Genomic DNA, 57331 nt, shown 5'->3' with positions numbered 1-57331 from the left:
TTTAAAGTTCTATGATGATGTATTTGATGAATTATTAAAATATGGTATTGAACCAGTCATCACATTATCACATTTTGAATTACCTTGGGCACTCGCAAAAGAATATGGAGGATTTAGAAATCGTAAAGCCATTGATATGTTTGTGAAGTTCGCAAAGGTATGTTTTGAAAGATATCAGCATAAAGTAAAATACTGGATGACATTCAATGAAATCAATAACCAGGCTGATCCGACTCAGCATAACTTAATCCAGGAAGGTGCTGTATTATTAAAAGAAGGTGATGATGCTGAATATTTAATGTATTTATCAGCACATCATGAATTAGTCGCTTCAGCACTTGCAGTTAAGGCAGCTCATGAAATCAATCCTGACTTAAAGGTTGGCTGTATGATTGGTATGAATGGTGTTTATCCAGCTTCTCCAAAACCAGAAGATATGATGAATGCCTTAGGTGCTATGCATCAGAAATATTGGTATACTGATGTACATGCAAGAGGACATTATCCAAACTATATCTTAAAGAAGTTTGAAAGAAAAGGATATGATTTCATTACTGAAGAGGATAAGAAAATCTTAAGTGAAGGTAAAGTAGATTACATTGGATTCTCTTATTACATGTCATTTGCAACTAAGTATCAAGGACGTAATGAAAAGACATTTGATTACTGTAGTGAAGACTTTGTAAGAAATGAATACTTAAAGGCTTCTGACTGGGGATGGCAGATTGACCCATTAGGATTACGTTGGTGCTTAAACTGGTTCTATGATCGTTATGAACTTCCAATGATGATTGTAGAAAACGGTTTTGGTGCTTATGATAAGAAAGAAGCAGATGGTACTGTAGATGACCAGTATCGTATTGATTACTTAAAGGCACATATTGAAGCAATGAGAGATGCAGTCACTTATGATGGTGTTGATCTTTTAGGTTATACTATGTGGTCTCCATTTGATATCGTATCTGCTTCTACTGGTGAATATGATAAACGTTATGGTTTCATCTATGTTAACTATAATAATAACCATGAAGGGGACTTCTCTAGAAGTAAGAAGAAATCATTTTACTGGTATAAACACGTTATTGAAACAAACGGTGAAGAATTATAATACTCAAGAGATAGCTGCGGCTATCTCTTTTTAGCAGTTAAATTTGACAAGTGCTAAATAAAGACTATAATTATCAACAGGTGATAAAGATGCGTAACTATGTATTTGATTTTACTCATTCCTATAAAGGGGATTATCCACAGTTAACTTATTATGATTGTAGTGACATTGAAGGAACACGCTTATTCTGTGACGAGCAGGCAGAAAAACAATTAAAAGAGATGATAAGCAAGAATGGTATTTCTGGTATTCATTTTATTGATTCAGGTGATTATCATTACATCACTAAATTGATGACTGATTTTATCCATGAACCTTTTGATCTTGTTTTGATTGATCACCATACAGACATGCAATCTTCTATTGTAGGAGATATGCTTAGCTGTGGGAATTGGGCTAAAAAAGCTTTACAAAACCCTTTCCTTCATCGTTTATACTTAATAGGGCCAAGTAAACATGATTTAAAATCAGTGGAACGGAATAAAGTATTAAGTTTCAGTATAGAAGAACTTGAACAAGGTGCTACTATTCCTCTTGAAACGAAATATCCTGTTTATATTTCTATAGATAAGGATGTCTTAGATGAAAGATATGCCATGACGAACTGGAATCAAGGAGACATGTCACTGGGGATGTTAGAGGATGTATTAGCGCACTTCCTAAAAAACTGTGAAGTAATTGGCATTGATATATGTGGTGATGATCCTGATATCGATGATTATCCTACTTATATAAAAGCTGAAAGAATCAATAATCTTTCTGATGATGCACTTTATCAAACTGCTATGAAAATACTTAAAAGGAGACAAAAGAAATGAGAAAAGATTTTGGTGCACGTGCACTTACTTATCCACAGCCTGTCTATATGATTGGGAGCTTTGATAAGGATGATCATCCTGATTTAATGAACGCAGCATGGGGTGGCATTAGCGATACAATGGAAATTTCATTGAGTCTTTCTAGTGGACATAAAACAGTCCAGAATATCTTAAAAACACAGGCTTTTACTGTCAGTATTGCAGATGAGGATCATGTAGTAGCGTGTGATTATGTAGGCGTTGTATCAGGGCATAAGGAACCCAATAAACTAGAAAAAGCAGGTTTTACTTATACGCCATCTAGTAAAGTACATGCACCTATTATCAATGAATTACCTATATGTCTAGAATGTCGTCTTAAGGACTATGATTTAGATACAGAAATCATGAAAGGTGAAATTGTCAATGTATCTGTAGATGAACGTGTCCTAGATGAAACAGGAAGAGTCGATGTATCTAAAGTAAAACCTATTACTTTTGATCCCTTTAATAATCAATATGTAGGTTTAGGAAAAGTTGTTGGCCGTGCTTTTAAAGATGGTCTTAAACTAAAATAAGGACTCATAGGAGTCCTTTTAAATTAGTATTTTTTAACTGTATGTAATTTATCTAATAAACCACTCTTTTTAAATGTAGGTGCTAAAGCTAAATAAAGTGCTGAAGAAATCACAATCGCAATTACTGCATTAGTAATAGTAGTCACTGCATTCCAAGATGCAAGTGCTAAAGCAGCTTGAGAAGGTGCACCAAGTAATATTGAAGTATAGAAATAAGAGAATAGTGGTTCAGCAATCACATTAAATAATAAACCTGCAAATGTAGAAGCAACGACACCAATCACTAACTGCTTACCTTCTAATTTTTGAATCTTGAATACTCTATGTGCAACTAGACCTGTAATAACCCCAATACCAAATTTTAAGATAAATGTCTTTGGTGCGACTACTACATAAGTAGGATCAAGTAAATCACCAATACCCATACCAACTGCTCCCGCAATTCCTCCAGGAACACCACCTAATAATAAAGCAGCCAATATACAGAATGTATTTCCTAAATGGAATGAAGTAGTTCCTCCTGGTGTTGGAATCTTAATCTGTAGGAATGTGAAGGCGATATAAGCTAAAGCCGCCATCAATCCTGTTACTGCAATTTTTAATGTTTTATTGTCTTTCATATAAAACTCCCCCTTTGATGAATAACACTATACATACATTCTGACATTATATAAATACTCAGTTATCAACTAAAAAAATAAGGTCAGTTTTAAAACTGACCTTATTCATGTACGATTTTTCCAAATAAGAAACGGATCAGAGGACCACAATAGAAAATCTGGAATAATAATGCGACAGGGAAGTTCATGGATGTTGTCTGGAAATAGACTGAAGCATCGATGTTTTTGAATAATACAGTTGCGATTAAGCTCATGCATGGACACATGATACAAACAATCATACAAGAAATGGCAAGAGTAATCACGATAGGACGATCTGTAGACTGTACAAAACGGAAAGCAAGCTTATGAGCTAAAGAATCTACAACAAGTAGTTCTAAAAAGAAAGCGACAGGCCACATGATAATCATTTCGTGGAAGGCAAGTAAAAAGACCTGGTTTGTCATTCCTCCGATATTTAATGAGATGTTGAAGAGAATCATGACATACACCATTAAGAATGACATCATCGCTGTAAATAATAAATTTTGTTTAAATGTTTTAGGCATTATAAAATGCTCCTTTCTTGAAATTATACAAAAAAACAACACTTAATATAAGTGTTGTTCGTTATCAAACTGTGCTTGTGCGTTTCCAATAATACCCTAAATCAATATTCTTTTTTTGCATGACTTACTTTAATATATTTTAGAAAATATGTCAATAAAGTATTTTTTCTAATATTTCTATAGCCTGTGGTAATTTATCTAAATCGATAGAAGAGTAGTTCATGATGAAGGTATGGGATGTATGAGGTATATTCTTAAGGTAGTAATGAGAAATAGCTCTTAGATGGATTCCTTCTTCTTTTAATTTATTGATAAGTGTTTCATCAGACATATGTGTATGTATCGTGATAAGGAAATGAAGACCTGCATCTTCCTTGGAAATAGTAATCATATCCTTTAAATCACTTTTCTCTAGCATCTTTACAATCGCATCACGCTTATTATGATAATGGTTACGTAATTTAGTAATATGCTTATCAAAATAATGTTCATTAATAAATGATGCAAGAGTATATTGTTCGAAGTTAGAGACTGTACAGGCATAAAAAGAGAGCTTCTTATTATAGAGTTCTAATAAATGATGAGGAAGCACCATATAACTAATACGAATTGTAGAGGCAAGAGTCTTAGTAAAGGTATTCATATAAATAACCTTTTCACTTAAATCAATACTTTGCAGGGCAGGAATAGGCTGTCCACTTAAACGTAACTCACTGTCATAATCATCTTCTATAATATAGCGATGTTCCTTCTTATTTGCCCATCCAAGTAATTCATAACGTCGAGATACAGGCATAATAATACCAGTTGGGAAATGATGAGAAGGAGAGATATGCGCAATATCAACATCTAAATCTTCTAATTGGTTGACCAGTATTCCCTGCTCATCCATATCTATAGGAACACACTTAGCCCCTAAACTAGAATAAACATCTAATATTTTATTATAACCAGGATTCTCTACGGCATAGACAAGATCTAAACCTAATAATTGTACGAGTAATCCATATAAATATTCAGTACCCGCACCGATAATGATTCTTTCTGGTTCAACATCCATATTTCTGAATTCTTTTAAATGATGAGAAATCGCTTCTCTTAATTCATAAATACCACCTACTGGAGGATTAATCATTAGTTCTGATTGGTGTTCATTTAATACGTCCTTCATAAGTTTTGACCAGGTTGTGAAAGGAAACAAATGGGCTGGTGTCTGATTAGAAGAGAAATCACACCAATAGGATTCTTTCTTAATAGAAGGTTTATGAATCATCTTAGCAGGAATAAGGGGTGTCTTATTATTAATAGGAGATACATAAAAGCCTTTCTTAGGTAATGAATAAATATATCCCTCAGCCATTAACTGCGCATAAGCATTCTCTATTGTAATAATACTAATACCTAGATTTTTCGCAAATGTACGCTTAGAAGGTAACTTCTCATCTGCTGTCAGATGTCCTTCTAGAATATCATTCTTGATAAATGTATATAATTGCTGGTAGAGAGATTTATGGTTATTTTCATCAAAACTATATGTAAGCATAAATTCATCCTTTCTTTTCTAACCATTATAGCGTAATCATTTGAAAAAAAGAAGAAAACAGCATAGAATAGTCATATTAATGGAGGATAATCTATGGCGTTAACGGCTAAAAGAATTACAGAGAATTTTAAGGAATTAGAAGATCTTAATAATGAAGCATTTCCTAAAGAAGAACGTGTCTCTATTGAAAGAATGATTGATTTATCTCAAACTGGTATATCAGATCTTTATGGTGTTTATGATGAAGACACATTTGTAGGTTTCTTTATGACAATGACATCTGCTACATGTGTTTATTTATTCTATCTCGCAATTCGTTCATCACTTCGTTCTCGTGGGTATGGAGGACGTACTTTAAAGTTGATGGATGATCTCTATCAAAGACAGATTGTGTTGGATATGGAACCTTTAGATGATCAAGCAGATAACTATGAACAGCGTTTAAGACGTACTAAGTTTTATGCGAGTCATGGCTACCGTTCTAGTGGGTATCATTTATTCTATTGGAATCAGACATTTGATTTATTATGTACAAGAGGTCCTTTCCTAAAAGATGACTTTATTGAGATTACTAAAGAACTTCAAAGAGTTGTGGATGAATCAGGAGAAGGGGATTTCCATCCAAAGATGTTGAAGGCAACCTATGATATTCTAGATATTATTGATTTATAAGAACCGAAAGGTTCTTTTTTTTCATTTCCTAACACTTAGGAAGTTAAATTGAATGCATAAAGCACTGTAAACCATTACAATGAAGGTACAGGAGGTTATACGTATGAATAATAGACAGCAGCGTATTATAGATATCCTTTATGATTATGATGAATGGGTGACAGGTAAAGAGCTTGCTTCTATGTTGTCTGTATCAGATCGTACAATCCGTTCTGATATTGAGCATATTAATAAAGAGTATGAATGTACTCTTATAGAAGCCAATCGTCGTAAAGGTTATCACTTAGACGAGATGCTGACAAGTGTCAAAGGAATTACGACAAAGTCAGTCATTCCTCAGACATCTCAGGAACGTGTATCTTGGATCATTAAGGAATTATTGTTTAAACAGGAAATGAATCTCATTGAATTACAGGATCGTATTTATGTCAGTGGTTATACGATTGATAATGACTTAAGAAATATCAGACGTATACTCAATGAATATCCTTCTTTAAAAGTGGTACGTGTAAAGAACCACATTCGTTTAGAAGGTAATGAAAATGAAAAGCGTTCTGTATATAAGCATCTATTAGAATCAGAAATTAAAGGAAACTTCACAAATATCAGTGCCTTGTCTCATTTATGGAAGGATTTTAATCTCATTGATGTGGTAGAAATCTTTAAGAATGTCTGCGCAAATAATCATTATAAGTTCAAGAATGTCAGTCTTCCTATGTTGATGATGCATGCTGGTATTGCGATTGAACGTATCAGGAATAAGAATTATTTATATGAAACACAGAGTGATTGTACAGGTATTGATTTAGAATATCGTGTTTCAAAGGATTTCTTTGAAGAATTATCACAAAAGTTTGGTATTCCTTATGTTGAAGAAGAAGTCGTTAAGTTTGCTTTTTTATTAGAAGGAAGAGGCAGTCATGTAGACTTAAAAACAGAATCACAACAGTTAGTAGAAGAAGTATTATTAGACATTAAAGATTGTTTTGATATTGATTTTAGAGATGATGAAGAACTTTATAATAGTTTAGTGATTCATATGCAGTCATTACTTGATCGTATTAAAGTAGATAAACCTAATACAACAGCTTATTTAAAGGAGATTAAAAGACAATATCCTTTAGTCTTTGAAATGGCAATACATTCCAGTAATGTCATTTCTAAAGCTACAGGTAAACCTTTAGTAGAAGATGAAATCTCTTATCTCGCTTTACATTTTGGAACAGCCTATGAAAGACATATCAATACACAGAAATACCGTGTAGTCATGATTATTCCCCATAATCAGATGCTGGCGAAAGCATGTATGGATAAGATTGAAACACGTTTTAGAGAACGTATGGAAATTATTAAGGTATTCCCATTCTTTGAAAATAATATGATTTCATCACTTCATCCTGACTTGATTTTGACTGTTGTACCTTTACAGCATGAATTGTCTATTAAGACAGTATCAATTAGTTTATTTGTGAACTATGAGGATGAAAGTCAGATCTTCCAGGCACTCAATCAATTAGATAGAGAAAAATATCATGATCAGTTCTGTCATATTGTAAAGAAGCTTATTGGGCAGGAAACATTCTTTATAAAAAAAGACATCGCATCTAAGGAAGATGCTATTAACTATTTATGTGATAATCTGATTCAGTTAGGCTATGCCACACAAGAATATAAAGAAGATGTTTTTAAAAGAGAAGAGATGGCAGGAACAGCCTTTGTGCAGGGCTTTGCGGTACCTCATGCCATTACAGTACAACCATTACGTTCTACAATATCCGTCATGGTCTTAAAGAATCCCGTTAAGTGGGGTAAGTATGAAGTGCGTCTTATTCTCTTATTATCTATCAGTGAACAGGATAATCAGATGCTGCATACATTCTTTGATTGGTTATCCAATGTACTCATAGACTATAACCAGCTGATGCAGTTTATCGAAGCAGACAATTATCAACAATTTATGAAGCTAATGACAGCGTGAGGTAACATATGAAAAAACAACAACAGACTATTGCATCATTACCAAGACGTTTTGGTGCATACTTATTAGATTGGTATATTGGTGCTCTTTTTACATCATTTCCTATCGCAATTGTGTCACAGAAGATTTATGGCACAATGAAGAACCAGAATCTACTAAAGTACCCTCATCAGTTAGGACTGATTTGTGGGTTACTCGCATTACTAGGCGCAATTATTTATTATGTCATTATTCCTTTAGTGATTAATAAGGGACAGACAATCGGTAAAAGAATATGTCATATTAAGATTGTAAAGAGTGATGGCAAAGATGTAGGCCTTAAAGAACTGATAATTAGAGAAGTATTAGGAGCCATTATTATTGAAGGAGTTCTATATTCTGCAAGTACAATATTACATCAGGTATTACAGATCAGTTTAGGTATTAGTTTAGTTAAGCCGATGATGTATGTTGGCTTTGCGATTACAATCGTGAGTGCCATTTTATGTTTAGTGAATAAGAAAGAACATTTAGCATTACATGATTATCTAGCACGTACTAAAGTAGTGAATTTTTCCTAAATAGAGGAAATCGCATTCACCACCTGAAAATAAATATAAGTTTATACTATGAATTGTGAGATGGAGGAAATCACATGGAAGATTTAGAATTATTAAGTTTTAACATTATTTCTGCCGTGGGTACTGCAAAGTCACGTTATGTACAGGCAATGTATCTTGCTGAGAAGGGTGATTTTGATGAAGCTCGCGCAAAAATCAAAGAAGGAGAAGAAAGCTTTGTGAAAGGTCACGAAGCACATGCATCACTTATTCAGAAGGAAGCATGTGGTGAAAAGACAGTTCCAACAATTCTTCTTATGCATGCGGAAGATCAGCTTATGAATGCTGAAACAACAAAAATCATGGCTGAAGAGATTATCAAACTATCTCAAAGAATTAAAAAATTAGAAGGAGGAGAATAGGATGAAAAAGGTTTATTTATTCTGTAGTGCAGGTATGTCTACTAGTATTCTTGCAAGTAAGATGCAGGAAGTTGCAAATAGCCATAACCTACCAATCAAGGTCGCTGCTTTTTCTCATAACAAATTAGGAGAAATCGTTAAATCTGATTGTCCTGATTGTATTTTACTTGGTCCACAGGTTGAATATCTTTATGACGAAACAGTAGCTAACTTCGGGCACCTAAACATACCTATTTCTGTGATCGACCAGGATGATTACGGTATGATGAACGGTGAAAGAGTACTAAAAAAAGCAATTCTATTAATTAAGAAAAACAATAAATAATAATTAAAGGGAGTACTTAAAGTATGATGAAACAACTTGAAAAGTATTTAATGCCTTTAGCGGAAAAAATTGGGCGTAATAAATACTTAATGTCAATTCGTGATGGTTTCTTAGTATCAACACCATTACTTATTGCAGGATCAATTTTCTTATTAATCGCAAACTTTCCAATTGCAGCTTGGACAAAATTTTTAGAATCAACAATTATCAATCAGAAAACAGGTGAGTCACTTGCTGCATTCTTATCAAAGCCATCTGATGCAACATTCACTATCATGGCAGTATTTGCGGTAATGGGTATCGCTTATTCATTTGCTGGTCAGATGAAGACAAACAAGATCTTCGGTGCTGCCTGTGCACTTATGTCATGGTTCTTAATCATGCCATACTCAATCACTGGTAATGTTGCTGTAGGATCTAAAACTATTGAAGCAACTCTTTCTGGTATCCCATTAGGATGGGTTGGTGCTAAGGGTATCTTCGTAGGTATCATTACTGCATTCTTAAGCGTACATATTTATGCTTGGGTAGAAGGTAAAGGCTGGACAATCAAGATGCCAGCTGGTGTTCCACCAACAGTTGTAGAATCTTTCTCAGCATTGATTCCAGCAACATTTGTAATGACTTTCTTCTTCCTAGTAAACTTAATGTTTGGTTTCTTAGGAACAAACGTATTCCAGATTATCTTTGAATTCTTACAGACACCATTACTTAACCTTGGTGATACATTAGGGGCAATGGTTGTTGCTTATATCTTCTTACACTTATTCTGGTTCTTTGGTATCAACGGTGGATCTGTAGTAGGTGCTGTATTTAACCCAATTCTTCAGACTCTATCAGCAGAAAACATTCTTTTCTTCACTAAAGGACAGGGCACAGGACATATCATCTGTCAGCAGTTCCAGGACTTATTCGCTACATTTGGTGGATGTGGTTCTACATTATCATTATTAATCGCAATGTTATTATTCTGTAAATCTAAACGTATTACAGACTTAGGTAAACTTGCTTTAGTTCCAGGTATCTTTGGTATCAACGAACCAATCGTATTCGGTTTACCAATCGTATTAAATCCAACTATGCTTATTCCATTCATGTTAGTACCAACAGTAAACATCATTATCTCATACTTCTGTATGGCTCTTAAGATTGTTCCAATCTGTTCAGGTATCAACATCCCTTGGACTATGCCACCAATTATCTCAGGTTTCTTAGCAACTAACTGGGTAGGTGCACTGCTTCAGGCTGCCCTTATCGTTATTGGTGTTATTATCTATATGCCATTCATCAAGGTACTTGATAAGCAGTACTTAAATGAAGAAGCTCAGGCTCAGGCTGCTAAAGAAGAAGACGACATTGATTTAGACGACTTATCTTTTGACGATCTATAAGAAGGAGAGATGAAACATGAAAATCGTAATGATTTATGACCAGATCCAGTCTGGTAAAGGGATTAAAGATGATCACATGGTACCTTTAGGACTAGTAAAAGAATCATGTGGACCTGCTATTATGATGGAACCATTCTTAAAACAGGTAAATGGACATGTTGTATGCTGTTTATATTGTGGAGATGGATTCTATGAAGCAAATAGTGATGAAGTTAGCCGTAAACTTTGCGCAATGGTAGAAAAAATCAAACCAGATGTTGTTGTATGTGGTCCATGTTTCAACTATCTTGGCTATGGACGCATGGCTGCACGTGTCGCTTACGATATTAACGAAAAAACTCATTCACATGCTATGGCTGCAATGAGTATAGAAAATGAAGAGACAATTAATGAATATAAAGACAAGGTTCATATTATCAAGACACCTAAGAAGGGTGGTACTGGTTTAAATGAATCATTAGAAGGAATCTGTCAGCTTGCCAAGGCAATGTGTGAACAGAAAGATGAAGACATCGTTGCTTCTAAATATTGTTTCTAAATTAACTTGAGGATACGTGAGGACGTATCCTCTTTCAATAAAAGGAGGATATTAATATGTACGGTATTATTGCTACTTGGAGAATGGCTTTAGAAGGTATTACAAAAGCAGATGAAATGTTAAAGAATCATGGAGATGCAGGAGATGCAATTGTTGAAGCTGTTAAGGCTGTAGAAGATTTCCCATATTATAAATCAGTAGGTTATGGCGGATTACCTAACGAAGAAATGATTGTTGAACTAGACGCGGCTTATATGAACGGAAATACTCTTTCAGTAGGATGTGTTGGTGCAATCAAAGACTTTGCCAATCCTGTAGAAATCGCAAGAAAATTATCTCATGAAAAGGTAAATAATTTCTTAGTAGGTGCAGGTGCTGAAAAGTATGCATCTAAGAATGGTTTTGAAAGAAAGAATATGCTTACTGAACGTGCTGAAATTCATTATCATAATAGATTAAAAGAAATGACTCAGGAAATTAAACCTTATTCTGGTCATGATACAGTAGGTATGGTCTGCTTAGATGAAAATGCAAAGATGACTTCTGCAACTTCTACAAGTGGTCTATTTATGAAGCGTTCTGGTAGAGTAGGTGATTCACCCGTATCTGGATCAGGTTTCTATGTTGATAGTGAAGTCGGTGGTGCAAGTGCTACAGGACTTGGTGAAGATGTGATGAAGGGCTGTGTCTCTTATGAAATCGTAAGAATGATGAAAGAAGGTATGCACCCACAGGCTGCATGTGAAAAGGCTGTTAATACATTCTCTAAAGAATTAATCAAACGTCGTGGTGAAGCAGGAGATATGTCTTTAATCGCTATGAATAATAAAGGTGAATGGGGATGTGCCACAAATATTGAAGGTTTCTCATTTGTAGTTGTAACTCCAAAACTTGAACCAACTGTATTTGTAGTAAAGCATGAAGGTGAACATAGTGTCTTTGAAAAAGCAAGTCAGGAATGGCTTGATGATTATATGCGTACAAGAACAGCCCCATTGGTAAGAAAATAATGAATGAAGAAATTCTAAAGGCTGTTGATGAGATTGCAGATGAGATGATTGAAGGCATCAAGCGTATTGTACGTATTGATAGTGTAGAATCTGAGGCTGTGAATGATGCTCCTTTTGGAGAAGGTGTACGCCATGCACTTGATGAAACACTTCAGTTATCTCGTGATCTTGGATTTGAAACAGTGGATGTTGATCATTATATCGGTTATGCACGTTATGGTAAAAGTGATGATTATGTATGTGCCTGTGGTCATTTAGATGTTGTACCAGTAGGTGAAGGCTGGAAACATCCACCATTTAGTGCTTATGAAGAAGACGGTGTGATTTATAGCCGTGGTATTCTAGATAACAAGGGTCCTATTCTTTCATGTCTTTATGCCCTTACTGCTTTAAAGAGACTTGGCATAAAGCCTGAAAGAGAAGTACGTATCATCTTTGGTTGTGATGAAGAATCAGGATTTGAGGATTTAAAATATTATTTAGATCATGAAAAAGCACCTATTGCCGGCTTTACACCAGATTGTAAATATCCTGTTGTTTATGCTGAAAGAGGACGTGCTGTTATCAAAGTGAAAGCTGATCTAGATCATTTGATTACTTTTATGAATAAGTATATCTTAAATACACAAAATAAAGGTGAAAGACTTGGTATTGATTATAAGAATGATGAGTTTGGACAATTAGAAATCCGTAACTATCATTTAACTAAAGAAGACTTCAGCTTTTCTATCAGTTATCCAGCAGGAATTACACTAGAAGAAATACTTACTAAACTTAATAATATAAAAGGTTATGAGTATGAAGTCGTGTCTCATTTCAAGCCTGTTTATTTTGATAAAAAGGCACCAATGGTAGAAATCATGAAAGAGACATATGAATATGTAACGGGTAATGATGGAACTCCTGTTACTACAACAGGTGGTACTTATGCGAAAATGATGCCTCATATTGTCCCATTTGGACCTTCTTTCCCAGGACAGAAAGGTATTGGACATAATCCCAATGAATGGATGACAAGAGAGGATCTCATTACCAATGCAAAGATTTATGCTTTAACACTTTATCAATTATCTAGAAAGGAAACAGAACTATGATTGAAGTATGCTGTGGAAGTTATAAGGATGGCCTACGTGCTTACAAGGGTGGAGCCACACGCATTGAATTAAACAGTGCCCTTTATTTAGGAGGTTTAACACCCTCTGTGGCTTCATTAAAACTCTTAAAAAGAGAAACAACATTGACTATTATTTGTATGGTTAGACCTCGTGGTGCTGGTTTTACTTATGATGAAATAGAATACAAACAGATGTTATTAGAAGCAGAAGACCTATTAGAAAATGGCGCAGATGGTCTCGCTTTTGGTTTCTTAAATAGTGATCATACAATTGACGAAAAGCGTACAAGAGAATTTGTAGAACTTATTCATAAATACCATCGTACGGCTGTATTCCATCGTGCCTTTGACTGCTGTGATGATTTAGATCATGCGATGACTCAATTGGTTGAACTTGGCATTGATCGTGTTTTGACAAGTGGTGGTCAGCCAACTGCGATAGATGGAGCAGATAAGATCAAATCATTACAAGAAAATTATGGTAAGGATATTGAAATTCTTGCAGGAAGTGGTGTGAACTATAATAATGCATTCTCTTTAATGGAACATACAGGTATCTCTCAGGTACATTCTTCTTGTAAGGATTATGAAGAAGATCCTACAACTTCAGGCAAGTCTGTCACTTATAGCTATTATACGGACACACATGCTAATGATTATGAAAGTGTGGACCAGGAAAATGTCGAAAAACTTGTCAGCAGCCTACAAAACAAATAAAAGATATATTATTACTTTCTTTGCAGTGTTCTTTTCGGCACTCCTACAAACATTTGTTCTTCAGACATTTTTGAATCCTTCTAATCTATTATCAAGTGGTTTTACAGGTGTTGCGATTCTAATTAATCGTATCAGTATGCTTTATGGGTATTCTTTATCTATTTCCACACTTGTGATTGTACTCAATCTACCTGTCGCAATTGTATGTTATAAGACAATCGGTAAGAAGTTTGTTTTCTTCTCTTTCTTACAAGTTATCTTCTTCAGTATTTTCACAAGGGTATTATCTTTTGATCCATTATTTGATGATGTGATCTTGAATGTATGTTTTGGTGGATTCCTTTATGGCTTTGCGATTGCGATTGCCTTAAAAGGTAATGCAAGTACAGCTGGTACGGACTTTATCGCTTTATATGTATCTAATAAAATGAACAAGTCAATTTTTGAATATATATTTGTTTTCAATACATTAATGTTATGTGTATTCGGATTTATGTTTGGCTGGGTTCATGCAGGATATTCTATATTATTCCAATTCCTCTCAACTAAAACGATTGATACATTCTATAAGCGATATAAACGTGTGACTTTAGAAATCACTACAATTCATCCTGAAGAATTACGTCAGGCGTATATTGCACAATATCGTCATGGTTTGACTATGCTTCATGGTGAAGGAGGCTATAGCGGTCATCCTCTTACAATGATTCATACTGTCGTGTCAAGCTATGAAGTACAGGATATTGTTGATCTCATGAAGAGTATTGACCCTCATGTCATTATCAATATATTACCAACAGAAAACTTTGTCGGTGGATTCTACCAAAAACCACTCGATTAACAGGCTTTGGCCTGTTTTTTTGCATGAAAAAACCTCTCATATGAGAGGTTAGATGCTTAATTCTTCTATACTACAAGTGTTTTCTTCTTTGAAGTATTCTTCTGTTTCCGCAATGACTTCTTTTCTAAGTCCAATTAAACCGATGAGGTTAGGGATAGCCATACAGCCATTGACGATATCTGCAAGAATAAAGATAAACTGTAATGACATAAATGGACCAATCGCAATAAGAATAATGAAGATGATCTTATAAATCTTGATAGAACGAATACCTGCAAGATAATACATACATCTTTCACCGTAGTAGTTCCATCCAATAATTGTAGTAAACGCAAAGAAAATCAATCCAATATTTACAATATATTCACCAATAAATGGAATAAGAAGTCCTCTATTAAAGGCAAGTGATGTGACTGCAGCTCCTTCTAAACCACTTGTATTCGCACCAGTGATTAAGATTGCAAGACCTGTCATTGTACAAATGACCATTGTATCAATAAAAGTACCAGTCATAGATACAAGTCCCTGTTCTACACATGAATCAGTCTGTGCAGCAGCTGCCGCAATAGGAGCACTTCCTAAACCACTTTCATTAGAGAAGATTCCTCTACTAATACCCATCTTCATCGCAACACCCATACCCGCACCAAAGATTGCTTTGATATCAAAAGCTGAAGCAAGTACTATCTTTAATACATGAGGAATCATTGGAAGATGTGTTAATAGAATAAGTACAACACCACCAATATAAAATACACACATAAATGGAATTACTTTTTCAGCAACTGCCGCAATTCTATGAATACCACCGATTGTGATAAAACCAACAAGAAGAGTAAGAATAATCGCACTGATCCAATAAGGTACATGGAAAGAAAGATGCAATGCATCAGAAATAGATCTTACCTGAGTGAATGTACCAATACCTAAATAAGCAACAGCTACACCAAAGAATGCAAATAGACTTGCGAGAAACTTATTGTGTAAACCTTTTTCAATATAGTACATCGGACCACCGGCAATTTGTCCATTTTCATCCTTTGTACGATACTTGATAGCGAGTACCCCTTCTGCATACTTAGTGGCCATACCAAAGAAAGCTGAAATCCACATCCAGAATAATGCGCCAGGACCACCTGCAGAAATCGCAGTTGCTACCCCTACAATATTACCTGTTCCAATCGTAGAACTTAAGGCAGTACACAATGCCTGGAAACTAGAAACGTCTCCTTCATGATTTTCATTCTTCTTAAAAATCAAAGAGAAAGCTTTCTTTAATCTTACAAACTGAATAAACTTTAAATGAGTAGTAAAATAAATACCTGTTCCAAGTAATAACAGGATAAGGGGCATACCCCATACGAGATTGTTGACTTGAGTCAAAAATTTGGTCATAAAAAAACTCCTTCTAATAAATTAGACGGAATTAATAGTGAAAAGTATAAGTCACTGTCCTTTTACCTGAGAGTGTTACTCCTTCGGTGCTCATTATGAGTCTCTCCAGTGATTCGTCCAATAGCGATCCTTTTACCTGAAATCTTCCATCCTTCGGTGTTCTTACAAAGAATCTCTTTCGCTACTATCATCCGTTCTTTTACAAGAAAACATTATAAACAGAGATTATTATAAATTCAATGTTTTTTTATTTTAAAAGCTTTTGTATAATAAGAAAAAAGGGGAATAAATTTATGAATATTGTATGTTATGGGGATTCTAATACTTATGGATTTAACCCTCTTGATGGGGGACGTTATGAAACATGCTGGGTGGATATAGTAAGAGCGAATTATAAGGATGATTTTGTCGTCAATGCAGGACTCAATGGAAGACTTGCGGAACCTAGACAATTCTTATATGATGTTACTTTGCGTCAATATGCACCTATTGGATTATTAGTTATTATGCTAGGGACAAATAATGTAGACCATTTAGAATCGGTAGAACATATTACAGTAGGTCTTCATGTGATGTTAAGACGTGCTTTGTCTAAAGCCGAACATATATTACTTCTTGCACCACCTTATCTACGTAATGATGAAGAAAGATATCAAAGAAGTAAAGAACTCAATAAGAAGTTAAAAGTACTTGCAGATAGCTTTCATGCAGATTTTATTGATGTAGAAGAAGTAGTAAGTGAACTTGCATTTGATGGTATTCATCTTACAAAAAAGGGACATGAACAGTTAGGAAAAACAATTGTAGACTATATAAAGAAATCCGTATAATGGATTTTTTTGTATACTCAAAAATGCTATACTTTAACACTGGGGGGGATTAAGATATGACAAAGAATATGACAGAAGGACATCCATTAAAACTCATTATGATGTTCGCATTGCCTTTATTATTGGGAAACATATTCCAGCAGACTTATAATATTGTGGATACTGCAATAGTAGGTCAGACACTGGGCGCCAATGCACTTGCGGCAGTAGGCTCTACTACTAGTGTACAATTTTTAGTATTGGGATTTTGTATTGGTATATGCTGTGGTTTTGGTATACCTATTGCCCAGTCATTTGGTGGCAATAACTTATCTAAGATGCGTGATTTTATTTATCATAGCATTGTATTGACTATTATTATTGGTGCTTTGTTAACTGTAGGATGCTGTTTATTATGTATGACAATTATTCATATATTACAGATACCAGCTGAGATTGCATCACGTTCTTATATATATTTATTAATTATATTTATAGGATTACCATGTACATTACTCTATAATCTATGTTCAAGTATATTACGTGCAGTCGGGGATAGCCGTACACCATTCTTATTTCTGGCTTTTTCTGCTTGTCTCAATATTGTGTTAGATTTATTTTGTATTATTATTTTAAAACTTGATGTCGCAGGGGCAGCTCTTGCGACTATTGTGTCACAAGGTATCAGTGGCATCTTATGTCTTATACTCATTAAGAAACGTTTCACAGTATTACATATAGAAAAAGAAAACAAAGTAATAAAGTCATCCATCGTTAAGAATTTACTTGGGATGGGACTTCCAATGGGATTACAGTACTCTATTACTGCGATTGGCTCTATGGTCATGCAGGGAGCCAATAACTCTTTAGGCGCCACTTATATGTCTGCCTTTGCGGCAGCGGCTAAAATCAAACAGCTTGCCATCTGTCCATTTGATGCATTAGCCACAGCAGCTTCAACTTTCGCAAGTCAGAACTATGGTGCAAAGAAATATGATCGTATCAAAAAAGGTGTCATACAAACTGTTGTTGTAGGTATTATCTATGGCGTGATTGTAGGAGTCTTATTGATTCTATTTGGTAGAATTTTCTCAATGTTGTTTATTTCATCAAAATATAGTGCAGTCCTTGATGCATCCGCAAAATATATTACCTATATGGGATATTTCTATTGGGTTCTTTCAATTCTCAATGTATGTCGCCAGACAACTCAGGGGATTGGTTATTCCGGACTTGCAATATTCTCTGGTGTCATTGAAATGATTGCAAGATGTTTTGTATCATTGGTATTTGTACCAATTGCTGGTTATACCGCAATATGCTGTGCTGATCAGACAGCCTGGATTGTTGCAGCACTCTATTGTGTATTCACTTTTAGTTATTGTTTTAAAAAGATTCAAGAAGAATGACGATATTCAAGAGGTGTCATATGATACCTCTTTTTAAACTGTGTATTAAAATAGCTAGGACGACTAAAGCCACACATTTTTGAAATAGATACAATAGAATAATCTTTAGATAATAATTCAGTACTATGCACTAAACGCAGTTCATTCAAATAAACTATAGGAGAAGTATGAAGATATTGAGAAAAAATACTACAGCATCTTGAACGACAAATAGAAACCGCATCTGCCATATCCTGGATGGTGATCTTTTGAGAAAGATGATCTCTCAAATAATGAATCATTTCTAACATCTTATCATAATCGTCTAGTGGTTTACTTTCTGGAAGAATTGTACTAGCTAAATGGACAAGCTCTGATGCAGAAGAGAGAATTAAAAAGGGATTCATTTCTGGAATATTAAGTAAACCATATAACTTAGTGATGAGTGCATGAATTGTATGATCATGAATAACTATATAAGGGGCATGATTATGATTAAAGAATGAATCAAAATAACTTAAAAGTGATTCATGCATACTAAAAGTTTCTCTTTCGATAGAGACAGTCATTAAATGAGCTGTAGAAGAAAGTCTTGCATGAATAATATGAGTATTAATCATAAAGGCTTCGCCTTTATGAATAGTAATTAAATCTCCATTAATTAAATAGGATACTTCTCCATGAAGACAATAAATGAACTCTAAAGAATCGTGATCATGATAAATCATATCATTTTCTGTATTTTCAATATGCTGGGTATGGATAGGAAACATGATAAAACTCCTTATAAACGATAGTGATATTATTATAAGTATAAAATAGATATTAATCAACAAAAATATACGATAATGATATAAAAGAAAGAAAATGCAATGATTATCAAGTGAAGTTGATGTACTCAATGAATGTAAACGGTGACATTTCATAAAAATAGACTTCTAAATATACAATAATGATATAAAAAGATAATAAGAATGGATTATAGTTCTGCAAAATATACGATGATGATATGTTTGTGTAGAATGTTAAGAATATGTTATAATTTTGTTCGAGGAGCTGATAGGATGAAAGAAGAATTATTTGATGATTTAATATTAGAAAGAGGTTATGAATATGCCCAGGAAGGGGCAGTGGATCATGTACGTAAAGTAGGAGAAGTAATCTATGCCACTGTTCATGGGACAGAGGATTATCATGTAAAAATAGATGATAATGATATGTTCTGTGATTGTCCATATGCTAAAGAGGGAGCACATTGTAAGCATATGGCTGCTGTTTTGTATTATTTAGACAGTCATCCTGTTTATGATGAACATACAATTATTGATGCATTAAGTGAGAAGCAGGCTAAACAACTATTAAAGAAAATATTAAAAGATCATCCAGAATATCTAGATCAACTACCGCAGGTAGAAAAGAAAGTAGAAATCAAAGAAAGTGTGGAAGAGGCTTTTAGAAATCATCCTAATGTTAAATCAGCTCGTAGTTATATTGTAAAATGTATGAATGATTATATGGATATATATATATATACTTATTCATACATTTAAAAATTATTTGGAAGATAAGGTCGTATCTAAATCTTTGATTGATTACTATAGTACACTTGATATTAAAGAAGCTATTTCATTTGTGAAATCATTGAAGACAGATAAGCCTTCTATTAAAAAGATGTATCAATCTTATTTGAAGGATTTATACTTAAAAGATAATGATAGAGAATCTTATTTAGATATTTTATGGACACTAGTAAGAGAAGATGGACAGATAGATTTCTATCGTGAATTAAAAAGACAATATACAAAAGAGGAATGGATTCCATTAAGAGACGATCTTCTTAATAATCTTCCACCTCGTGCAAGACTTGATAAGATTTACTTAGAAGAAGGTATGTATGATCAGTTATTGAATCTTGTCATTCAAACACCTGGCTTGTATATTCTAGAAGAGTATTATCATGATTTATTGAATTATCCTGAACAACTATTAAATAAGTATCTAGAAGAACTTAAGCCTCTTGTAGGTAAACAGGATATCACTCATTATCTCGAAGAAATAGAAGAAATTCCGGGAGGAGTGCAGTTTATTTCTTTAAATCAATTGAGAAAATAAGGCGTTTTAAGCGTATAAAAAGAGTAGGGAGATATAATCTCTCTACTCTCTTAGTTTTTCTAATCCCATGATAAAGAAACTGATGATTAATAATAAGCTTGATACCCAGATAACATGAATAGACTTTCCTTGGGAAAATAAACCACCAAATCCTGCACCAAGTCCAAAAAAGAAAATAATTCCATAATAATAGAATGCACGTCTAAGTGATGCTTTATTATGTGTTTCTGTATAATCAGCTAAAGCACTTGTGCCATTACGAATATTTCCAATACACATTGTAGAAGCATAAGAATAACCACTTACTTTTCTAAATGTTTGTACTTGTAGTGCACAAGAGAATGAGACAAGAATAGTCGCAAGACTATCTAAGTGATGGGGAATGAGTCCGACAAAGAATAGAATCACTATTTCTAATACAAGTATTCCCTGTCTCCAATGCATCTTTTGTGCATATTTAAAGCGAGCATGCACAATGTCCGCAATAAATATTCCTAATGCAAAGGCGATTAAAGGTAACAAATACTTTAAGGCAATCATCCATTCTCCACTCATGATATGATTACTTAATAATACGACGTTCCCTGTCTGGGCATTAGAATAAACACCACCACGTGCAAAATAAGTATAAGCATCCTGAAAGCCACCAGACATGGCAAGGAAGATACTATTTATAAAAGCTTCAGACATCTGTCTTTCACGTAAAAACCATTGAATAAGTTTGTCTTTCATAACATACTCCGTTGTAAATTTAAATCAAATGCATTATACTGAATGAACAGAAATATGTAAAAAGTATTTTTGATATACTGATGATATGATTATTATATGGGAGGAAACTTATGGCAAACTATGATTATTACAGGATATTTTATTATGTAGCACAATACCAGAGCTTCACAAAGGCAGCAGAGATGTTAAGAAACAACCAGCCTAATATCACCCGTTATATCAATAACTTAGAAAGTGAACTAGGCTGTAAACTTTTTATTCGTTCTAATAGAGGTGTTAAATTAACACCTGAGGGAGAAAACTTATTTGAACATGTTGCCATTGCTCAGGAACATTTAAGACTAGGAGAAAGTGAATTACAGAAAGAAAAAGAATTAAATAGTGGTTTAATTACTTTAGGTGTCAGTGAGAATGCATTACGTATATTCCTTCTAGACCATCTAGAACGTTTCCACGAACAATATCCACATGTACGCCTGCGTATCACTAACCATACTACACCAGAAGCATTAGAATCATTAAGAAATGATTTATGTGACTTCTCTGTTGTGACAACACCAATAGACTTACCACATTTATTACAGGTCTTAGTACTTGATCATTTTGAAGATATTCTCATTTGTGGGAAGAAGTATAAGGAACTCTCATTAAAACGTCATTCTTTAGATGAATTCAAGGATACACCTTTTGTTTCGCTTACAAGTCAGACAGGGACAAGAAACTTCTATAATCAATATTTCTTAGATAATGGTGTTTCTTTCCATCCTGATATTGAAGTCTCTACAACTGATCAGATTATCCCTCTTATTGTTCATAATTTAGGTATAGCATTCTATCCTAGAAAACTAGCTCAGCCATACTTAGATAAAGGAGAAGTCTATGAAATCCCGTTGTTTCAATCATTACCACATCGTAAGGTCTGCTTAGTGAAGGATCCTAATAAATCACAAAGCATTGCTTCTAGTAAACTGATTGAATCACTTACACATCGTTAAGGAGGAACCATGCCACTAGTTATATTTATGATAGGTACTTGTTTTGGCAGTTTTATATCTTGTATGTCACATCGTTATATGACTCACGAATCAATACTTGGAAGAAGTCATTGTGATTATTGTGGACATACATTACATGTATTAGATTTAATTCCAGTCTTATCTTATATATTACTTAAAGGACAATGTCGTTATTGTCATCATAAACTCAATAAGAGTCTGCTTGTTCATGAACTAATAGCAGGCTTTTTATTTGTCTTATTTTATATTCATGATGGAGTAAGTATTCTTTATTTATCTCATATCGCATCTCTTACATGCTTTTATATTATTTCTATAATAGACTTACATCTCTATGAAATACCTGATGTATATCTTCTTATTAGCTTGTTAACTAGCTTTAAGATGATATATATCAAAGAATCTCTCGTTCTCCTATTATTTCTTATACTATTTGTTTATCTATTTTATAAAATAAGTGGAAAAGAAGGACTTGGAGGGGGGAGATATTAAGATGTTAGGTGTCTGTAGTCTTTCTTTAGGTATATATCAAACATTAAGTATCTTATCCATTGCCTGTTTCTTAGGAATCATCTTCTCTTTTATAAAACAAAAGAAGATGATTCCTTTTGGTCCTTTTATTGCGATAGGATGGTTAACCATATCTTTGTTTGACAGTTTCTTCATCCTGTAATACTATTTTTGTCATAGGAGGTGTTCTTATGGCGTCACTTTTTGAAGAAACATTTAATGAACCTCTTCCATCAAGACTAAGACCTGATAATTTAGATGAATTTGTTGGGCAGACTCATCTTGTAGGAAAAGGGAAAATACTTAGAAGACTCATAGAAACAGATTCTATTTCTTCAATGATCTTCTGGGGACCACCAGGAGTTGGTAAAACAACACTCGCAAGAATAATTGCTTCACATACACATTCTTCTTTTATTGATTTCTCTGCTGTGACAAGTGGTATTAAAGAAATAAGAGAAGTGATGAAACAGGCAGAAAATAATCGTGTCTTTGGTGAAAAGACAATTTTATTTGTGGATGAAATACATCGTTTCAATAAATCCCAGCAAGATGCTTTTTTGCCTTTTGTAGAAAAAGGAAGCATTATACTTATAGGTGCCACAACGGAAAATCCATCATTTGAAATCAATGGAGCCCTTTTATCACGTTGTAAAGTATTTGTCCTCAATGCACTTGAAGAAGAGGATATTGTTTCATTACTCAAACATGCCATTTCTAGTCCAAAGGGATTTGGAAATTTAAATATTGATATATCTGATGATTGTTTACACCTTATTGCATCTTTTAGTAATGGTGATGCAAGAAATGCGTTATCTACTTTAGAAATGGTTATTAATAATAGTGATGAGAAAGACGGAATCATACATGTTTCTAAGACCATCATTGAACAATGTACACAAAAGAAATCTCTTTTATATGATAAGAAGGGTGAGGAACATTATAATCTCATTAGTGCCTTACATAAATCTATGCGTAATTCAGATCCAGATGCAGCTATATATTGGCTTGCTAGAATGTTGGAGGCAGGAGAAGATCCTATTTATGTCGCAAGAAGAGTGATTCGTTTTGCGAGTGAAGATATTGGTTTAGCAGATCCTCGTGCTTTATCTATTGCGAATGATGCTTATACAAGCTGTCATTATATTGGTATGCCTGAATGTTCAGTTATATTAACGCAGGCTGTTGTTTATATGTCCATGGCACCTAAATCCAACTCTTTATATGTTGCCTATGAAACAGCTAAAAAAGATGCCTTAAAAGAATTATCTGAACCTGTGCCATTAGTTATTCGTAATGCACCTACAAAGCTTATGAAGGAACTACATTATGGGGAAGGCTATCAATATGCTCATGATACAAAAGAGAAGATTACAAATATGCAATGTCTACCCGATTCATTAAAAGACAGGGAATACTATCTTCCAGGTACTCAAGGTGCAGAGAAACAATATAAGAATAGATTAGATGAAATCAAGAAATGGAGAAAAGAAAATCAATGAGTTATTGCATAAAATGTGGTCATGAATTAATAGAAAAAGAAAATGGAATAGATGGTATGGTACCTTATTGTCCAAACTGTCAGGAATTTAGATTCCCAATGTTTAATAGTGCAGTCAGTGCCTTGGTACTTAATCCCAAAAAAGATAAAATCCTTCTCATTCAACAGTATGGACGTAAGGATAATATCTTAATAGCTGGATATGTCACAAAAGGAGAAAATGCGAAGCAGGCTCTTTTTAGAGAAGTCAAAGAAGAAACAGGTCTTACTATTTCTTCTTATGAATTCAACGACAATGAATACTATGCACGCACTAATACATATATTAACAACTATATCGTTGTCGTAGAAGATGAATCATTCCACTGCAATGAAGAAATAGATTATGCAAAATGGTATGATCTAAAAGATGCAATAAATATCATTAAGCCTGATTCTTTAGCTCAGGAATTACTGAGAAGATATCTCTATAAGAGAGAACACAATCTTGTTTTCACAAGATAAAAGACGACTATTTGAAGTAGTCGTCTAGTAAGTCATTTTTAATTGTGAATGTAGGGTTTCCCATATAACCAGGTGCTACTTCAAATTGATCAAAGCAAATGACAAGTTCACCTTGTTTATTAATATAGTAGCTTTGATTCTTCGAAATACCTTTAAAACGAGGATTATCATTCTTTTGACACCAATATACTTTATTGGTGTCTTTTTTCATTTCTGCTTTCATTTGTTTAAGTATCTCTTTAGAAATTACTTCTTTATAGTCACTATTCTTAAAATAAGCAGAAAGAGGGATACTCTTTCCTGTGGATTTGTTGATTGTATAATAAACGTTCTTTGTGTAACTATCTGCATGTGCTTTATTTAGCTCTAATTTAAGAGTAAATAACTGGTCTGTATTATAGACAATCTCATGATTAATAGAATAATAACTTCCGTTTTTTTCCTCTTTTGAAATAAAATTCTTAATAGTAGATGCCATCTTTTGATTTACTACATCAAGCGCTTCCTGTTTATTATTATCTGCAGTTGTAATCCATGGGACATGGGACTTATTGACATCTACAGTAAATAGGTTGGACAGAGTGAGTCTATTTGGTGTATTGGTATCTTTATTGAGTTGATGATTGATCAGTATAAGTATAGCTACAAGGACAATAAAAGAAAGTCCTATCTTTTTCCAAAATGTTAGTTTATGCATAGTATCACCTAACTCACATTATACACAAAAAAACTGTTCATGACGAACAGTTTTACTCACCAAATGAGATTCCCACAAGCTTTGCGCTTTGTACGATTTCTCCTTCAGTATCTACATATTTTAATTTTCCTGCAGTAGCTTCTAATGGAATATGTGTAACATGATTTCCTTGTAATACAACATATTCACCATAATGTTTCTTAATGATGAGTCTTGCACCTTCTACACCAAAACGTGTAGAGATTTCACGATCATAACTATTAGGATTACCACCACGCTGTGCATGACCAATACATGATACACGAATCTCAGCATCAATTTCCTGACTTAATTCATCAGCTACTTCATAAGCTACAGAACGACCATTTCTTGCAAGTACTTTTGCTTTATAGTCTTTTCGCTTCATTAAGGCATCGGCTTCAGAAATAGCCCCTTCTGCACAGGCAATAATCGCATAATTCTTTTCATTCTTTAATGTTTCTTTAACCTTTTTCGCAACAACTTTAATATCATATGGAATCTCAGGTAAGAGGATGACATCAGCGCCTGCTGCAATACCGGCAGATAAACAGATATGTCCTACCTTATGACCCATAACTTCAATCACAAAGACACGGCTATGACTTGCGGCTGTTGTCTTGATTTCATCTAAGTAACGTGTCGCAATGGCTGTGGCAGAAGAATAACCAAATGTATAATCTGTACCCCAGGCATCGTTATCAATAGTCTTAGGTAATGCAATTACATTTAGTCCTTCCTGTGATAACATATTAGCACTTTTAATAGAACCATTACCACCTAGTACAACTAAGCAGTCCAATTCAAGTTTCTTATAAGTATTTTTCATTGCTTTGACTTTATCAAAACCATTTTCAATAATACGCATACGTTTGAAAGGACATCTTGAATTTCCAAGAATTGAACCACCTACGTTTAGAATATCATAAAAATCTTTAGGCTTCATTTTTTTGTATTTTTCATACATCAATCCTTTATAACCATCGATGAAGCCAATGATTTCAACATCTTTCACATTTCTATAAAGAGTTAAAGCCAACCCACGCATAGTAGCATTAAGGGCTTGACAGTCTCCTCCGCTTGTTAAAATACCAACGCGCATATTATACCTCCCTTATACTTTTTTCTTAAAGAAGTATTCCTGACTATTGATCTTCTCTTGTTTATTCTTTACACGTTTATATGTACCATCATTTAATAAACGTGATGCTTTCACATTATCATGAAGCATAATATCAAACATATTAAGAATAGTCTTCTTAATACGAGGATCATGAATTGGTGCACCCACTTCTACACGTCTTTCTAAGTTACGTGTCATTAAGTCTGCAGAAGAAATATAAACTTCAGGATCCTTATCACCAAAGATATAAATACGAGAATGTTCCAAATAACGTCCAACAATAGATATAACTTGAATATTTTCTGTATAACCCTTTATACCAGGAATAATACAACAGATACCTCTAACGATTAATTGAATCTTAACACCAGCCTGACTTGCTTCTACAAGCTTTTCAATCATTTTCTTACTTGTCACTGCATTACATTTAAATCCTACATAAGCAGGTTTACCAGCCTTTGCAAGTTTAATTTGTTCATCAATCTTTTCAAAGATTTTTGAAATCATACAATGTGGTGCAACTAATAATATATTCGCATTATGATCTGTTTCACCTAAACATAAATGAGTAAAGAGTTCATTGGCTTCTTCACCAAAAGCATGTTCTGAAGTCATTAAACAGAAATCTGTATAAAGTTTAGAAGTCTTTTCGTTATAGTTGCCAGTACCAATCTGAGTCAAATACTTGATACCTTCATCAGTACGATAAGTGACAAGACATAATTTAGAGTGTACCTTTAATTCACTTAAACCATAAATAACATGACATCCAGCACTCTCTAACTGTTTAGACCAGGCAATATTGTTTTCTTCATCAAAACGTGCACGAAGTTCTACTAGAACTGTCACATCCTTACCATTTTCTGCAGCACGAATCAAACTCTTAACAACCTTAGAATTCTTAGCCACACGATAAAGAGTCATCTTAATACTGATTACTTGTGGATCACGACTTGTTTCATCTAAGAATCTTAAGAATGGTGCCATAGATTCAAATGGATAAGAAAGTAATATATCATGCTTTAATACCTGTTTAATCATTGGTACAGTATTTTCTACAAGAGGTGAATTACGTGCTTCAAGTCTCTTATAGAATAATTCTGGATGTCTTGACTTCAAATAATCCTGTAAAGTGAATACAAATGAGAACTCTAATGGACTCTCAACTTCAAAGACCTGACCACTAGAAAGATCTAAGAAATGTTTCAACATATCTACTTCAATCTCTTCTAGACCTGGAGACATCTCCATTCTTAAAGGTGCAAGCTTTCTTCTTTGTTTAATAAGAGTTTCCATCATTTCACGATAATCTTCATGTTCCTGTAAAGAATAATCATCCTCTTCAATATCAGCACTTCTTATAATACGAATTATAGAAGCATTCTTTACTGTTTGTCCATGAAAAATCATAGGAAGATTTTTTTTCACAATTTCTTCTGCCAAAATAAATTTACCAGGCTTACTAGGCAAAGCAATTAATCTTTCATCAAAAGCGGCAGAGCATGAAACAATACCCATCTTTCTTTTACCCTTTTTACTTTCTAATTGTGTCACAATGTAGAGTTCACCATTATTAAGGAAAGGAAATGGCTGTCTTTTAGAAACAACTTGTGGTGATACAAGTGGAAGCATTTCCTGGGTGAAATAATGTTCGAGAAATTTTTTATCTTCTTTATCTTTAATATCATCATAACCTACAATCTCTACACCATATTCTTTCATCTTTTCAAGATTTGATGCATAGATCTTATCTCTCTTCTTATATAAATATTTCACCTTTCTTTCACAGGCTTTAATCTGTTCAGATGATGTCATATTTGTCTTATTTTCTTTTAAAGCAGGATAAAACAAAGCCTGATCAAATAAGAATCCCATACGTACTCTAAAGAATTCATCTAGGTTCGTTTGGAAAATTGAAATAAAAGTCAGACGCTCACCTAACGGCACGTTTTCATCTTTGGCCTGCATAAGAACACGGTCATTAAACTTTAACCAAGATAATTCTCGGTTATCTTTATATATATTCATAATTAATCCTCCCGTCTATATACTCATTATAGCGTTAATTCTAGCATTATACTAATAATAGTGGGATTTAGTTCAAATAAAATTTCTGTAAAGATAGTGTAAAATTTGTTCATTTCATATATTTTGTAAGAATATAAAGCAATTTTTGGACATTTTCCTAAAAATGCCTAAATGAACATTGGTCAGTTTTATTGACTTTTATCAGTAACATTCTAAAATGAGGATTAGTGAAAGAGAGAGGATGTTGATTATGAATACATTAGATAAAGTATCACATGCAGCTGAAAGAAAAGCAATGGAGGTTGCAATTGATCATATTGTGAAGGGGTTGGATAAAGACCGTACAGGAGAATATTTGAAGCTCATTGACTTGGCTGAAAAGTTCTATGGTAAAGGGCTTAGTAAAGAAAGCTATGATGCTGCGAGAAAGGCTGTACAGGATCCAAACAACAAATGGGTGAATTACATTAATAGTGTGATTGATGATGCAAATCCAGAATTCATCAAGAAGACAGCTTTGAATCTTGGCTATGAAGCATTCTTTAGAGGTACAAAAACAATCCGTGAAAACAGAAAGAAATACAACTGTAATATTCCTTGGTTGATTCTTTTTGATCCAACAAGTGCCTGCAATATGCATTGTGAAGGATGCTGGAGCGGTACTTATGGACATAAGAGTAACTTATCTTTTGAAGATATGGATAAGATTGTCACACAAGGTAAAGAATTAGGTGTCTATCTTTACTTATTAACTGGTGGTGAACCACTTGTAAAGAAGAAAGAAATCATTAAATTAGCTGAAAAGCATAATGATGTAGAATTCGCAATCTTCTCTAATTCTACTCTTATTGATGATGCGTTCTGTAAAGAACTTGTTAGACTTGGTAATATTACATTCTTATTATCAATTGAAGGTACTCCAGAAACAAATGATGCAAGACGTGGTGCAGGTCATTTTGAAGCCGTTATGAAGGCTATGGATCTCTTAAAGAAATATGGTATTGTCTTTGGTACATCTATCTGCTATACAAAATATAATGTAGAAGCAGTCACAAGTGATAAATTCTTTAAGATGATTACTGATAAAGGGGCTCGTTTTGGTTTCTACTTCCACTATATGCCAGTAGGAAACAACGCAGTTACTGACTTACTTCCTACAATGGAACAAAGAAAATATATGATTGATCGTATTAGATATATCCGTTCAGATAAATGTGATATTAACTTCTATCCAATGGATTTCCAAAATGATGGTGAATATGTTGGTGGATGTATTGCCGGTGGTAGAAACTACTTCCATATCAACTCTAATGGTGATGCTGAACCATGTGTATTTATTCATTATTCAAATACTAATATTCATGAAAACTCAATTCTTGAAATGTTGCAATCACCTTTATTCATGGCTTATCATGAAGGACAGCCATTTAATGAAAACCATTTAAGACCTTGTCCAATGTTAGAAAACCCATCATTATTAAGAGAAATGGTGAAACGTACAGGTGCGCATGATACAAATATGGAATCTCCTGAAACAGCAGACCACTTATGTGATAAGTGTGAAGACTATGCAAAAGAATGGGCGCCTATTGCAGAAAAATATTGGATGGATCATAAGCATCCACATCCTAAGTATGAAAACTATGCACCTAAGAGAATGGAAGAATTAGGCTTACATAACGAAGAATAACTATGGGGCAGTAGAAATACTGCCTTTTAGTATGCAATAAAGTTATAATGCCCTCCAATATTGGTATTTTACTTTTATTTCTTTGTTATTTAGAATGGTGTCATGGAGGTAAATTATGACATTCACAAACAAGGATTTAAAAAACATGATCATCCCATTGTTCTTTGAACAATTATTAGTTATGTTAGTAGGTATTGTTGATACTTTTATTGTAAGCTTTGTGGGAGAAAGTGCGGTATCAGGGGTTTCACTTGTAAACTCATTTAATACAATCTTTATCTATTTGTTTACAGCTCTTGCATCGGGTGGGGCAGTTGTGATCAGCCAATATATTGGACGTAAAGAACAAGAAGCCACTAACCGTGCTTCAGGACAGTTATTGATGTTTTCTATTGTCTTCTCATTTATATTGATGATACTTGTCTTGATTTTCAATGAATCACTTTTAAGACTCTTATTTGGTCGTGTAGAGAATTCTGTCATGCAGGCTTGTATCACTTATTTAAGGATATCAGCTTATTCTTATCCAGCTCTCGCTATTTATAATGCAGGTGCTGCATTATATCGCTCTATGGCTAAAACATCTACAACTATGTATATTTCTATTGCATCTAATATTATTAACTGTATTGGAAACTGCATCGGTGTCTTTGTTTTACATGCTGGTGTCGCAGGTGTTGCTTATCCTTCACTGATTGCTAGAGTTTTTTCTGCAGTAGTGATCACATTCTTATGCTTCAATAAGACACTGACTACTTATTATGAAAAGAAGCATATACTTGTATTTGATGCTAAGATGTTGAAAAGAGTATTGAATATTGCGGTTCCTAATGGAATTGAACAAGGAATCTTTCAGTTAGTTAAAGTAGCCTTGAGTTCAGTTGTTGCTTTATTTGGAACTTATCAGATTGCAGCCAATGGTGTGGCCCAAAGTATCTGGTCACTTGCAGCCCTAGTGGGTGTTGCAATGGGACCCGTCTTTATTACAGTCATAGGACAGTGCATGGGAGCAAAGGATATAGATAATGCACATTATTACTTTAAGAAGCTGATGAAGATCACAGTTATCTTCTCTATTATATGGAATGTATTCATTCTTCTCATTACTCCACTATTCCTACAATATTATCAATTATCATCAGAAACTAAGCATCTAGTCTTTGTTTTGGTTATTATTCATAATATTTTTAATACGATTGCGTTCCCATTCTCTGGACCACTCTCTAATGGATTACGTGCTACTGGGGATGTTAAATATACAATGATTGTATCAATCTCGAGTACAGTCGTCGCAAGAGGAATACTTTCTATTATATTTGGTATCACATTCAATCTAGGTGTGATTGGTATTGCCTTAGCAATGTGTGCTGACTGGTCAATGCGTGCTATTATATTCCATTTACGTTATAAATCAGATAAGTGGACACAATTTAGTGTTATTTAGGAGGACTTTATGAAAGATTTAATTGTTGTATTCAGTTATTCTCATGGTAATACAATACATATAGCAAAAATGATTCAAAAGAAAACTGGGGCTGATCTAAAGGTAATAGAAACAATTCAACCTTATAGTGATGATTATGATGAAGTGGTAGATTTAGGCCTTAAAGAAGTAAAGAAAGGCTATGAACCACCTATTAAAGAAATCTCTATTGAAGGCTATGATCGTATTTTTCTAGGAACACCTACATGGTGGTATACAATGGCTCCGGCGATGAAGACATTTATTCATATGCACGATTTTAAAGGGAAAACTGTTATTCCTTTCATGACTCATGGAGGATGGCCAGGAAAAGTTATTAAGGATATGAAAAAAGAATTAAAGGATTCTATTATTCCTACATCAATAGAAGTTCAATTTGATTCCAATGGAGGAGATACTCTTATTACTTCTCTTGATACAATTGAAGAATGGATCAAACAACTATAAAGAGACACTTTGTCTCTTTTTTGTGTATAATAAACTAGAGGTGGTTATACATGCAGAAAATAATGATTGTAGAAGATGATGAAATTATTGCTTCTTCTATAAAAAAACATCTAGAAAAGTGGAATTATGATGTGTTTGTAGTCAATGATTTTGAAAATGTCTTAGAAGACTTTAGAAACTATGAACCATTACTTATATTATTAGATATCTCACTGCCTTACTATAATGGTTATTACTGGTGTCAGGAAATAAGAAAAGAATCAGAAGTGCCTATTATCTTTATTTCTTCTACAAGTGAGAATATGAATATCGTTATGGCAATGAATATGGGGGCAGATGATTTTATTAATAAGCCTTTTGACTTAACAGTACTCACAGCTAAGTTACAGGCAATACTTAGACGTACTTATTCATTTAATAAAACACAGAATGTCTTAAACTATCAATCACTCACTTTAGATTTATTAAAAGGTGTCATTAGCTATCATGAAGACTCTATAGAACTCACTAAAACAGAACTTAAGATCATGCAGATATTATTTGAACATGCCGGACAGATTGTCTCTAGAGATACAATCATGGAAGCTCTCTGGCAAAGTGAAGCTTTTGTAGATGATAATACATTAAGTGTAAATATTAATCGCTTAAGAAAGAAATTAGATGCTTTTTCTTTACCACAGCTTATTCATACAAAGAAAGGGATAGGGTATCAGTTATATTATGAAGACATACATTAAAGATCATTATCGTTTCTATCTTGTCTATTTAGTCATGATCTTCTTATTTGATCTCATTCTCTTATTATGCGATGTTTCTATTTCATTACTTTATTATCCTACCTGTCTATGTCTATTTTTTGTGATTGTTTATTTTGGTTATGACTATTACAAATATAACAACAAGATCAAAGCACTTAAGTATGCCTTGCATCTAAATCATATTTATTTAGAAAATATTCCGACTCCAGAGAATGCTTTAGAAGACTCTTATTATTCTCTTATAGAAAAGATTATCCAGGCTAATATTGTCCTTAATAATCAGAAGGATACAAGCTATCATGAATTATCTGATTATATGACACTCTGGGTTCATCAAATCAAGACACCGATTGCAGGACTAAGATTACTTATCCAATCAGGTGATTTATCTCCGAGACTACTTTCTATGCAGATATTACGTATTGAACAGTATGTGGATATGATGATGTACTATGTCAAGATGGGACATATGAATCAGGATTTAAAAATTGGCCATTATAAAATAGGGGATATAGTAAATGGAGTTGTCAAGAAACAATCCTTATTCTTTATTCATAAGAAGATTTCTCTTCAACTAGAAGAGCTAGACGAAGAAATAGTTACGGATGAGAAGTGGACTTCTTTTATTATTGAACAGGTTTTATCTAATGCCTTGAAGTATACTAAAGAAGGTTCTATTCGCATTTATATGAAGGGATATACATTATATATAGAAGATACAGGAATTGGTATCAAGAAAGAGGACTTGCCTCGTGTCTTTGAAAAAGGCTTTACCGGTACAAATGGACGTATTGATAAGAAGGCGAGTGGATTAGGCTTATATCTTGTTAAGAATATATGTGATACTTTGGGTTATCCTATTCATATAGAATCTATAATCAACCAAGGAACAACTGTTTCCATTTGTTTTGAGAAAAAACCTCTTATCGTAGAGTAACTTACAAAATTGTAAGATTAGAGACTTATTCTGTAAGGTGAATCAATGGCAGATATGTTTCAAAATAATTAAACTATAGTTGTAACGAAGGAGGAAAACATATATGTCATTATTAGAAGTTAAAAACTTAAAAAAAGTCTATACAACACGTTTTTCATCTCAGCAGGTCACTGCTCTGACTAATGTCTCTTTTTCAGTAGAAGAAGGAGAATATGTAGCGATTATGGGTGAATCAGGAAGTGGTAAGACAACACTTTTAAATATCCTAGCATCTCTAGATACACCAACAAGTGGAGAAGTATTACTTAATGGAGAAGATATTACTAAAATCAGTGAAAAGCATATTTCACAGTTTAGAAGAAAGAATCTTGGATTTGTATTTCAGGATTTCAACTTATTAGATACATTCTCTTTACGTGATAATATCTTTTTACCTTTAGTTTTGTCTAAAGAAAACTATGATGTGATGGAAACTAAATTGAATCACTTAGCACCACAGCTAGGTATTGAATCACTACTGGATAAATACCCTTATGAAGTATCAGGAGGACAGAAACAAAGAGCTGCTGTTGCAAGAGCTTTAATTACTCATCCTCAGATTATCTTAGCTGATGAACCAACAGGTGCTTTGGATTCTAAATCTACAGATGATTTATTGAATATCTTTGATCATGTCAATGAAGAAGGACAGACCATTGTGATGGTTACTCATAGTACCAAAGCAGCCAGCTTTGCGAAACGTGTCTTATTTATACGTGATGGACAGGTCTATCATCAGATCTATAAAAGAGATAAGACAAACGAAGAAATGTATCAGGCAATCAGTGATACACTTACACTACTCCAGACAGGAGGTAAGTAATTATGTTTTATTTAAAACTTGCTCTGACAAATATTAAAAAGAATGGAAAAATCTATTTTCCATATCTTATTACAAGTATCTTTACAGTTATGATGTTTTATTGTGTGAAGTTCTTAGGTGGAGATAATGGCCTAAGAAAAGACAGTGAATCAGCAGCCATGATGATGAGTCTTGGCGTGTATGTTGTGATTATATTCTCAGTCATATTCCTATTATATATAAATAGCTTCCTCATGAAGAATCGTAAGAAGGAACTTGGACTCTATAATATATTAGGAATGGAAAAGCGTCATGTGATGTTGATCATCTTTATTGAAACATTGATTGTTTATTTGATTTCTTTAGGGTTTGGTGTATTAACAGGTGTTTTATTTAGTAAGCTGATGATGCTTATTTTAGTGAAGATACTGGCTATTCATACATCGATTGTATTTAGTATTGATATGAATGCGATTTTGATCACAACTCTTCTCTTTAGTGTTATTTTCTTTGTCTCATTTATGATCAATGCAGCTTCTATTCGTTTCTCTAATCCAATCCAGTTATTAAAGGGTGGACAGGTTGGAGAAAAGGAACCAAAGACAAAGTGGTTGATGACTTTAATGGGTGTTATTACACTAGGTGCTGGTTATACAATTGCCTTGTCGATTAAAGATCCAATCACTGCCCTTGTCTTATTCTTTGTGGCAGTTGTACTTGTCATTATTGGAACATATGCACTCTTTACTGCAGGATCTATTGTGATTTTAAAACTATTAAAGAAGAATAAGAAGTATTACTATCAGACAAATCATTTCATCAGTGTGTCTCAGATGATGTATCGTATGAAGCAGAATGCAGTGGGACTTGCAAGTATCTGTATTTTATGTACATGTATTCTTGTCATGATTTCTTCTACATATACTCTTTATAGTGGCGTTTTTGATACTCTGAAAAAAAGTGTTCGTGCTGACTATAGTTATAAAGTAGGGAATATGGAAAAGGTGAATATGGATGAAGAAATCATCAACCTTGAAAAGGACATTAAAACATCTCTTGCTTCTAAAAATATCGGTATTTCTCGAATGGCTTCTTTAAAGTATTGTCAAGTATGGGCTTCTCAAAATGGAACAGTCTTTACTGCGCCAGGAGAAGGTGGTAATAATAAATTACTCACTATCCTAGGTATGACATTAGCTGATTACAATCGTATTTATAATCATCATGTCACTTTAAACGATCATGAAGTACTTTATAATTCTAATTATCATTTTAATCATGATTCAATGATGTTGAATAATCAATTGTATTCATTAAAGATGGTTAAGAATGATCCTTGGTTTGTGAAGGATGATATTTCGAATATAGATTCTGATAGTATCACATTTGTATTCAAGGATGATGCAGCTTTAAAACAGGCACTTACATTTGAACATCATTCTTCCCCTTCTTATTCTTATGAAATATTAGTGGATTATAAAGGTGGTTATTTCAATTCAAAGGCTGAAAAAGTCATGCGTAAAACAACAAAGAATTTCACTTTGAAAGTCAGTGAAAAGAATGATGGTGAAATCAGTTATTCTAATATGACTCGCTATGATAACTACCAGCTATTTAGTCAGATGTATGGTTCATTATTATTCTTAGGAATCTTTCTAGGTGTACTCTTTATGATGGCAGCCGTATTGATTATGTATTATAAGCAGTTATCTGAAGGCTATGAAGATCAGAAAAGATATGAAATACTACAGAACGTAGGATTGAGTAAAAAAGAAGTTAGACAGGCTATATCTTCACAGGTATTGATTTTCTTCTTCCTTCCTCTTGTAGTGGCAGTTATTCATATGTCCGTGGCTTATAAGATGCTCTTAAAGATGTTTAAGGTAATGATTCTTAATGCTCCTCAGACATTTATTGCATGTACTGTTGTCTCAGTGATAGTACTTGCTATTCTTTATACTATTGTTTATTTCTGTACAAGTCGTACATATTATAAAATTGTAAGAAAATAAAAAAAGGCTTTCGAGCCTTTTTTTAGTAGTTTAAGAAGTAATCGTTGATTGCTTTTTTATCTTTTGTGATTGTGAGAGAAAGCATTAATAGAATACGTGCTTTATAAGGGGATAGATTATTAGCTCCTAGACATACATGTTTAGGATCAAAATAATCATCCTGGAAGATAATACTGTTCGTTACACGGCTCGCACGTACAAAGATAATACCCTGATCAGATAATTCTTCAATACGTTGACGCCATTCCTTAGAATAGTTTCCGCTCCCTGTTCCGACAATTACAATACCTTCATTATTTTGTGCAAGGAAATCAAGAATATCAGGAGACGCACCTACATAGTAGTCGGCAATTGCGACATGAGCTAAATCTTTGATTGGTTTACGTGAAAAGATTGAATAAGTTGTATGTCTCTTTAATGGCTGAGAAGAGAAATAGACTTCATCATCCTTCATATAACCAAGATTGGCGAAAGCTCTCTGGTCAAAGGCATCAATCTTATAGTTACTGATCTTCTGGATATCTCTACCGGAGAAAATAGTACTTGAAAATAAGCACATTACACCACGACCCCAAGCTTCACTATGACTTGCAAGCATAATGGCCTGGAATAAGTTAAATGGTCCATCGGCACTTGTTGCAGTTGCAGGACGCATTGCACCTGTTAAAACAACAGGTTTTAATGTATTGACTGTTAAGTTTAAGAAGTAAGATGTTTCTTCCATTGTATCAGTTCCATGAGTAACGACAATTCCATCAATATCCTGCTGATCTGCAAGTTTATTAATATGTTCAGTTAAAATCAACCATCTTTGATCATCAATTTCATTAGAATCAACAGAAAAGAGATTATCTAAAACAATCTCAACACGATCTCTTATATCTGGAATAGAATCCAATACTTCATCTACAGAAATAGTACCTGCTTCATAATTTGTTGTTTTACCTGCAGCGCCACTTCCTGCAATCGTACCACCTGTCGCAATAATCGCAATTTTTTTCTTTTTCATAGTTTATTTACACCTCGTCAATAATTATATTTTAAACAAAACTTGAATGCAATAATCTCTATTCAGGGTGTTCTAGAATATGCTTCAATGTTTTAGAATCTGTTACAGAAACAATCCCATACTCATACTCAACAGCATTTTCTTCTTTCAATTTCTTCATAATACGTGATACAGTCACTCTATTCATATCTAAACATCCTGCAATATCTTCGTGTGTATAAGGAATGGATTTCTTTCCGTTATCTGTTTCAATAAGAAGAAAGTCAGCCACCTTTTGTGTACTATTATAGTTCACTAATCTTTCAATTGTATGTGTCAAATAGTTGCATGTAGAAGTCAGATGCTGAAGCATAAGGATCATGAGATCATTATTTTTCTGTAATATAGGCATCAAATCAGTAATATGACAACGGATGAATTCTACATCAGTAATCGTGGCCATATTCGCTTTACGTACAGAATGGTTTAAAAAAGAACCATCACCAAAAATACGTCCTTTCTTTAATACCTCCAAGGTAATTTGTTTTCCCTGTGAACTGCTTAAATAAGCACGTACACGTCCTTTGATTAAAAGATAGATATCATTTGCATCATCACTCTCATAAAAGATAACTGTCTTTGAAGGCAATACACAACGTTCACCTACTGATTCAAATAAATAAAAATAGTTTTCTGGAATAATGATATTCATATGTCCTCCATTGTAGCCTAGGCTACTGTCTTGTCTCTTTTTTCTATTATAATAGTTGAGGGTGATGAAAATGAAGGAAAAAGTATTATCAATGGTAAAAATCTTGGTTGGTGTCGCTTTGACTGATATAGCACTTGGGATGATTGTATTACCACAATCTTTCGCTGCAGGAGGCGTCACAGGTTTATGTGTTATTTTAAGTAAGATGATTCCATTACCAGTCTCAATTCTTGTATTAATTTGTAATGCGATATTATTTATATTAGGTTATATATTTATTGGTAAAGAATTCATTTTCAAGACATTGATTGTCAGCATTATCTTCCCATTTGGGTTAGATCTATGTCAGAAATATAATTTCTTAGCTGAAATGAGTTCTGATCCTTTAATGAGTGCTATTCTTGCAGGTGTCCTCATTGGGGCAGGGGTAGGACTTGTACTTTTAGGTGATGGTTCTTCTGGTGGTTTTGATATTATTGGTGTGATTTTACAGAAGTATTTCAAAGTCCCTGTTTCTATCGTTATGAATATATGTGATATTACAGTTATTTTGATTCAGGTGGCATCTAATCCCTTTATGAAGAATGTATACGGTATTCTTGCGATTATGATCTGTACTATAACAGTCAATAAAGTATTGGCATATGGTCAATCACAATGTGAAATCATGATTATGAGTCATGAATATGAAAAAATCAGAGAACGTATTTATAAAGAAATTGATGTTGGTCTCACTTTATTAAAAGCGGAAACAGGTTATTTAAGAGAAGATATGCAGGTGATACTTGTGGTCACACAGTATAAAAAGATTGCGACAATTAAGAAAATCTCTGTAGAAATAGATCCTACTTCCTTTGTTTTTGTGAGTGATGTTCATTCAGTCATTGGAAAAGGCTATACATTATCACGTTAAGACCTACGGGTCTTTTTCTTTTTGTGCTACAATAGATGCAGGTGATGAATATGTTAGAAGAATTAATGATGAAGATGATTGAATTTGACTGTGGAGATCCTAAGCGTATCCAGCATTTTATAAAGGTACATAGCTTCTCTAAATTAATTGGTGAAAAAGAAGGATTAGATGCACATACACTCTTTGTATTAGAAGCAGCCAGTATTTTACATGATATTGGAATACGTGTATCAGAAGAGAAATATGGCTTTCAAAATGGAAAACTGCAGGAACAGGAAGGTCCTGCACCAGCAAGAGAAATATGTGCTTCTTTAGGATTTAAAGAAGATGATATAGAAAGAATATGTTTCTTGATTGCCCATCATCATACATATACTGATGTAGATGGAATAGATTATCGTATCTTGTTAGAAGCAGATTTTTTAGTTAACGCATTTGAAGATAGTGTTTCTATAGAATCTATTCAGCATGCCAAAGAGAGTTTTTTTGAAACAGAAACAGGTAAGCATATATTAGATACAATGTTTAAGTCATAGTTTTTCTATGACTTTTTTGGAGGGTTATTATGTGTGGACGTTACTATCTAGATGAACAATTAAAATATGATTTAACAAGATGGGTCATTATTCCTGATGGACATACATTTCCTTATGGAGATATTCATCCGGGAGAAGAAGGCTTTATTATTTTGAAGGGTCATTATGGAGACTATAAGACATGGGGTTATCCATTAAATCAAAAACGTGTCTTTAATGCACGCATAGAAACAGTATTAGAAAAGAAGATGTTTAAAGAAGATGCAGTAAAAAGAAGATGTATTATTCCAATCAGTGGTTTCTATGAATGGGATAGAGCACATGCGCAATATCGCTTTACTAATAATCATATTCTTTATCTTGCAGGCATCTATCATGATGACTATTTCACAATACTTACAAAAGAAGCAGAAGACATCATGTCAGGAATTCATTCAAGAATGCCTGTCATTGTTTCATTTGAAGATATAGATTTATGGCTTGATGAAGGAAGAGTATACAAAAAAACCAAAGACGCTTTAGAAGTCCTTGGTTCTCATAAACAAATCTCATTAGATGATATCAGTGACATCAATCCATGATTCCTGATGGGCGTATTTTTCTAATTCTGGAATAGTGAGCTTAATAGCGCTATTAGGACTGCCACATGCTGGATAAACATGATCGAAACGTTCTAGAGACTCATCAAGATAAACTTTAATACCTTCCTTTAACCCAAAAGGACAAACACCACCTACTGGATGACCAGTTAAAGATTCTACTTCATCCCCATGAAGCATTTTAGCTTTTTTATGAAAGAATGATTTATATTTCTTATTGTCGATTCTTGCATCTCCGGCCATTACAATCACAATGACTTCATCTCCGACATGAAAAGACATTGTTTTCGCAATTTCCTGTTCCTTACAGCCAATAGCTTGTGCTGCAAGTTCCACAGTCGCACTTGATACAGGAAACTCTACAATATGTGTATCCATATTATATTGTTTGAAATAATTTCTAACAGAACTTAAAGACATAATAACTCCTCCTATCAACATACTAACTAGATATGTTTATAAGGATTATATCATAAAAGCTGAGCTTTTCAATAAACTCAGCCTTTATTTTCTTCTTGAATAGAAAGAATCAAAGCACCTAACAATCCATATTCCTTGAAATGTTCAATAAAGTGAATATTAGGAAGATATTCTTCTGGAAAGTATTTCTTTAATAATTCTTTTAACTCATGCTTGTTAGTGTATTTACATGATACGATCAATATTTCAGGATCATAGATAGAAATGACTGCAGCAGCCTGGTAGGCAAGGAATTTTAATTGTTCCTCTGGTGTCTTTTGAAATTGTTCTTTGTTAAATGGCAGATATTTGGCTTCTCCTGCTATCTTATGCGCTCCTTCTATTAATTGTCCTTTAAAAACAGAACCTATACCACAAGGACTCCCCATGGATGGCTGATAAAGAAATGAGATTGTCTGGTATTTATTCTGTGAAATATAATAACCAGATACAAGGGTATTGACATCATTAAATAAATAGAAACGTTTATTTGGATAACGTTTATTAAGTGGTCCTAAGACATTGATTCTTTGTTTATGAAAGTCCATATAACCATCTCGAATGATTCCCGGAAGACTAATTCCAATAATAGGAATATCTGGATGAAAGAGTAATACTGTATCAAGGATATCAAAGAGGTCATTCACTTGAAAATCAAACTTAACGACTTCATTATCTAATAGTGTTTTGTTGTTTGGGTCAAAAACACGATAAATCATTCTTGTGCGATGACTTGTGCGTACTGTTGCGATGGTTAAAATCTTTGTCTGGTGAGGCACTGGACGACTAATGACAGGCAAACGAGCTGTGGCTGGATGACGACGAGACGATAAATGTTCATCTAAGAATTCTAATAATGCGCCTGCATCATATTTTGCGAATATTGTAGAAGGAATAGTCAGTACTGTCTTCTTTTTAAAGCATGTTTCTAGTTTTGTCTTTTTAGAACTCACCTGTGGTGCCACAAGAATCACATCATAATTCTTCGCAATATCATAGAGTTCATGATAAGCAATTGCATCAAATTCATAATTCTTAGATAAAAGTGTAGTTGCTTCATTGAGTTGTGCGGCAAACATACCTGTTGTGAGACCGCTTGTACATGTTAAAAGAACACGAATAGGAGGTTCATTGATCAATTGTTTAACACATTGAAGCATTTCTTCATATAAAGAAATGGCATGACTCATAGTATGCATTTGAAAATGAAGATAGAAGTCTATTTTATCAGTGACAAGATTTGTGACTGATAATTCAATCAGGTTATGGTCATTAAATACTACTTCGGCATGACAATAAGGAGTTGTAAGAATAACTTTTTTACTTTCTTCTTTAATATCACAGCCCTCGATAGACTGAATGAGAATCCATTCCTTGAATAATAATGTATGTATATCTCTTAAAAATTCATCCATGATAATCACCTCAACAATAGTATATCAAAACAATACACCAATGAGATATTTTTTAATATATTGAAAAAAGATGATGGATTCTTGTCAAAATAGTTTTGAAAAGATAATCAGAATTAGAAAATAATGTTTCTTTTTTTATGGTTGTACTATAATACTAAAAAGAGATTACATTATAATCATATTAATATAGGAGAAAACATATGGGGAAATATTTATTTTTTGATATAGACGGTACTTTATTAAGTGATGTTACACATACTGTGCCACAAAGTGCAATAGAGGCGATTAAGAAAGCAAAAGAAAATGGGCATCATTGTTTCTTTTGTACAGGAAGAAGTTATTTTATGACAAAAGAAATATCTATGATTGGAATAGAAGATGCAATCATTGCGAATGGCGCAGCGGTTGTTCGTGATGGTAAGCCAGAATTACAGAAAATCATTTCAAGTGATGTTGTAAAGAAAACACTTGAACTTATTGAAGAATTAGGTGGAGGCTATCAGATCATAGATTGGAAATATGGTTATCAGAATCCTTATACACATGCTATGTTTGAAGAACAGTTTAAAAAGAAATTTGATGAACCTGTTGAAGAAGTGTTCAAGAAAAAGAGTATGAAGACAATGGCTGAAATAGAGAATAATCCAATTCTTAAGATTGATGCAACTTTTGATACAGTAGAAGCTGCTGAGAGATTCATGAAAGAATTAGACCCAAGCTTAACTTTTATACCAGCAGGAGGCTATACATCAACATTTGGTGCAAAGGCTGGAGAAATGATGATTAAAGGTGTATCTAAAGGGGCTGCTATTAAGGATTTTATGGAAGCTGTTGGTGAACCAATAGAAAATGCCTATGCATTTGGAGATTCTACAAATGATATAGAAATGTTAGAAATGGCAGGTACTGCCATTGCAATGGGCAATGGGGCTGATTTGGCAAAAGATGTAGCTGATTATGTGACTGATACAGTCGATGAAGATGGATTATATAATGCGATGAAGCATTACAAGTTAATATGATTTATTATGGAAGAGAATGCCAGATTTATGGCAATCAAGATGCTGACGTTTATATTTTTTGTTTCTTTCATGACTGTACTTCAATTGTAGAATCATTAAAGAAAAACTATTGTCTTATTGCACCAGTTATTAAGGATTGGAACAGTGAACTTTCTCCATGGCCTGCTGATGGTTTTGGTGGAAAGGGTGAGGAACTTGAAAAGTGGATTCTTTCAACTATGAATTCTTCTCATCATTATATTATTGCGGGCTATTCACTTGGTGGTTTGTTTAGTTTGTGGATGTATGGAAGACATGAATCTTTTGTAGGATGTATAAGTGCATCTGGTTCCTTATGGTTTCCAGGCTGGATCAACTATCTTCATACCATTAATAGAAAAGCAGTAGTATACTTGAGTCTAGGTAGAAAAGAATCAAAAACAAAGAATAAACTCATGTGTACAGTAGGACAAAACACAATAGAAACTTATCAATATCTAGCCAAGAATAACAGATGTATATATATAGAAGAGAATGGGGGTCATTTCACTGAACCAGATCAAAGAATGATCAGAGGATTTAAATGGGTTTTTGAAAATTTATCTATCTTTTTTGAATAAACTATGTTAGAATACACACTGTCGCAAAGACATTTTAAGAAATATGCGATTAATGCCCATTAGAAAATGATTTTTTTGATTGACTTATAATCTAATTTTCATTATAATGGGTGATGCAGTTATAGAGGGTGATCAAGGTGAAATGGAATCGTAATTGGTTAGTCAAACAGAAAAACGGAAAATTTGATTTCGAAGAAACGATAACGTTTCCTAAAGAAATGTTCTATAACTTATCTCGAATCAATGATTTGAAGGATGTGGAAGTTACAGGATCAGGCAACTTCAATAGTAGTGAAGAACGTCTATATGTAACATACCATGTTCAGGGAACAATGGTTGTTCCTTGCGCTATATCATTGGAAGATGTCGATTACCCATTTTCTATTGATACAGATGTTGTGTTTGCGTTTTATAAGCCTGAAGATGATGAGGATGTTGTAGAAGCAAGAAAGGATGTTGCTGATCTTACTTCTGTTATATTCCAGGAAATCATGATGGCTATTCCAATGAGAGTTGTGAAGGAAGGCGCAAAGATGAAAACGAGCGGCTCAGGCTGGAAAGTTATGGATGAAAGCGAAGTAGTCGCAAAAGAAGAGGATACAATCGATCCCCGTTTAGCAAAACTCAAAGATTATTTCAAGGATCAGGAATAAGGAGGTAGAACAAGATGGCAGTACCATTTAGAAGAGTATCAAGTACAAGAAGAGACAAGAGAAGAACTCATGACAAATTATCAGCTCCTGCAGTTGTTAAATGTCCAGAATGTGGTGAATTCAAATTAGCACATAGAGTTTGTGGTCATTGTGGTTATTATAATGGCGTTAAAGTTAAGGATGGAAAATAATTCCTTTAGAGAGATGAAAATCTCTCTTTTTTTATTTTTAAGAGGTTTTTTAGCGTTTTATGCTAGAAAACTTTTTTTTGTGTTTAAAATCCATAAATTTCTTGTCTGAAAGTGCATTGTAAGTCTATAATAGTGGTAAGAATTGTATGAAAGTGGATAATTGTGGAAAGGAATGGTGAGTAAGGTATGTTCTTTGGTGAATATCAGCACAATCTAGATACTAAAGGCCGTTTGAGCATCCCTGCTAAATTCCGTGGTGAATGCGGAGACCATGTCTATATCATGAGAGGCCACGAAGGCTGTCTAGATGTTTATACAGAAGAAGGATGGCAGACTTATTATGCAGAATTGAAGAAGTTATCAAATAAGAAGAAAGAAGAGCGTGCTTATTTACGTATGGTAACTTCTCGTATGAGCTGCAGTGAATTTGATAAATTAGGTCGTATCAATATTCCCCAGGTATTACGTACACATGCTCATCTAGAAAAAGAGTGTACAATCGTTGGCGCTGGTGAACATATTGAAATATGGGATACTGCTAAATGGGATGCATTCTATGATGAATATGATGACCAGTTTGATGACTTATCAGAAAGAATATCAGAAAATGAGGAATGATAAATATGTTTGAACACTATAGTGTATTATTAGATGAAACAATCGATGCATTGAATATAAAAGAAGATGGTATTTATGTGGATTGTACTCTAGGAGGAGGGGGACATAGTTCTCGTATTCTAGAAAAATTGACAACAGGACATTTATATTGCTTTGATCAGGATACCAATGCGATTGAAGCTGCAAGAGAAAGATTATCAAAAATTTCTGACAACTTTACTATTATTCATGCAAATTTCAAAGAGATTAAGGCAAGACTCTCAATGGAGGGCGTTTATAAGGTAGATGGTATTGTATTTGATTTAGGTGTATCTTCTCCACAATTTGATAATGCGGAAAGAGGATTTAGCTATAATACAGATGCAAGACTAGATATGCGTATGAATCAAGAACAGCCTTTAAGTGCTTATGAAGTAGTGAATAATTATTCTTATCAGGATTTAGTGACTATTTTATATAAGTATGCGGACGAGAAGTTTGCGAAATCAATTGCGAGAATGATTGAAAAGGAAAGACAGGTTAAACCTATTGAAACAACCTTTGAGCTTGTAGAAATAGTAAAAAAGGCTATTCCAGCTCGTGCAAGACGTACAGGTGGGCATCCTGCAAAACGCACTTTCCAGGCAATTCGTATTGAAGTGAATGATGAATTAAATGTATTTGAACGTGCTTTAACAGATTCATTAGATCTACTTAATGTGGGTGGACGTGTGGCAGTCATTAGCTTCCACTCATTAGAAGATAAAATTACAAAGTATATGTTTAATGAAAAGACTGCGGTACCGGATTTACCAATGGGGATGCCAGTTATTCCAGAGGAATACCAGCCTCGTTTTAAGAAGGTTACAAGAAAGCCTATAGTGGCAGATGAAAAAGAATTATCAGAGAACAGACGTTCTCATTCAGCTAAATTAAGAGTAATAGAAAGGATACGTGATGAATAATGAAAAGAAGAAAATCAAGATTTTTAAAGTTTACAGAAATGCTGCTTGCGTTCTCTTTTGTACTATTTTTGGTAGGTAGTATTTATTTGAATTCATATGAATCACAACTTAATGCGAAAATCAAAAAGACACAGGATCAAATATCTAATGTGCAGTCAGATATTGATGCTTTAGAGATGTCTAAACAGGAATTGGCTTCTTTCTCACGTATGAAGGATGTTGCCACTAAGAAAGGTTATGATTATCAGCCTAGTTCTGCAGCTGCTGCAGTGGTAGGAGCTGAAGAATAATGAAGAGATCTAGAAATAGAAGCGGTCAGGTCGTTATGCTTGTATTTCTCTTTATGATGGTTATACTCGCAATCAATGTCTGTTACTTATGTACAACAGGTAAGACAATGATCAGTAACGTCAATGTAAGAGACTTTGCGAAGAATCGTGGAGGAGGACAGGTCACTAAGGTTGTTCAGGCAGCACGTGGGACTATTTATACAAGTGATAACGAAATAGTTGCTTCTGATGTAAAGAAATATAAATTAAGGGCTATTCTTGCAAAAAGATTAGATGCTAAAAAGAATCCTCAATATGTTGTAGATAAAGATCAAACAGCTGAAGAGTTAGCACCTATTCTAGGTGTATCTAAAGCAACAATTTTAGATCGTTTGAATCAGAATACATATCAGGTAGAATTTGGTAATTATGGCCGTAATTTATCTTCTATCACAAAAGAGAAGATTACGGCATTGAAACTACCTGGTCTTGAGTTTGATGAAATTACATCTCGTAATTATCGTTTTGGTGATTTTGCAAGTTATGAAGTAGGCTATGCAGCTGTAGCTGCAGAAACAGATCCTTATAATATTGTAGGTCAGATGGGTATTGAAAAGACTTATAATAATTGGTTAAAGGGTGCAAATGGGCAGAGAGTTTATTTAGTAGACTCTAAGCATAATACTCTTCCTAATGGGGTTATTTCTGATAAGAAGGCAGTAGGTGGAAATGATGTTTATTTAACAATCAATTCAACACTTCAGACAGAATTAGATTCATTAATGAAAGATATGCAGGAAAATACAAAGGCTAAAAAAGCCTGTGCTGTAGTTATGAATGTCAAAACAGGGGCTATTCTTGCAGTATCTAACTATCCTTCATTTGATCCTAATAAACGAGATTTAACTAATTATAACGATACATTCTTAAATGAAGCATTTGAATGTGGTTCGGTTTTCAAACCATTTGTCTATGCAAATGCATTAACAGATGGTGTATTAGATTTAGATAGCAAATATGAATCTGGTACATATGATTATTTATCTAATGGCCGTGTTATTGCGACAATTCATGACCACAATAAAACCGGATGGGGCCGTATTACTTATCGAGATGGTTTATATCATTCTTCTAATACAGCTATTTGTCATATTCTTGCTGAACATACAAATATGTCTAGCTTAATTGAAGATTATAAGAATCTTGGATTATTCCAGACGAGTAAGGTAGATGGCTTGTTCTCTGGTAGTGGTGTAAAGGGTTATGACGGTAAAACAAAGAGCTTAGAATATTTCACAACAGGATTTGGTCAAGGTTCTTCAGTTACTACACTACAGCTATTAAGAGGTTATTCAGCATTTGCGAATGATGGTCGTACAGTAGAACCTTATTTAGTAGAAAAGGTAGTCAATCCTACAAATGGTAAGACACTTTATAGTGCTAAGACTTCTTATTCTAAGAAAATCTATTCTACTGAAGCAGTGGCTCAGATGAGAACACTTTTATATGGTGTCGTTAATATTGATGGAACAACAGGTCGTGATTATAGAGATTCATCTGTAGAAATCATTGGTAAGACTGGTACTGGCCAGATTGCAGAAAATGGTGCTTATTCTGCTTCTAAGCATACACATTCCTTTGTCGGTATGGCACCTTATCGTGATCCTGAAGTAGAAGTTATAGTCTGGTTCCAGAATGAAAGTAGCGGTACTAACTATTCTGGAGATCTAGTCAAGAGTATTACTAAATCAGCTTTAAATATCTTAAGCAAAGATACTGAAAAGGTAAATTCAACACCTTATGTATTAAATAACTATATGAATCAAAGTACATCATATGTTGAAGGTATCTTAAAGAAACATTCGCTTACACCAATACTCATTGGTGATGGTTCTACAGTGGTAGGACAATATCCATCAAGTACAACAGAAGTTACAATGGGTTCTAAAGTACTTTTATTAACAGATGGACAGAAATATACAATGCCTTCAATGCTTGGCTGGTCTCGTAAAGAGGCTGAAGCCTTTGCATCACTCACAGGTGTTGAAATTAAAATGAATGGTTTGGGCTCTATTTATGCCCAAAGTATTACAAAGGGAACTGAATTAAAACAAGGCACTGAGATTGAGCTTTATGCGAAATAAGTGACATTGTATTTACACCCATATTATGCTACACTTGTGGGGTAAAATAGAGGGAGGAAATTTTCATGTTTCTATTAATGATCAGTTTTATAGTGGCATTAGCACTTGTATTAGTGGCCATGCCTAAGGTTATACCTTACTTACATAAATTAAAGTTTGGACAGGTAGAAAGAGAAGAGGGACTTGCTTCTCATAAGAAAAAAGGCGGAACACCTACAATGGGTGGTGTCGTATTTATCATAGCTACTGTGATTGCAGCTTATATCTGCCATTATCAGAACTTTATGAATCCATATGTTAATCTATTAACATTTGCATTAGTAGGATTTGGACTTATTGGATTTATTGATGACTACTTAATTGTTGTACAGCATAGTAATAAAGGGTTGAAGCCTAGTTATAAATATGCAATGCAGTCAGTTGTTGCGATTGCATTCTATTTCTTAGCTAAAGCTTATTTACCTAACTTCTCAACTGAAATTATTATTCCTATTGCACATATTAGTGTTAATCTTGGTTGGTTCTATCCAGTCTTTGTTTATTTCATGTTTACTGCAGAATCTAATGCAGTGAATTTAACAGACGGATTAGATGGCCTTGCAACAGGACTTATGATTATTGCATTAACACCATTTGTTGCATTTGCAATTTTAAGTAAGAATATTGAAGCAGCAATATTTGGTGCTGCACTTATGGGAGGTCTCGCTGGATTCTTAGTGTTTAATGCACATCCAGCTAAGATTTTCATGGGTGATTGCGGTTCTCTTGCATTAGGTGGTATTCTTGCAGCATTTGCAGTTATCACTAAGCAGGAACTACTTGTATTGATTATTGGAATCGTACCTCTAATTGAAACATTATCTGTATGTATTCAGGTTATTTCATTTAAGACAAGAGGTAAGAGAGTATTTAAAATGGCTCCTATTCATCATCATTTTGAAATGTGTGGATGGAGCGAAAATAAAGTTGTTGTCACTTTCTGGGCAGTTGGATTTATTGCGGGTATTATTGGATTATTGTTAGGGGTGTTATAAATGTTTAAAGGCAAAAAAGTACTTGTATTAGGACTTGCAAAAAGTGGTAAGGCAGCAGTTGAATTATTAAAGTTTATGCATGCTGATATCACTATCAATGAATCAAAGAAAAAAGAAGATATTCCTGAATATGACACATATGTGAGTGAAGGAATTGAAATGGTTTGTGGTGGACAGCCAGATGAATTATTTGAAAGAGATTTTGACTTTGTAGTTAAAAATCCAGGAATCAATTATCATGCACCATTTATCTTACGTTTAAAAGAACGTGGTATTCCTGTTTATACAGAAATTGAATTAGGTTATAAAGTGGCTAAAAAGCAGCATTATATTGCGGTAACAGGAACAAATGGAAAAACGACGACAGTGACTTTGATTTATGAAATCTTGAAGGCTGCAGGTCGCAAGGCACATATTTGCGGTAACTACGGTATTCCTTATTGTGAAGTCGTATTAAATGAACATTTATATGAAGAAGAAGGACATGATGTGGTAGTAGAAATGTCTAACTTCCAGCTTATTGATATTGAAGAATTCAAGCCAGAAGTGGCTACAGTTTTAAACTTAACACCGGATCATCTTGATTATATGGATTCTCTAGATGAATATTATGCATCTAAGATGCGTATTTATATGAATCAGGATGAGAATGATTTATTTATTAATAATAGTGATGATGAAACTTTACAGTCTTATTTAGCACAGTATCCTGTTTCATCACGCATTGAAACATTCTCAGTTAAAAGCTTGGCAGATGTAGAACTTAAAGACAATGCGATCTATTACAAGGGTCAGAAGGTCATTAGTCGTGATGAAATCAAGATTGTAGGTTTACATAATGTTGCGAATATGATGGTTGCGATTGCAGCGTGCAGAGCAGTAGGTGTAAGTCTTGAATCTATTCATGATACTTTAGCTGCATTCAAGGGTGTAGAACATCGTATTGAGTTTGTAAGAGAACTTGATGGCGTACGTTATTATAATGACTCTAAGGGAACTAATACAGATGCAGCAGTGATTGCGATTAAAGCGTTTGAAAAACCTGTTATTTTATTAATGGGTGGTCATGAAAAGAATCTTGATTTAAAAGATGTAAGAGAACAAAATTCTCTTATTAAGACACTCATCTGTTTTGGTGAAACAAAAGAACGTTTCTCTAAAGATATGCAACATCCTCATACAATCGTAGTAGATCATATGAAAGATGCAATTTTAAAAGCAAAAGAGATTGCTGAAGAAGGCGATGTTGTATTGCTTTCTCCTTCAACAAGTTCATTCGATGAATTCCATAGTTATGTTGAAAGAGGAAATGTCTTCAAAGACATCGTGAACAAGTTATAGGAGTGAGTTAAATGAAAATTATAGTAAGTGCTGGTGGAACAGGAGGACATATCTATCCTGCTCTTGCCTTAGTTGATTATATTAAGAAATGTGATCCTGATACTGAATTCTTATTTGTAGGTACAACAGATAGATTAGAATCTCAGATTGTACCTCAGATGGGTTTAGCATATCGTGGTTTACATGTAAAAGGTCTTGTAGGCAATCCTTTACAGAAAGCTAAAAATGCTTTGATTTTCTTAAAATCTTTAAAGTCTTCAAAGAAGATTTTAAAGGAATTTAATCCAGATATCGTTATTGGGTTTGGTGGTTATCCTAGTGCATCTATTGTCTTAGCAGCAAGTCAGAAGGGCTATAAGACTATGATCCATGAACAGAATTCTATCATTGGTTTAACAAACAAAATCTTGATTAAACGTGTAGATGAAATTATCTGTTGTTATGAAAAAGCCTTAAAAGCATTTCCACAGGATAAGACAAAGTTACTCGGTAACCCTCGTGCTTCTGTTGTATCTGAAGGAGTACTCAAGGATGTTCATGATCTTTACAATATTGCGCCTGATAGAAAAGTTATGGTGATTGTTATGGGATCACTCGGTTCAGCAACAGTCAATGCTGTAATGAAGGATGCATTACATAAGATGGATCATAAGGATTATGATGTACTTTATGTAACAGGTAAGACTTATTATGACAAGATGAAGGAAGAACTTAAGGACTTAAGTGATTCTATTCATGTATTACCATATATTGATGATATGCCTAGTGTTTTACATAGCTGCGATTTAGCAGTGAGTCGTGCAGGGGCTACAACTCTTGCTGAAATGACAGCATTAGGTACAGCTTCTATTATTATTCCTAGTCCTTATGTAGTGGCTAACCATCAGGAATACAATGCTCGTGAACTTGTAGCCAAAGGGGCTGCTCATTTGATTCTAGAAAAAGATTTAAATGCAGATGCATTTGTAGAAGTTGTTGATCAATATATGAACAATGAAGAAATGCGTAAAGAATTATCTAAAAAAGCACTTGCTTTAGGTAAGCCTCATGCATGTGAGGATATTTATAAAGAAATTTTAAAATTAACTGGAGGACGCTAATATGGATGTGAAGCAGGTATATAATGATCTTGTGTCTATGAATATAGGCAAAGTCATTGAGAATGAACCTATGTACAAGCATACAACCTATAAAGTGGGTGGACCTGCCAAGATATTCGTTAAAGCAAACGATATCGATTCACTTATTCAGACTTTAAATTATTGTCGTGATCATGATATTAAGCACATGGTTATCGGTAATGGCAGTGATCTCCTATTTAGTGATAAAGAATATGATGGTATCATTATCTCAATGAAATCATTTGATGATGTGAAGATGAATGGTAGCACTATTGTGGCACAGGCGGGTGTCTCTATGATTGCCTTAGCTTATTCGAGTGCCAAAGCAGGATTATCAGGATTTGAATTTATGGGTGGTATTCCTGGTGATATGGGTGGTGGTATTTATATGAATGCTGGTGCCTATAAGTATTGTATGGCAGATGTATTTGTAAGTGCACGTGTGCTTGATGATGATTTAAATATCATTACATTAAGTAAAGAAGATATGGAATTCTCTTATCGTCATTCAGTGTTACAAAAGCATCCAAACTGGATCATTCTTGATGCAACATTTGAAATGACAGCTAAAGATCCAGGAGAAATCCGTAAGGTATTAGATAAGCGTAAAGAACGTCGTATGAGTACACAGCCATGGAATTTTGCATGTGCAGGTAGTGTTTTTAGAAACCCTGAAGAAAAACCTGCCTGGCGTTATATTGATGAAGCAGGGCTGCGCGGTTATGAAATTGGTGGTGCACAGGTATCACCTAAACATTCAAATTTCATCGTAAATAATGGATATGCAAGTGCAAAGGATATACTTGATCTCATTAGACTTGTAGAAAAGACTGTTTATGAGAAGTTTGGAGTCAAGCTTCATAAAGAAGTTATTTTAGTGAATTGGGATTAAATATGGATAAGAAGCCCGATTTTGTATTTAATGAATATGATCGCAGCCCATCACGTGAGTTAATTGAGAAAAATAGACGTAGAAGAAAACTAAGAAAGCGCCGTTTGACACTTCTTGGTATTATTCTTTTAATAGTTTTAGGATATATGATATCTCCATTATCAAAGGTTATGTCTATAAAGGTAACAGGTAATTCACAGCTTACAAAAGATTTAGTTGTAAAAGAATCAGGCATTACAGATCATACCTATCATTTCTTGTTAAATAATGACACGATTAAAGATAATCTGAAGAAGACAGGTCTTGTCACAAAGGCTTATGTTACTCATAACATCCTTGGTGGTGTTTCTATTGAAATTCAAGAAGCAGCTTTGGTGGCATATATGGAACTAGACAATAAAACCTATGTCGTTACTGAAGAAGGTAAACTTATTCAGGTTGTTGAAGGTATGAATTATACAGGACTCAAACAGATTCCTAAGATTTCAGGATTTACTGATATCAAGGCAGTAGAAGAACTTGCAAGTCAGTATGCTGTTATTCCTGTTACGATTAGAAATGCTGTAAGTGATATCGTTTATTCTCCAGAAAAAGGATATGATGATCGTGTGGCTTTAATACTTGATGATGGAAAGAAATTGATTGTAGATATCCAGGGTATGAAGGATACATTGTCTCCATCTCGTTTTGATTACTCTGCTTATATGCAAAGTAAAAGTGATGTATGTGTATTCTCATTTGAGGGAAGAAATTTATACATGACTAAATGCGAGTAAACCTTACGAGTCATATATATGTAACTCGTGATAAGTAGTCTATAAATCGTTTTCATTGTTTTATAATTATGATAAAATAAGATTATATGTAAGGAGAGTGTCTATGAAAAGAATATATGCTGTTTTAGACATCGGTTCTACGACACTGAAGCTACTTGTCGCAGAGTTGATGAGCACTAATATTAATATACTCTTCACGAAGAAATTAGCGAGTCACGCCATTGAGGGTGGCTTGATCAAAAATGAAGAAGTACTGGTTGATGAAATTAGATCAATTATTAAGGAAGCAGATGCTGAATTGAATACAACAATTACATCTGTTGCACTTGTTCTTCCTAGCAATTATGCAAGGACGTATCAAACTAAAGGTATTACAAAAGTGAATTCACCTCAGGATAAAATTGAGGTCAGTGATATTGTACGTGTTTTAAAGATTGCACAACGTTTTGAAAAGAGCAAGAAAGAAGAAATTGTATCAACTATTCCTGTTAAGTATCTTTTAGATACAAAAGAAGTGGATCATATGCCTCTTGGTATGCGTTCTGCCTCTTTAAAGGTAGAAGCACTTGTGATTACTACAAACAAGAAGGTATTGTATTCTTACCTGATGGCTGTAGAAAAAGCAGGTTTAGATGTTATTGATATTACGATTGATGCATATGCTTCTGCAAAAGAAGCGTTTGATGCTGTATATCTTCAAGAAGGTGCAGTGATGATCAATATCGGACATGATCATTCCACTATTTCTTTCTTTGAAGAGGGTTATTTGAAATATTTAAAGGCTGTACCAATAGGCGGTTATACCTTAACTTGTGCTATTGCAGATGCATGGCAGATTTCTATGGAACAGGCTGAAATATATAAAGTGAAATACGGCACATGTGAAAATGGTCTTGGTGAAGAAGATATTATCCATACTACTATCGTAGATGGGGTAGAAAAAAATTATACACAGAGGGATTTGTCTGAAGTATTACAGACAGCTGTGTGGGAAATGATGGCACAAATAAAACACTGTTTAGATGCTGTCAATGATGGACGTACTTATGAAACTGTTGTTGTCGGCGGTGGAGGAGAATTACCTTGCCTCAATTTAATTGCGACAGATGTATTAGGTACACCTGTAAGATGTTATCGACCTGAAACAGTAGGTGCAAGAGATATGTCTCTGGTACCGTGTTTAGGTATGTTATATTGCTTAGATGATCGAAAGGAATTGATAGGTGAAGATGTTGTATCACTTGTTCTTCCTGATTTATCAAGCACGATGAGTTTAAAGGTGAGAGGTCTAACGATGGCTAAGACTGAAACAACTCATCATAAAGGCAAGTTTAGAAAGTTTTTTGATTCGATATTAAGTGATGATTAAAGTGAGGGCAGGACAATGGATGAAAATTTAGATTTTGTGAAGGTTGCAAAAATAAAAGTTATTGGTGTAGGTGGCGGAGGAAACAACGCCGTTAATAGAATGGTGACTGATGGAGTCAAAGGTGTTGATTTCTATGTAGCAAACACTGATGCACAGGTATTAAAAGGTATTACAGGTGTGAATAAGATCTTCTTAGGAAGAGATATTACACAGGGATTAGGTGCTGGAGGAAATCCAGAAATCGGACGTAAAGCAGCTCAGGAATCTGAAAATGAAATTAGAGAAGCTTTAGCTGATGCAAATATGGTCTTTGTTGCTGCCGGAATGGGTGGTGGAACTGGTACTGGTGGTGCGCCAGTTGTTGCAAAGATTGCAAGAGATTTAGGCGCATTAACAGTAGGTGTTGTCACTTCTCCTTTCACATTTGAAGGGCCAAGAAGAAAAAGACAGGCTTTTGCAGGTTTAGAAGAATTACGTAAGAACGTAGACTCTATTATCGTTGTATCTAACGATCGTCTTCTTGAAGTAATTGGTAATCGTCCAATGAATGAAGCATTCAGAGAAGCAGATAATATTTTACGTCAGTCAGTTCAGACTATTACTGATTTAATTGCGATTCCAGCAATGATCAACCTTGACTTTGCGGATGTTAGCTCAGTCATGAAGGACCGTGGCGATGCACTTATTGGTATTGGTATGGATGAAGGTGAAAATAAAGCACAGGAAGCTGCAAAACGTGCTGTATCATCTCCATTATTAGATGTATCTATCAACGGTGCAAAGGATGCAATCGTCAACATTACTGGTGGACCAAGCATGTCATTATTTGAAGCAAGCGAAGCATTTGCGACTATTACTGAAGCTATTGGCAATGATGTCAATGCAATCATGGGTGTAGCTTCTAATGATCAGTTAGATGATCAGATTATCGTTACTATCATTGCGACTGGTTTTGAAGAAGATCAGTCTGAAGAAGAAGTTGTAGTAACTCCAAAACAGACATATACAGTACATGGTAATAAGACAACTACAGTTGTTGAAGATGATGATGAAGATCCATTACCAGGCTTTATTAGAAATAGAAAAATTTAAGCTAACATTATGTTAGCTTTTTTTACAAGGGGGAATTCTTATGTATAAATTTGGTTTTGTAGGTATGGGTAATATGGCGAGTGCAATTGCGCAAGGCTTTGTAGAATCTGGATTTATTCCAGGTAAAGAAATATGTGCTTATGATTTAAATAAAGCTCAACTAGATAAAATGAGTTCTTTTGGAATTGTAGCTTTAAATGATGCACATGAAGTCGTAAAAGAAAGTGATTTTGTCTTTTTATGTGTTAAACCCCAGGTGATTGAATCAGTAGTAGCTGATATCAAAGGAGATTTAAAAGGTAAAGCAGTTGTTTCTATTGTACTTGGCTATGACTTTGATAAATATAATACACTATTAGATGCATCTACAAGACATTTAACAGTTATGCCAAATACTCCAATGGCAGTAAGAGAAGGTATGTGCCTATTAGAACAGACTCATTCTTTGACTGATGAAGAATTTAGTACTATTAAAGATGCTTTCTCATCAGTAGGAGAAATAGAAGTCGTACCAAACCACTTAATGGGTGTAGGTGGTGCATTATCAGGGTGTGCACCTGCTTATATCTATATGGTGATTGAAGCGTTAGCTGATGGAGCTGTTATGCAGGGCATGCCAAGAAAAATGGCTTATAAGCTTGCAAGTCAGACAGTACTTGGATCAGGAAAGATGCAATTAAAAACAGATCTTCATCCAGGTATCTTAAAGGATAATGTCACTTCACCAGGCGGTTCTACTATTAGAGGCGTAAAAGCTTTAGAAGATGCAGGTATGCGCAGTGCATTCATTAATGCGATTGAAAAATCAATGAACAGATAAAACATAGCCTATAGACGCTAAAATAGCGTTTATAGGCTTTCTTTTACATTTTTTCATAAAAAATGAATAAAAATCAAAAAAA

The 57331-nt window shown here is 34.0% G+C and carries 62 protein-coding genes and 2 riboswitches (1 of these 64 cut by a window edge); of the genes, 49 read left to right on the top strand and 13 right to left on the bottom strand.

Features of this window, described 5'->3' with window-relative positions; translation table 11 throughout:
• From QVO42_RS03960 to QVO42_RS03950, 3 genes are all read left to right on the top strand, one after another.
• Positions 1-1108 carry the 3' portion of a 6-phospho-beta-glucosidase gene (locus QVO42_RS03960; protein WP_022424876.1) on the top strand. The gene continues 317 nt to the left of window position 1, outside the view, so only the last 1108 of its 1425 coding nucleotides appear in the window; its start codon lies beyond the left edge, outside the window; its stop codon occupies positions 1106-1108.
• An 89-nt stretch (positions 1109-1197) separates the two neighbouring features.
• Positions 1198-1926, top strand: a complete 729-nt coding sequence (locus QVO42_RS03955) for an arginase family protein (protein WP_022424875.1) — start codon at positions 1198-1200, stop codon at positions 1924-1926.
• A complete protein-coding gene (locus QVO42_RS03950) occupies positions 1923-2483 on the top strand; it encodes a flavin reductase family protein (RefSeq protein ID WP_022424874.1) in 561 nt (186 codons plus the stop codon). Before QVO42_RS03955 ends, QVO42_RS03950 begins: the two co-directional genes overlap by 4 nt.
• Before the next feature lie 23 nt (positions 2484-2506).
• On the opposite strand, the gene QVO42_RS03945 is transcribed toward QVO42_RS03950, so the two are convergent.
• The 3 genes from QVO42_RS03945 to pdxR form a co-directional block, all read right to left on the bottom strand.
• Positions 2507-3103 (bottom strand): ECF transporter S component, encoded by a 597-nt coding sequence (locus QVO42_RS03945; RefSeq protein ID WP_022424873.1) that lies wholly within the window; start codon positions 3101-3103, stop codon positions 2507-2509.
• A gap of 101 nt (positions 3104-3204) precedes the next feature.
• The gene (locus QVO42_RS03940) at positions 3205-3651 is read right to left on the bottom strand and encodes a DUF2798 domain-containing protein (protein ID WP_022424872.1); all 447 of its coding nucleotides are present in this window, start codon (positions 3649-3651) and stop codon (positions 3205-3207) included.
• Positions 3652-3802: 151 nt separating this feature from the next.
• Positions 3803-5194 carry a MocR-like pyridoxine biosynthesis transcription factor PdxR gene (gene pdxR, locus QVO42_RS03935; protein WP_022424871.1) on the bottom strand — a complete coding sequence of 464 codons (1392 nt, stop codon included), beginning with the start codon at positions 5192-5194 and terminating at the stop codon, positions 3803-3805.
• 93 nt (positions 5195-5287) lie between these two features.
• Here pdxR and QVO42_RS03930 point away from each other — a divergent pair, with 93 nt between their 5' ends.
• The 11 genes from QVO42_RS03930 (at position 5288) to QVO42_RS03880 (ending at position 14741) form a co-directional block, all read left to right on the top strand.
• Positions 5288-5866 (top strand): GNAT family N-acetyltransferase, encoded by a 579-nt coding sequence (locus tag QVO42_RS03930; protein ID WP_022424870.1) that lies wholly within the window; start codon positions 5288-5290, stop codon positions 5864-5866.
• A gap of 103 nt (positions 5867-5969) precedes the next feature.
• Entirely contained in the window at positions 5970-7844 is a 1875-nt protein-coding gene (locus tag QVO42_RS03925; RefSeq protein WP_022424869.1) for a BglG family transcription antiterminator, read from the top strand.
• Positions 7845-7852: 8 nt separating this feature from the next.
• A complete protein-coding gene (locus QVO42_RS03920; protein WP_022424868.1) occupies positions 7853-8404 on the top strand; it encodes an RDD family protein in 552 nt (183 codons plus the stop codon).
• A gap of 74 nt (positions 8405-8478) precedes the next feature.
• Positions 8479-8805 (top strand): PTS sugar transporter subunit IIA, encoded by a 327-nt coding sequence (locus QVO42_RS03915; RefSeq protein WP_006504762.1) that lies wholly within the window; start codon positions 8479-8481, stop codon positions 8803-8805.
• A gap of 1 nt (position 8806) precedes the next feature.
• Positions 8807-9130 carry a PTS sugar transporter subunit IIB gene (locus QVO42_RS03910; RefSeq protein ID WP_006504763.1) on the top strand — a complete coding sequence of 108 codons (324 nt, stop codon included), beginning with the start codon at positions 8807-8809 and terminating at the stop codon, positions 9128-9130.
• 23 nt (positions 9131-9153) lie between these two features.
• Positions 9154-10521 (top strand): PTS sugar transporter subunit IIC, encoded by a 1368-nt coding sequence (locus tag QVO42_RS03905; RefSeq protein WP_022424867.1) that lies wholly within the window; start codon positions 9154-9156, stop codon positions 10519-10521.
• A gap of 16 nt (positions 10522-10537) precedes the next feature.
• Complete coding sequence (locus QVO42_RS03900) at positions 10538-11059, top strand: GrdB-related putative oxidoreductase (protein WP_006504765.1); 522 nt, start codon at positions 10538-10540, stop codon at positions 11057-11059.
• Between the two features lie 56 nt (positions 11060-11115).
• Complete coding sequence (locus tag QVO42_RS03895; RefSeq protein WP_022424866.1) at positions 11116-12069, top strand: glycosylasparaginase; 954 nt, start codon at positions 11116-11118, stop codon at positions 12067-12069.
• The gene (locus tag QVO42_RS03890) at positions 12069-13163 is read left to right on the top strand and encodes a Sapep family Mn(2+)-dependent dipeptidase (RefSeq protein ID WP_022424865.1); all 1095 of its coding nucleotides are present in this window, start codon (positions 12069-12071) and stop codon (positions 13161-13163) included. The genes QVO42_RS03895 and QVO42_RS03890 overlap by 1 nt, the downstream gene beginning before the upstream one ends.
• A complete protein-coding gene (locus QVO42_RS03885; RefSeq protein ID WP_022424864.1) occupies positions 13160-13900 on the top strand; it encodes a copper homeostasis protein CutC in 741 nt (246 codons plus the stop codon). Before QVO42_RS03890 ends, QVO42_RS03885 begins: the two co-directional genes overlap by 4 nt.
• Entirely contained in the window at positions 13863-14741 is an 879-nt protein-coding gene (locus QVO42_RS03880; RefSeq protein WP_022424863.1) for a YitT family protein, read from the top strand. The genes QVO42_RS03885 and QVO42_RS03880 overlap by 38 nt, the downstream gene beginning before the upstream one ends.
• 48 nt (positions 14742-14789) lie before the next feature.
• On the opposite strand, the gene QVO42_RS03875 is transcribed toward QVO42_RS03880, so the two are convergent.
• A complete protein-coding gene (locus QVO42_RS03875; RefSeq protein ID WP_022424862.1) occupies positions 14790-16136 on the bottom strand; it encodes an alanine/glycine:cation symporter family protein in 1347 nt (448 codons plus the stop codon).
• Between the two features lie 45 nt (positions 16137-16181).
• A riboswitch (glycine riboswitch) is annotated at positions 16182-16250 on the bottom strand.
• A riboswitch (glycine riboswitch) is annotated at positions 16251-16327 on the bottom strand.
• 102 nt (positions 16328-16429) lie between these two features.
• Between QVO42_RS03875 and QVO42_RS03870 the strand changes: the two genes are divergently transcribed.
• Positions 16430-16966: a GDSL-type esterase/lipase family protein gene (locus tag QVO42_RS03870; protein ID WP_022424861.1), complete on the top strand. Its 537-nt coding sequence runs from the start codon at positions 16430-16432 to the stop codon at positions 16964-16966.
• A 56-nt stretch (positions 16967-17022) separates the two neighbouring features.
• Positions 17023-18354, top strand: a complete 1332-nt coding sequence (locus QVO42_RS03865; protein WP_022424860.1) for an MATE family efflux transporter — start codon at positions 17023-17025, stop codon at positions 18352-18354.
• Here QVO42_RS03865 and QVO42_RS03860 read toward each other — a convergent pair.
• Positions 18342-19106 carry a helix-turn-helix transcriptional regulator gene (locus QVO42_RS03860; protein WP_022424859.1) on the bottom strand — a complete coding sequence of 255 codons (765 nt, stop codon included), beginning with the start codon at positions 19104-19106 and terminating at the stop codon, positions 18342-18344. The two genes, QVO42_RS03865 and QVO42_RS03860, sit on opposite strands and share 13 nt — an antisense overlap.
• Before the next feature lie 291 nt (positions 19107-19397).
• Here QVO42_RS03860 and QVO42_RS03855 point away from each other — a divergent pair, with 291 nt between their 5' ends.
• Together QVO42_RS03855 and QVO42_RS03850 are read left to right on the top strand one after the other, a co-directional pair.
• Positions 19398-19883 carry an SWIM zinc finger family protein gene (locus QVO42_RS03855; protein WP_022424858.1) on the top strand — a complete coding sequence of 162 codons (486 nt, stop codon included), beginning with the start codon at positions 19398-19400 and terminating at the stop codon, positions 19881-19883.
• A gap of 34 nt (positions 19884-19917) precedes the next feature.
• Entirely contained in the window at positions 19918-20445 is a 528-nt protein-coding gene (locus tag QVO42_RS03850) for a hypothetical protein (protein ID WP_288163765.1), read from the top strand.
• A 42-nt stretch (positions 20446-20487) separates the two neighbouring features.
• Here the strand turns inward: QVO42_RS03850 and QVO42_RS03845 are convergent, their stop codons facing one another.
• The gene (locus tag QVO42_RS03845) at positions 20488-21177 is read right to left on the bottom strand and encodes a YoaK family protein (protein WP_022424856.1); all 690 of its coding nucleotides are present in this window, start codon (positions 21175-21177) and stop codon (positions 20488-20490) included.
• A gap of 110 nt (positions 21178-21287) precedes the next feature.
• Between QVO42_RS03845 and QVO42_RS03840 the strand changes: the two genes are divergently transcribed.
• The 5 genes from QVO42_RS03840 to QVO42_RS03820 are packed head-to-tail and all read left to right on the top strand — an operon-like array spanning position 21288 to position 24708.
• Positions 21288-22172, top strand: coding sequence for a LysR family transcriptional regulator (locus QVO42_RS03840; protein WP_022424855.1), 885 nt, complete (start codon positions 21288-21290; stop codon positions 22170-22172).
• Positions 22173-22181: 9 nt separating this feature from the next.
• Complete coding sequence (locus tag QVO42_RS03835) at positions 22182-22685, top strand: prepilin peptidase (protein WP_022424854.1); 504 nt, start codon at positions 22182-22184, stop codon at positions 22683-22685.
• 1 nt (position 22686) lies between these two features.
• A complete protein-coding gene (locus QVO42_RS03830) occupies positions 22687-22866 on the top strand; it encodes an A24 family peptidase (protein WP_288163761.1) in 180 nt (59 codons plus the stop codon).
• 28 nt (positions 22867-22894) lie between these two features.
• Entirely contained in the window at positions 22895-24205 is a 1311-nt protein-coding gene (locus QVO42_RS03825; RefSeq protein WP_022424853.1) for a replication-associated recombination protein A, read from the top strand.
• On the top strand, positions 24202-24708 hold the full coding sequence (locus tag QVO42_RS03820; protein WP_022424852.1) for an NAD(+) diphosphatase: 507 nt from the start codon (positions 24202-24204) through the stop codon (positions 24706-24708). The genes QVO42_RS03825 and QVO42_RS03820 overlap by 4 nt, the downstream gene beginning before the upstream one ends.
• Positions 24709-24715: 7 nt before the next feature.
• On the opposite strand, the gene QVO42_RS03815 is transcribed toward QVO42_RS03820, so the two are convergent.
• The 3 genes from QVO42_RS03815 to ppk1 are packed head-to-tail and all read right to left on the bottom strand — an operon-like array spanning position 24716 to position 28574.
• Positions 24716-25405, bottom strand: a complete 690-nt coding sequence (locus tag QVO42_RS03815; protein WP_022424851.1) for an RsiV family protein — start codon at positions 25403-25405, stop codon at positions 24716-24718.
• Positions 25406-25457: 52 nt separating this feature from the next.
• Positions 25458-26525: a 6-phosphofructokinase gene (locus QVO42_RS03810; protein WP_022424850.1), complete on the bottom strand. Its 1068-nt coding sequence runs from the start codon at positions 26523-26525 to the stop codon at positions 25458-25460.
• Positions 26526-26537: 12 nt separating this feature from the next.
• Complete coding sequence (ppk1, locus tag QVO42_RS03805) at positions 26538-28574, bottom strand: polyphosphate kinase 1 (RefSeq protein WP_022424849.1); 2037 nt, start codon at positions 28572-28574, stop codon at positions 26538-26540.
• 250 nt (positions 28575-28824) lie between these two features.
• Here ppk1 and QVO42_RS03800 point away from each other — a divergent pair, with 250 nt between their 5' ends.
• The 7 genes from QVO42_RS03800 (at position 28825) to QVO42_RS03770 (ending at position 36742) form a co-directional block, all read left to right on the top strand.
• Positions 28825-30264 carry a radical SAM protein gene (locus tag QVO42_RS03800; protein ID WP_022424848.1) on the top strand — a complete coding sequence of 480 codons (1440 nt, stop codon included), beginning with the start codon at positions 28825-28827 and terminating at the stop codon, positions 30262-30264.
• A gap of 115 nt (positions 30265-30379) precedes the next feature.
• Entirely contained in the window at positions 30380-31708 is a 1329-nt protein-coding gene (locus tag QVO42_RS03795; RefSeq protein ID WP_022424847.1) for an MATE family efflux transporter, read from the top strand.
• Positions 31709-31717: 9 nt separating this feature from the next.
• On the top strand, positions 31718-32194 hold the full coding sequence (locus QVO42_RS03790) for a flavodoxin (RefSeq protein ID WP_006505581.1): 477 nt from the start codon (positions 31718-31720) through the stop codon (positions 32192-32194).
• Positions 32195-32244: 50 nt separating this feature from the next.
• Entirely contained in the window at positions 32245-32931 is a 687-nt protein-coding gene (locus tag QVO42_RS03785; RefSeq protein ID WP_006505582.1) for a response regulator transcription factor, read from the top strand.
• Entirely contained in the window at positions 32915-33889 is a 975-nt protein-coding gene (locus QVO42_RS03780) for a sensor histidine kinase (protein WP_022424846.1), read from the top strand. The genes QVO42_RS03785 and QVO42_RS03780 overlap by 17 nt, the downstream gene beginning before the upstream one ends.
• A gap of 103 nt (positions 33890-33992) precedes the next feature.
• Complete coding sequence (locus QVO42_RS03775) at positions 33993-34751, top strand: ABC transporter ATP-binding protein (RefSeq protein WP_022424845.1); 759 nt, start codon at positions 33993-33995, stop codon at positions 34749-34751.
• Positions 34752-34753: 2 nt separating this feature from the next.
• The gene (locus QVO42_RS03770) at positions 34754-36742 is read left to right on the top strand and encodes an ABC transporter permease (RefSeq protein WP_022424844.1); all 1989 of its coding nucleotides are present in this window, start codon (positions 34754-34756) and stop codon (positions 36740-36742) included.
• Positions 36743-36764: 22 nt separating this feature from the next.
• Here QVO42_RS03770 and QVO42_RS03765 read toward each other — a convergent pair whose 3' ends face one another.
• Both QVO42_RS03765 and QVO42_RS03760 read right to left on the bottom strand, forming a co-directional pair.
• Positions 36765-37751 (bottom strand): asparaginase, encoded by a 987-nt coding sequence (locus tag QVO42_RS03765; protein WP_022424843.1) that lies wholly within the window; start codon positions 37749-37751, stop codon positions 36765-36767.
• A gap of 58 nt (positions 37752-37809) precedes the next feature.
• Positions 37810-38442: a Crp/Fnr family transcriptional regulator gene (locus QVO42_RS03760; protein ID WP_022424842.1), complete on the bottom strand. Its 633-nt coding sequence runs from the start codon at positions 38440-38442 to the stop codon at positions 37810-37812.
• 70 nt (positions 38443-38512) lie between these two features.
• Here QVO42_RS03760 and QVO42_RS03755 point away from each other — a divergent pair, with 70 nt between their 5' ends.
• Genes QVO42_RS03755 through QVO42_RS03745 form a run of 3 tightly spaced genes read left to right on the top strand, consistent with a single transcriptional unit; the run spans position 38513 to position 40472 of the window.
• Positions 38513-39355, top strand: a complete 843-nt coding sequence (locus QVO42_RS03755) for a YitT family protein (RefSeq protein ID WP_022424841.1) — start codon at positions 38513-38515, stop codon at positions 39353-39355.
• Positions 39356-39405: 50 nt separating this feature from the next.
• Positions 39406-39891 carry an HD domain-containing protein gene (locus QVO42_RS03750; RefSeq protein WP_022424840.1) on the top strand — a complete coding sequence of 162 codons (486 nt, stop codon included), beginning with the start codon at positions 39406-39408 and terminating at the stop codon, positions 39889-39891.
• 29 nt (positions 39892-39920) lie between these two features.
• Positions 39921-40472, top strand: coding sequence for an SOS response-associated peptidase (locus tag QVO42_RS03745; protein ID WP_022424839.1), 552 nt, complete (start codon positions 39921-39923; stop codon positions 40470-40472).
• Here the strand turns inward: QVO42_RS03745 and QVO42_RS03740 are convergent.
• Both QVO42_RS03740 and QVO42_RS03735 read right to left on the bottom strand, forming a co-directional pair.
• Positions 40443-40910 (bottom strand): YbaK/EbsC family protein, encoded by a 468-nt coding sequence (locus tag QVO42_RS03740; protein ID WP_022424838.1) that lies wholly within the window; start codon positions 40908-40910, stop codon positions 40443-40445. The genes QVO42_RS03745 and QVO42_RS03740 overlap by 30 nt on opposite strands.
• Positions 40911-40987: 77 nt before the next feature.
• Positions 40988-42364: a PTS Lactose/Cellobiose specific IIB subunit gene (locus QVO42_RS03735; RefSeq protein ID WP_022424837.1), complete on the bottom strand. Its 1377-nt coding sequence runs from the start codon at positions 42362-42364 to the stop codon at positions 40988-40990.
• Positions 42365-42564: 200 nt separating this feature from the next.
• Here QVO42_RS03735 and QVO42_RS03730 point away from each other — a divergent pair, with 200 nt between their 5' ends.
• From QVO42_RS03730 to proC, 16 genes are all read left to right on the top strand, one after another.
• Positions 42565-43386: an HAD family hydrolase gene (locus QVO42_RS03730; RefSeq protein WP_022424836.1), complete on the top strand. Its 822-nt coding sequence runs from the start codon at positions 42565-42567 to the stop codon at positions 43384-43386.
• Positions 43383-43985 carry an alpha/beta hydrolase gene (locus tag QVO42_RS03725; protein WP_022424835.1) on the top strand — a complete coding sequence of 201 codons (603 nt, stop codon included), beginning with the start codon at positions 43383-43385 and terminating at the stop codon, positions 43983-43985. Before QVO42_RS03730 ends, QVO42_RS03725 begins: the two co-directional genes overlap by 4 nt.
• A gap of 137 nt (positions 43986-44122) precedes the next feature.
• Complete coding sequence (locus QVO42_RS03720) at positions 44123-44638, top strand: YceD family protein (RefSeq protein ID WP_022424834.1); 516 nt, start codon at positions 44123-44125, stop codon at positions 44636-44638.
• Positions 44639-44652: 14 nt separating this feature from the next.
• The gene (rpmF, locus tag QVO42_RS03715; RefSeq protein ID WP_022424833.1) at positions 44653-44829 is read left to right on the top strand and encodes a 50S ribosomal protein L32; all 177 of its coding nucleotides are present in this window, start codon (positions 44653-44655) and stop codon (positions 44827-44829) included.
• 186 nt (positions 44830-45015) lie between these two features.
• A complete protein-coding gene (gene mraZ / locus QVO42_RS03710; protein ID WP_022424832.1) occupies positions 45016-45447 on the top strand; it encodes a division/cell wall cluster transcriptional repressor MraZ in 432 nt (143 codons plus the stop codon).
• Positions 45448-45452: 5 nt separating this feature from the next.
• Positions 45453-46391, top strand: coding sequence for a 16S rRNA (cytosine(1402)-N(4))-methyltransferase RsmH (rsmH, locus tag QVO42_RS03705; protein ID WP_022424831.1), 939 nt, complete (start codon positions 45453-45455; stop codon positions 46389-46391).
• Positions 46391-46681: a cell division protein FtsL gene (locus QVO42_RS03700; protein ID WP_022424830.1), complete on the top strand. Its 291-nt coding sequence runs from the start codon at positions 46391-46393 to the stop codon at positions 46679-46681. The genes rsmH and QVO42_RS03700 overlap by 1 nt, the downstream gene beginning before the upstream one ends.
• The gene (locus QVO42_RS03695) at positions 46681-48804 is read left to right on the top strand and encodes a penicillin-binding protein (RefSeq protein ID WP_022424829.1); all 2124 of its coding nucleotides are present in this window, start codon (positions 46681-46683) and stop codon (positions 48802-48804) included. The genes QVO42_RS03700 and QVO42_RS03695 overlap by 1 nt, the downstream gene beginning before the upstream one ends.
• A 65-nt stretch (positions 48805-48869) precedes the next feature.
• Positions 48870-49838 (top strand): phospho-N-acetylmuramoyl-pentapeptide-transferase, encoded by a 969-nt coding sequence (gene mraY / locus QVO42_RS03690; protein ID WP_022424828.1) that lies wholly within the window; start codon positions 48870-48872, stop codon positions 49836-49838.
• A complete protein-coding gene (gene murD, locus QVO42_RS03685; RefSeq protein WP_022424827.1) occupies positions 49839-51179 on the top strand; it encodes a UDP-N-acetylmuramoyl-L-alanine--D-glutamate ligase in 1341 nt (446 codons plus the stop codon).
• Between the two features lie 11 nt (positions 51180-51190).
• The gene (gene murG / locus QVO42_RS03680; protein WP_022424826.1) at positions 51191-52279 is read left to right on the top strand and encodes an undecaprenyldiphospho-muramoylpentapeptide beta-N-acetylglucosaminyltransferase; all 1089 of its coding nucleotides are present in this window, start codon (positions 51191-51193) and stop codon (positions 52277-52279) included.
• Between the two features lies 1 nt (position 52280).
• Positions 52281-53192 (top strand): UDP-N-acetylmuramate dehydrogenase, encoded by a 912-nt coding sequence (gene murB / locus QVO42_RS03675; protein WP_022424825.1) that lies wholly within the window; start codon positions 52281-52283, stop codon positions 53190-53192.
• 2 nt (positions 53193-53194) lie between these two features.
• Positions 53195-53968, top strand: a complete 774-nt coding sequence (locus QVO42_RS03670) for a cell division protein FtsQ/DivIB (RefSeq protein WP_022424824.1) — start codon at positions 53195-53197, stop codon at positions 53966-53968.
• 103 nt (positions 53969-54071) lie between these two features.
• Positions 54072-55337 carry a cell division protein FtsA gene (ftsA, locus tag QVO42_RS03665; RefSeq protein WP_022424823.1) on the top strand — a complete coding sequence of 422 codons (1266 nt, stop codon included), beginning with the start codon at positions 54072-54074 and terminating at the stop codon, positions 55335-55337.
• A gap of 15 nt (positions 55338-55352) precedes the next feature.
• A complete protein-coding gene (gene ftsZ / locus QVO42_RS03660) occupies positions 55353-56429 on the top strand; it encodes a cell division protein FtsZ (RefSeq protein ID WP_022424822.1) in 1077 nt (358 codons plus the stop codon).
• A 40-nt stretch (positions 56430-56469) separates the two neighbouring features.
• Positions 56470-57249 carry a pyrroline-5-carboxylate reductase gene (proC, locus tag QVO42_RS03655; protein ID WP_022424821.1) on the top strand — a complete coding sequence of 260 codons (780 nt, stop codon included), beginning with the start codon at positions 56470-56472 and terminating at the stop codon, positions 57247-57249.
• Positions 57250-57331: the final 82 nt, after the last annotated feature.

The sequence above is a fragment of the Catenibacterium sp. CAG:290 genome (assembly GCF_000437715.1).
GTDB classification, from domain to species: Bacteria; Bacillota_I; Bacilli_A; order Erysipelotrichales; family Coprobacillaceae; genus Catenibacterium; species Catenibacterium mitsuoka_A.
The sequence above is the reverse complement of the archived record's forward strand: the minus strand, read 5'-3'. Positions and strand labels throughout refer to the sequence as shown.

Excerpts from the sequence above, each read along its gene's own strand:
- QVO42_RS03725 (WP_022424835.1), top strand. The coding sequence starts at position 43,383 with ATGATTTATTATGGAAGAGAATGCCAGATTTATGGCAATCAAGATGCT.
- QVO42_RS03670 (WP_022424824.1), top strand. The coding sequence starts at position 53,195 with ATGGATAAGAAGCCCGATTTTGTATTTAATGAATATGATCGCAGCCCA.
- QVO42_RS03750 (WP_022424840.1), top strand. The coding sequence starts at position 39,406 with ATGTTAGAAGAATTAATGATGAAGATGATTGAATTTGACTGTGGAGAT.
- QVO42_RS03910 (WP_006504763.1), top strand. The coding sequence starts at position 8,807 with ATGAAAAAGGTTTATTTATTCTGTAGTGCAGGTATGTCTACTAGTATT.
- QVO42_RS03885 (WP_022424864.1), top strand. The coding sequence starts at position 13,160 with ATGATTGAAGTATGCTGTGGAAGTTATAAGGATGGCCTACGTGCTTAC.
- proC (WP_022424821.1), top strand. The coding sequence starts at position 56,470 with ATGTATAAATTTGGTTTTGTAGGTATGGGTAATATGGCGAGTGCAATT.
- QVO42_RS03840 (WP_022424855.1), top strand. The coding sequence starts at position 21,288 with ATGGCAAACTATGATTATTACAGGATATTTTATTATGTAGCACAATAC.
- QVO42_RS03870 (WP_022424861.1), top strand. The coding sequence starts at position 16,430 with ATGAATATTGTATGTTATGGGGATTCTAATACTTATGGATTTAACCCT.
- QVO42_RS03730 (WP_022424836.1), top strand. The coding sequence starts at position 42,565 with ATGGGGAAATATTTATTTTTTGATATAGACGGTACTTTATTAAGTGAT.
- mraY (WP_022424828.1), top strand. The coding sequence starts at position 48,870 with ATGTTTCTATTAATGATCAGTTTTATAGTGGCATTAGCACTTGTATTA.
- QVO42_RS03940 (WP_022424872.1), bottom strand. The coding sequence starts at position 3,651 with ATGCCTAAAACATTTAAACAAAATTTATTATTTACAGCGATGATGTCA.
- QVO42_RS03845 (WP_022424856.1), bottom strand. The coding sequence starts at position 21,177 with ATGAAAGACAAACTTATTCAATGGTTTTTACGTGAAAGACAGATGTCT.
- QVO42_RS03740 (WP_022424838.1), bottom strand. The coding sequence starts at position 40,910 with ATGTCTTTAAGTTCTGTTAGAAATTATTTCAAACAATATAATATGGAT.
- ppk1 (WP_022424849.1), bottom strand. The coding sequence starts at position 28,574 with ATGAATATATATAAAGATAACCGAGAATTATCTTGGTTAAAGTTTAAT.
- rsmH (WP_022424831.1), top strand. The coding sequence starts at position 45,453 with ATGTTTGAACACTATAGTGTATTATTAGATGAAACAATCGATGCATTG.
- QVO42_RS03765 (WP_022424843.1), bottom strand. The coding sequence starts at position 37,751 with ATGAAAAAGAAAAAAATTGCGATTATTGCGACAGGTGGTACGATTGCA.
- QVO42_RS03930 (WP_022424870.1), top strand. The coding sequence starts at position 5,288 with ATGGCGTTAACGGCTAAAAGAATTACAGAGAATTTTAAGGAATTAGAA.
- mraZ (WP_022424832.1), top strand. The coding sequence starts at position 45,016 with ATGTTCTTTGGTGAATATCAGCACAATCTAGATACTAAAGGCCGTTTG.
- QVO42_RS03795 (WP_022424847.1), top strand. The coding sequence starts at position 30,380 with ATGACATTCACAAACAAGGATTTAAAAAACATGATCATCCCATTGTTC.
- QVO42_RS03735 (WP_022424837.1), bottom strand. The coding sequence starts at position 42,364 with ATGGATGAATTTTTAAGAGATATACATACATTATTATTCAAGGAATGG.
- QVO42_RS03855 (WP_022424858.1), top strand. The coding sequence starts at position 19,398 with ATGAAAGAAGAATTATTTGATGATTTAATATTAGAAAGAGGTTATGAA.
- murD (WP_022424827.1), top strand. The coding sequence starts at position 49,839 with ATGTTTAAAGGCAAAAAAGTACTTGTATTAGGACTTGCAAAAAGTGGT.
- QVO42_RS03815 (WP_022424851.1), bottom strand. The coding sequence starts at position 25,405 with ATGCATAAACTAACATTTTGGAAAAAGATAGGACTTTCTTTTATTGTC.
- QVO42_RS03835 (WP_022424854.1), top strand. The coding sequence starts at position 22,182 with ATGCCACTAGTTATATTTATGATAGGTACTTGTTTTGGCAGTTTTATA.
- QVO42_RS03745 (WP_022424839.1), top strand. The coding sequence starts at position 39,921 with ATGTGTGGACGTTACTATCTAGATGAACAATTAAAATATGATTTAACA.
- QVO42_RS03780 (WP_022424846.1), top strand. The coding sequence starts at position 32,915 with ATGAAGACATACATTAAAGATCATTATCGTTTCTATCTTGTCTATTTA.
- pdxR (WP_022424871.1), bottom strand. The coding sequence starts at position 5,194 with ATGCTTACATATAGTTTTGATGAAAATAACCATAAATCTCTCTACCAG.
- murG (WP_022424826.1), top strand. The coding sequence starts at position 51,191 with ATGAAAATTATAGTAAGTGCTGGTGGAACAGGAGGACATATCTATCCT.
- murB (WP_022424825.1), top strand. The coding sequence starts at position 52,281 with ATGGATGTGAAGCAGGTATATAATGATCTTGTGTCTATGAATATAGGC.
- QVO42_RS03945 (WP_022424873.1), bottom strand. The coding sequence starts at position 3,103 with ATGAAAGACAATAAAACATTAAAAATTGCAGTAACAGGATTGATGGCG.
- QVO42_RS03900 (WP_006504765.1), top strand. The coding sequence starts at position 10,538 with ATGAAAATCGTAATGATTTATGACCAGATCCAGTCTGGTAAAGGGATT.
- ftsZ (WP_022424822.1), top strand. The coding sequence starts at position 55,353 with ATGGATGAAAATTTAGATTTTGTGAAGGTTGCAAAAATAAAAGTTATT.
- QVO42_RS03830 (WP_288163761.1), top strand. The coding sequence starts at position 22,687 with ATGTTAGGTGTCTGTAGTCTTTCTTTAGGTATATATCAAACATTAAGT.
- QVO42_RS03825 (WP_022424853.1), top strand. The coding sequence starts at position 22,895 with ATGGCGTCACTTTTTGAAGAAACATTTAATGAACCTCTTCCATCAAGA.
- QVO42_RS03775 (WP_022424845.1), top strand. The coding sequence starts at position 33,993 with ATGTCATTATTAGAAGTTAAAAACTTAAAAAAAGTCTATACAACACGT.
- rpmF (WP_022424833.1), top strand. The coding sequence starts at position 44,653 with ATGGCAGTACCATTTAGAAGAGTATCAAGTACAAGAAGAGACAAGAGA.
- QVO42_RS03770 (WP_022424844.1), top strand. The coding sequence starts at position 34,754 with ATGTTTTATTTAAAACTTGCTCTGACAAATATTAAAAAGAATGGAAAA.
- QVO42_RS03895 (WP_022424866.1), top strand. The coding sequence starts at position 11,116 with ATGTACGGTATTATTGCTACTTGGAGAATGGCTTTAGAAGGTATTACA.
- QVO42_RS03890 (WP_022424865.1), top strand. The coding sequence starts at position 12,069 with ATGAATGAAGAAATTCTAAAGGCTGTTGATGAGATTGCAGATGAGATG.
- QVO42_RS03800 (WP_022424848.1), top strand. The coding sequence starts at position 28,825 with ATGAATACATTAGATAAAGTATCACATGCAGCTGAAAGAAAAGCAATG.
- QVO42_RS03880 (WP_022424863.1), top strand. The coding sequence starts at position 13,863 with ATGTCGAAAAACTTGTCAGCAGCCTACAAAACAAATAAAAGATATATT.
- QVO42_RS03810 (WP_022424850.1), bottom strand. The coding sequence starts at position 26,525 with ATGCGCGTTGGTATTTTAACAAGCGGAGGAGACTGTCAAGCCCTTAAT.
- QVO42_RS03950 (WP_022424874.1), top strand. The coding sequence starts at position 1,923 with ATGAGAAAAGATTTTGGTGCACGTGCACTTACTTATCCACAGCCTGTC.
- QVO42_RS03925 (WP_022424869.1), top strand. The coding sequence starts at position 5,970 with ATGAATAATAGACAGCAGCGTATTATAGATATCCTTTATGATTATGAT.
- QVO42_RS03820 (WP_022424852.1), top strand. The coding sequence starts at position 24,202 with ATGAGTTATTGCATAAAATGTGGTCATGAATTAATAGAAAAAGAAAAT.
- QVO42_RS03875 (WP_022424862.1), bottom strand. The coding sequence starts at position 16,136 with ATGACCAAATTTTTGACTCAAGTCAACAATCTCGTATGGGGTATGCCC.
- QVO42_RS03755 (WP_022424841.1), top strand. The coding sequence starts at position 38,513 with ATGAAGGAAAAAGTATTATCAATGGTAAAAATCTTGGTTGGTGTCGCT.
- QVO42_RS03915 (WP_006504762.1), top strand. The coding sequence starts at position 8,479 with ATGGAAGATTTAGAATTATTAAGTTTTAACATTATTTCTGCCGTGGGT.
- QVO42_RS03700 (WP_022424830.1), top strand. The coding sequence starts at position 46,391 with ATGAAAAGAAGAAAATCAAGATTTTTAAAGTTTACAGAAATGCTGCTT.
- QVO42_RS03920 (WP_022424868.1), top strand. The coding sequence starts at position 7,853 with ATGAAAAAACAACAACAGACTATTGCATCATTACCAAGACGTTTTGGT.
- QVO42_RS03785 (WP_006505582.1), top strand. The coding sequence starts at position 32,245 with ATGCAGAAAATAATGATTGTAGAAGATGATGAAATTATTGCTTCTTCT.
- QVO42_RS03860 (WP_022424859.1), bottom strand. The coding sequence starts at position 19,106 with ATGTTTCCTATCCATACCCAGCATATTGAAAATACAGAAAATGATATG.
- ftsA (WP_022424823.1), top strand. The coding sequence starts at position 54,072 with ATGAAAAGAATATATGCTGTTTTAGACATCGGTTCTACGACACTGAAG.
- QVO42_RS03790 (WP_006505581.1), top strand. The coding sequence starts at position 31,718 with ATGAAAGATTTAATTGTTGTATTCAGTTATTCTCATGGTAATACAATA.
- QVO42_RS03865 (WP_022424860.1), top strand. The coding sequence starts at position 17,023 with ATGACAAAGAATATGACAGAAGGACATCCATTAAAACTCATTATGATG.
- QVO42_RS03905 (WP_022424867.1), top strand. The coding sequence starts at position 9,154 with ATGATGAAACAACTTGAAAAGTATTTAATGCCTTTAGCGGAAAAAATT.
- QVO42_RS03955 (WP_022424875.1), top strand. The coding sequence starts at position 1,198 with ATGCGTAACTATGTATTTGATTTTACTCATTCCTATAAAGGGGATTAT.
- QVO42_RS03760 (WP_022424842.1), bottom strand. The coding sequence starts at position 38,442 with ATGAATATCATTATTCCAGAAAACTATTTTTATTTATTTGAATCAGTA.
- QVO42_RS03695 (WP_022424829.1), top strand. The coding sequence starts at position 46,681 with ATGAAGAGATCTAGAAATAGAAGCGGTCAGGTCGTTATGCTTGTATTT.